Origin of the sequence: Alloprevotella tannerae ATCC 51259 (genome assembly GCF_000159995.1) — a bacterium.
Lineage (GTDB): Bacteria > Bacteroidota > Bacteroidia > Bacteroidales > Bacteroidaceae > Alloprevotella > Alloprevotella tannerae.
In genome coordinates, this window is the sequence record NZ_GG700643.1 from 468,145 (window position 1) to 525,815 (window position 57,671).

A 57,671-nucleotide genomic window follows, 5' to 3' on the forward strand; every position below is an offset into this window, starting at 1 on the left:
ATCGGACGCCAATCGATAAGCGTGTCAACCTGATTGAGGAAGTCGTTTTGTGCTTTGCGATAACGCTTTGAAAGGAGTGCGTCTGCAAATGTTACATGCTCATCGGTATTCTTGGATTGGTATGCCATGGGAGGAGTATTATGCTGTTTTTAATGCTCAAATATACGAAATAACTTCCTATTATACAATGAATTAACAAACAAAATACACACCAATCGCTGTGCAAAGGTCTCATAGGGTTGGTCTTTCAAAACAAGCCAACGCCCGTCTGCGGAAAGCGTCAACGACCAAGCCTAATGAGTTGCGTTGCGGGGATGAGCTTTGGTGGTTTAATTTATCAGCATGTTCAAATAGATATAAGCGACCGATTTGAAAGATCAGCCCTAATCACTTATAGTCGCCTATATTTTATCAAACCCTTCGCCATCTTGCTATGCCCATCAAAGAAAGGCCGTATTGCGTTTCGTATAGAAAAAACAAGTGCAAAGCCTCCACGACACACGCACAAAGCACACATTATTTATTCTATTTGCCTCCACCCAAAGTACACCGAGGATACACAAAATTCCCACTACGTGTACGCCTATTATAGGCCTCGCATTTTTCATTTCAATCCCTTTATAGACTATCGTAAAGAGGCTAAAAACGATGCCCAACTGCAACTTTTAGCAAAGCGTTCTTAGAGTGAACGCGCACGAACTTACACAGAAAAGCACCCACCCTGCGCCTTTCTTTTGCTTGCCGGCGGCCGTGTTCGATGGAAATCTGCTAACTTTGCAAGCAAATAACATCTTGTACGTATGAACATTGCCGTCATTTTTGCCGGAGGAGCGGGCGTAAGGATGAATACTAAGTCGCGCCCGAAGCAGTTTCTCGAACTCAATGGCAAGCCTATCATCATCTACACGCTCGAATTGTTTGACAATCATCCGCAGATCGATGCCATCGTTGTGGCTTGTTTGAAAGAGTGGATCCCCTTTCTGAAGAAAATGCTCAAGAAGTTTGAGATCAACAAAGTTGTGAGCATCGTCGAAGGCGGAAATACGGGGCAAGCATCTATCTACAACGGCCTCGAAGCAGCGGAACTTTTCGCCCGCAAGCAAGAGTCGGCAGCGACAGAGTCGCCCATTGTATTGATCCACGACGGCGTGCGGCCGCTAATTACCGAAGAAACCATCACAGACAACATACAAGAAGTTCGCCGCTCCGGAAGTTGCATCACGTGCATCCCGGCTACGGAGACCTTAGTCGTACAAGAGTCTGACGGCAGCTTGGAAATTCCTACCCGCGCCAAGTCTAAAATAGCGCGTGCGCCGCAAAGTTTTTACCTCAAAGACATTATCGCCGCCCATCGCCGCGCTCGCGAAGAAGGACGCGAAGACTTCATCGATAGTTGCTCTATGATGAGCCATTACGGCTATAAGTTGGGCTTGGTAATGGGGCCGATGGAGAACATCAAGATCACAACGCCGACCGATTTCTTCCTGTTTCGCGCGATGGTGCAAGTACATGAGAATCAGCAAATCTTTGGTTTCTGACACGTATGCCCACGTTTTCTACGCTCCGGCGCGATGCCGATGAATTTGTAGCGCACACCCGCTTCGCAGAAGCCCTCCGCGGGCAAACGATACTCATCACGGGCGCAACGGGCTTAATCGGCGCCACGCTCGTGCGCTGCTTGTGTGCACTCAATCAAGCCCACGCACTCGGTTTGCACCTTTTGCTGCCCGTAAGAAGCGTGGAAAAAGCGCGCCGGCTCCTTCCTGCCGACTGCGGACTCTTTTTCCAAAGCACGTTGAGCGAACTTTCTGCGACTTGTCCCGCACGAAGCGTCGACTATATTATACATGGAGCAGCCCCGACGGCTTCAAAAAGTTTCGTAACACAGCCGGTCGAAACCTTAGACGCTATTTTCAACGGCACACGTGCCGTACTCGATTTTGCGCGCGCCGCAGAAGCGAAGAGCGTCGTCTATCTGTCGTCCATCGAAGTCTATGGGCGCATCACCAACGACGAAGTGCCGATCACCGAAGCCGATCAAGGCTATGTTGATCCCCTCGCCCCGCGCAGCAGTTACAGTTTGGGCAAACGCGCAGCCGAATGTCTTTGTCGAGCCTACGCAAGCGAATACGGCACACCCATAAAAATAGCCCGCCTCACCCAAACTTTCGGTGCCGGCGTAGGGCGCGAAGATGGGCGCGTCTTTGCCATGTTTGCCCGCGCCGCACTTCAAAAGCAGGACATCACATTATTGAGTACCGGAGAAACGCGCCACAATTATTTATATACGACCGACGCGGCCGAGGCCTTGCTCACCTTGCTCTTCAAAGGCACTAACGGCGAGGCCTACAACGTAGCCGACGCCGACAACTATGCTTCGATCCGCGAAGTAGGCGAAAGCGTGCTGCAAAGTTTCGCTCCCGCGCAACGATTACGCATTCAGTTGCAACCCGATGCCCCCTATCCACCCACCACGCGCTTACGCCTGTCTACGGAGAAGTTGCTTGCGCTCGGCTGGAAGCCGCGTGTGGGCCGCGAAGAGATGTTTCGCCGCGTCATAGAAGCCATGCAAGAGGAAGAATAATGGATAATCTGAAGGAGAAAACGGCCGGCGGCTTGCTTTGGGGTGCACTCAACAGCGGCAGCATGCAGATCCTCAACGCCTTGATCGGCTTCGTGCTGGCGCGGCTCTTGGATCCGGCCGACTATGGTATAGTGGGGATGCTCACGATCTTTATCGCCATTGCCGGCAACCTGCGCGACAGCGGCTTTGCCTCGGCCTTGGTCAACTTAAAGCGGATTACGGACAACGACTACAACGCCGTCTTTTGGTTCAACCTGCTTTCCAGTCTGGCCATCTACGTCCTACTCTTCTTCTGCGCGCCGCTGATTGCCGACTTCTACCATCAGCCCGCCCTCGTCTCACTTTCGCGCGTCATCTTCCTGAGTTTTGTGATTTCAAGTTTCGGACTTTCGCATAGCGCCTACCTCAATCGCAATATGCTCAACAAGGAAAAGGCGCTCATCACACTGGTTGCGATGATCGTTGGCGGACTTGTAGGCATCTTAGCCGCGGTGGGCGGTCTGCGCTATTGGGCCTTGGCTTGGCAGAGTCTGACTTACATCACGCTCGTCAGCATCGGGCGCTTCTATTATTCGGCTTGGCGCCCATCATTCCGCATTGATTTTAGCCCGATTCGCAAAATGTTTGGCTTTAGCAGCAAGATTTTGGCAACGACCATCATCAACACCGTGGGCAACAACGTACTCACCGTCATTCTGGGCCGACTTTATCCGGCGCGCACCGTCGGCAATTTCTCGCAGGCTTATAAATGGGACGCGATGGGCTATGGTTTCATTTCCGACATGGTCTTGCAAGTGGCCCAACCCGTAATAGCCGCCATCGAAGGCGAGGAAGAGCGCCAGTTGCGCGTATTTCGCAAACTCATGCGCTTCACGGCGATGCTGGGTTTCCCGGCTTTATTCGGCCTATCGTTCGTAGCCAAAGAATTTATTTTTGTTACGCTCTCCGCCAAGTGGGCCGACAGCGTACCACTCCTGCAAATGCTTTGCGTAAGTGGCGCATTTATGCCTTTTTATACCATCTATCAAAACCTTTGCATCGGGCGCGGACGCTCTGATCTCTATATGTGGGGGACGCTCTCACTGGTTCTCGCCCAACTATTGCTCATTACGGGGCTGCATACCTTTGGCGTGACGACGATGGTGGCCGCTTATGCGCTGCTCAACATCTTCGGCCTGCTCATTTGGCAATGCTTTGCCAAGCGCCTCATTCATCTTCGATTCCGTCAGGCCTTGGCCGACATTCTTCCCTTTGCCGGCGCGTCGCTCGCAGCTATTCTTATGGCCTACGGACTCACGTTTTTTCTTTCCAACATCTACCTGCTGCTCATCTTGCGCATCATCTTAGTGGGCGGCATCTACTTCGGCAGCCTCAAGCTCTTCCGTGTGCGGCTGCTCGAAGAGGCTTTGGATTATTTCCGCAAACGCCGCAAGGCATAAAAGCCCATTTTCCCAAGCTTCCATCGCCGTTCTTCAATGCTTGCCACCAACAATAGTCCATCGAAGATTGTCCTTTTTTCTTCTGAAGCCCGTTTTCCCTTGCCTCCAACGCCATTCTTCGATACTTGCTACCGACAAAAGCCCATCGAAGATAATCCATTGATCTTCTGAAGCCCATTCTCCATTCATTCGCGCCTCAAATAACCCCATCAAACTCAATCCTATTTCCACACACGACCATCCCCAAACGCTTCCCGTCTCAAATAACCCCATCGGGGTTAGTCTTTTGGCAGGGCAGGGTTAAGTTGCAAAGCGGCTTAACCCTGCATAACGCGCCCCAACGTTGACAACCCCTTAGGGTTGGTCTTTCAAAAAAACAGCCGCAAACAGAGACGCGAGCCCTAATGCCCCGGAACAAACGCAACAAACGCCCTTTTCATCGTATAAATCATTCACTTTTAAGCGCACAAATAGGAGAAAAAACCGGCACGTGCCCACCTGCGACGTTTTTCATCACGAGAATAAATCTTTTTTATCGTGAGATGAAACTCTTTTTATCACGAGAACAAACCTTTGTCATCACGATGAAAAACACAAACAGTCCATTTTTCAAAAGCAACAACCTAATTCTACGGATAAAAAGCCCCACCCTTTGCACAACGAAATAGCGAACTACGCCGAAAAACGAACACCAATAAAATGCAAAAACAGGCGGTTTCATCGCATATTAAGCCCTATTTCCTACAAAATAATCTGTACGCAGCCCTCCAACCGACAGGGCGAAACGAAAAATGGAGAGCAAATCAAAAAAAGGCTTTTCATAGTCGATTATAGTCCGCTTTTTATGAGCAAAGCGTTGCACTTCCCCACTCGATAATCGCACGAACGCAAACAGAACCTTTCCTTGGTCGACGGTTGCTACGCGAAATAAGGATAATTCGCGAGTTTTTCCTTTGGCTATCATAACGATATATGTACCTTTGCAAGATAATAGCGGGAAGAAAGCCCCTTCTACTCAAGGACTATGCCTGAATTTAAGATTTTATCTCACATCAATACGCCGGACGATCTCAGACAATTGAAGCTCGAAGATCTGCCGACGCTCTGTGAAGAATTGCGCGAGGATATTATTTATGAGTGCTCGCACAATCCGGGCCACTTGGCCTCAAGTCTGGGTACGGTAGAATTGACCGTAGCCTTGCACTACGTTTTTGCTACTCCGGACGACCGCATCGTATGGGACACCGGACATCAGGCTTATGGGCACAAGATTCTCACCGGCCGCAGAGAAGCTTTTCATACCAACCGCAAGTTTGGCGGCGTTCGCCCCTTTCCCTCCCCCGAAGAAAGCCCTTATGATACCTTTGCTTGCGGCCATGCGGGCAATTCCATCTCTGCGGCACTCGGTATGGCCGTTGCAGCTCTCAAAAAAGGCGAGGAAAACCGCCATATCGTGAGCGTGACCGGCGATGGAGCGATGAGTAGCGGCTTGGCCTTTGAAGGACTCAATAATACATCAGATACGCCCAATAATTTGCTGATTATCCTCAACGATAATAATATGAGCATCGACCGCAGTGTGGGCGGTATGAAGCAATATCTGCAACGTCTGCACACGTCGGCCGCTTATAATGATTTGCGCTTCCGCCTTTCGCGCCGACTGATGCGCTGGGGGGTGCTCGATGATTCAAAAAAGAAAAAAGTATTGCGCTTCAACAATGCGATTAAAGCGCTGCTCACGGATCAACAAAACATCTTTGAGGGGATGAATATCCGTTATTTTGGGCCGACAGACGGACACGACGTCATCCAACTGGTCGAAACGCTGCGCCAAATCAAGGAAATGAAAGGGCCAAAGCTGCTCCACTTGCACACAATAAAAGGCAAAGGACTCAAACCTGCGGAACAGGCGCCGACGATTTGGCACGCACCGGGCAAATTTGACGCGGAAAGCGGCAAACGCTTGGGCGAAGGCGCGGCACAGCAAGCCCCGAAGTTTCAAGACGTGTTTGGAGAAACGCTGCTTGAGCTTGCGCGCACCAATAAAAAAATCATCGGCGTCACGCCGGCAATGCCTACAGGTTGCTCTATGAACATCTTGATGCGCGAAATGCCGGATAGGGCTTTTGATGTGGGCATTGCGGAGGGCCATGCTATGACGTTCTCAGCCGGTATGGCGAAAGAGGGATTGCAGCCCTTTTGCAACATTTACGCATCCTTTGCACAGCGGGCGTATGACAATATTATACACGACGCGGCGCTGCTCAACTTGCCGGTAGTCTTGTGCTTGGATCGCGCGGGACTGGTCGGCGAGGACGGGCCTACGCACCACGGCACTTTCGACTTGGCCTCATTGCGCCCCATTCCGAACTTGACGATTGCTTCACCTTATGACGAATGCGAATTGCGGCGCTTGATGTACACGGCGCAAACGCCGAACAAGGGCACTTTCGTAATTCGTTATCCGCGAGGGCGTGGTCGTTTGCTCGATTGGCGTTGTCCGCTTGAAGAAGTTCCTATCGGGAAAGGTCGGATTATGAAGGCAGGAAAGGATCTGGCGATCATCTCACTCGGACCTATTGGCAACTTGGCGGCAGATGCGATTGCGGAACTGGAAAAGGAGACGCCGGCATCTATTGCTCACTACGACTTGCGCTTCCTTAAACCGCTCGACACGCAACTGCTGAACGAAATCGGTAAAAGCTTCGACAAGATCATCACCATCGAGGACGGCGCACTCATGGGCGGAATGGGAACGGCGATATTAGAATATATGGAGGACAACGGATGGAATCCGCGCATCAAACGCTTGGGCTTGCCAGATCAGTTTGTGCCCCACGGTAGCCCGAATGAGCTCTATCGCCTCGTAGGCTTGGACAAAGACAGCATCAAACAGGCTGTTAGACAATTACTCGCCGATCCTACGCTCGCCAAAAGCTGATAACATTGATGTAAAAGCAAGAAAAGCGAACCGCAACAGTGCGCTTCAAATGCTGTAACGCTCTCTTCAAATGAAAATTATTATTGCAGGCGCCGGCGCAATAGGCCGGCATTTGGCTAAACTCTTCACGAAAGAGCATCATGACATAACACTCATTGACGAAGATGAGGATAAGTTGCTCAACATCGGAGCCAACTTCGATTTGCTTACGCTCTGCGCATCGCCAACTTCGCTCGCCACGCTTAATAATGCGGAAATAAAGAAGGCAGATCTGTTTATAAGTGTGATGCCGGACGAGGCGCATAATATTATGAGCTGCATTTTGGCCAACCGCTTGGGCGCCAAGAAGACCGTAGCGCGTGTAGACAACCCGGAATACGCCCATTCGCAAAACGAAGAGACATTTCAGAGCGTAGGCATCAACTCTATTGTTTATCCAGAGCAACTTGCCGGCTTGGAAATCATCCATAATATTAAGCGAAGCTGGGTCCGTCAGTGGATAGAAGTGCAGGACGGAGAGCTACTCTTAATCTGCGTGAAAGTACGCGAAGATGCGCGCTGCTTAGACGTGCCCTTGCGCGATCTTTGCGCACCCGATATGCCTTTACATGTTGTCGCCATTAAACGCCACGGCGAAACGCTTATCCCACACGGCAACGATGTCTTGCGCTGTTTGGACGCTGTTTATTTCATGACGACACCAAAGTATGTTCCTTATTTGCGCGAGATAGCTGGAAAAACAGACTATCCGGACGTAAAAAACGTATTCTTCCTCGGCGGCGGAAAGACTACCGAGCGCGCCCTTGTACATCTGCCCGACTATATGCGAGCTAAAGTCTTTGAAGCCGACGTTCACCGCATCGAGCAATTGGATTCGACACTCACGAATCCACATATAATGTTTATACATGGGGATGGGCGCGACATAGACCTGCTTATCGAAGAAGGCATTCACAATGCGCAAGCTTTTGTGGCAGCTACCGGCAACTCAGAGACCAATGTGCTGGCCTGCCTTGCAGCCAAACGCCTCGGCGTTCGCAAAACCGTCGCCGTAGTTGAGAATTCCGACTACATAGCAATGGCCGAAAGCCTCGATATTGGTTCAATTATCAACAAAAAGCGGCTCGCTGCGGGCCACATTTACCGCATGATTCTCAAGGCAGACGTAACGACGGTGAAGAACCTCACGGTTGCGGCCGCCGATGTCGCAGAATTCGTTGTCAAAGAAGGATCTAAAGTGACGCGGCGTCCGGTTAAGGACCTCAAACTTCCGCCCGAAGTGACGTTGGGCGGAATGGTCCGCGGCAAGGAAGGCGTCCTGATCAATGGTAACACACTCTTGCAGACCGGTGATCGCGTTGTAGCGTTTTGCCTCGAAGGTTCGCTCAAGCGATTAGAGAAATATTTCAATTAACGCCCGATTCGCGCAGCGACAATCCCAACCCGCGGCGGCATAACCCCAACCCGCGACGCACCGCCCTCATCTGCCGCCTGCCAAACCCGAATTCAGACATATTATATATAGCGATCAAACAACAATACCCGATTATGAAGAAAGTTATATTAGCCCTTTTCGTCTTCCCTATCGTTGACGTAATGTTTCACACTGAGAAAGCAAAAGGATTAGACGCCTACACGCTCTGTTTAGCCGGACTTCTTTTCGCTTTCACCTTTATCGTCTTCCTGATTTACCTATGGAAGGGCCGCAACTTCGGACAACATTTCGCGTCGGCCGGAGAAGAAGTGCGCGAACTTGACTTGATGCCCGCCCGCTTCGCAGCCATTGAAAGCGAATTTGGCCCCATCACACGAAAAATCGCCTTCAGCCACTACATAGACGACATTGCAGCCAACGCCTTCGCCTTCGACGAATCACGCACCCTGCTTGTGTTCAACCGCCCCATAAAATACGACGACATCGAGCGGACAGATTTAGAATTTAGCGGAGAATATTGCGTCAAGATTTGGCTCCACAGCGACCACGGCCACTATGTAGCTTTCTCCTCCTCAAACGGCCGCGCTGCCAAAGCGTTAAAAGACGAACTCGACCGCATTTTCCCCGCCGGAAAAACGGCTTAACACCGACCACAGCAAGTTTTCACGCCTCAACCGCCCATTTATGACCAACATTGCCATCTTTGTCTCCGGCAGCGGGACCAATTGCGAAAACATTATTCGCTATTTTCAAGACTCCAAACGCGCCCGCGTCTCACTCGTGGTGAGCAATAAAATCGACGCCTACGCTTTGGTGAGGGCGCACAACCACGGCGTACCCACCGAAGTGTGGACAAAAGACCGATTCTCCGATGCAGCCGCCACCATCGAACTGCTTTCATCTTACAAGATCGACTTCATCGTCCTCGCGGGCTTTCTCCTGAAAGTGCCCGACTATCTAATCGTGGCCTACCCTCAGAAAATCATCAACATTCATCCTGCCCTCCTGCCCCTCCACGGCGGAAAAGGAATGTATGGGCACCATGTTCACGAAGCTGTAAAGCGAGATGGCGACACCGAAACCGGCATTACGATCCACTACGTCAACGAAGAGTTTGACGCCGGCAAGATTATTTTTCAAGCCCGCGTTCCCGTGCTCCCCACCGACGATGTGGCGGCCATCGAAGCCAAGGTTCACACCCTCGAACAACGCCATTTTCCGGAAGTAATCGACAATATTTTGCCCGAATAGGCCCATCCGGTTTTATCGAAGTCCACTGCCGAAAGCGCAATGCCCCGACAGGCTTCGACAAGTTCCCATCAGCGTACCCCTTGCGTCAATAATCGCCGCAGCAAGTACGCTGATCGCATTTTTCCGCCCCATCGGCGGCGCTTTCCGTCTGATTTTCAATTACAGAAAAGCCAAGGAGCGAATCATCGCCTCGCATTTTGCCAACTTCACCGCGCACTATGTGGCTTAAAAAGATAAAAGGCAAACCTCCGGAGACACTTTTTCAGATGCCCGCTTCTTTTTATGCCGTTTTTACAGTAAATTCGCCGACAAATAAAACAAGAAATCAAAATACGACAACGATATGGTACGCAAAAAAGCATTGTTAATGATTCTCGACGGTTGGGGAATTGGCAACAAAGGCAAGGGCGATGTGATCTACAACACGCCGACGCCTTTCCTCGACAAACTTAACGCGGAGTATCCTCACAGTCAGTTGTTAGCAAGTGGTGAAAACGTCGGACTTCCCGACGGACAAATGGGCAACTCGGAGGTGGGCCATTTAAACATAGGCGCAGGCCGCATCGTCTTCCAAGACCTTGTGAAGATCAATCGTGCAATTGCCGACGGCTCCATTCTTGAAAACAAAGAAATCGTTTCGGCTTATCAATACGCAAAGGAGAAAGGCTGCGGACTACATATTATGGGACTCGTCTCTAACGGCGGTGTCCATTCCGAATTGTCCCACTTATTCAAGCTCATCGACATAGCCGGCACTTACGGCGTCGGTGATAAAACTTACGTCCACTGCTTTATGGACGGCCGCGATACGGATCCGCGCAGCGGAAAAGGCTTTATCGAAAAACTCGAAAAGGAATGCGACAAGCAGGGCGCACACGTGGCTACGATCATCGGCCGTTTCTACGCGATGGATCGCGATAAGCGCTGGAACCGATTGAAGATTGCTTACGACAACCTCGTCAACGGCGAAGGACGCCAGGAAACGGACATGGTGGCAGCTGTGCAAGGCTGCTACGACCGCTCGACGGAGAAAAACAAGGACACGGATGAGTTTATGGAGCCCTTGGTTAACGCCAAGGTCGATGGGCGTATCAAGCCCAACGATGTCGTTATTTTCTTCAATTATCGCAACGACCGCGCCAAAGAGTTGACCACCGTCCTCACGCAGCAAGATATGCCCGAAGAAGGTATGCAAACCATACCGGGACTGCAATTTTATTGCATGACGCCCTACGATGCATCGTTCAAAGGCGTCCACATTCTCTTCCCCAAAGAGAACGTACAAAATACGCTCGGCGAATATCTGAGCAACCGGGGCTTGAAGCAGCTCCACACGGCCGAGACGGAGAAATATGCCCACGTCACGTTCTTCTTCAATGGCGGACGCGAAACGCCCTATGAAGGTGAAGACCGCATACTCGTAGCCTCTCCGAAAGTAGCCACCTATGATTTGAAGCCCGAAATGAGCGCTTTCGAGGTAAAAGATAAGCTCGTCGAAGCCATTCGCACAAACAAATACGACTTCATCGTTGTCAACTTTGCCAACGGCGATATGGTCGGTCACACGGGCGTCTACGAAGCAATCGAGAAGGCTGTGATAGCCATCGACCAATGCGTGAATGAGGTCGTGACGGCTGCCAACGAAACCGACTACGAGACGATTATCATCGCTGACCACGGCAACGCCGACAACGCAATCAATGCCGACGGCTCGCCCAATACGGCTCACTCGCTCAACCCCGTGCCTTTCATTTACGTCACGGCAAATAAGGGTGCGAAGGTGAAAGATGGCGTCTTGGCCGATGTGGCGCCGAGTATCTTGCACATCCTTGGCCTGCCGCAGCCCAAGGAAATGACCGGCCACGACTTGATCGAAGATTAAGCAATTTCTTTTTCATTATATTGATGCCTCCGCGCTTGCCCATTCTCTTTGGGCGGGCGCGGAGTTTTTTGTATCTTGGCTATCGGCCGGCCTATTTCGCGCCCTGCAAGCGCCATCGGGCCGCGCGGACCTCTCCACGCTGCTTCCGCCTATCGCCGGACTTTTTGCGTAATGTCCGCCCCGCGCGCCGGATGCTCCGCAGGCCGTTACGGCATTCTTTTTGGGGAGTCAGTAGCACGCATTATGTATCCACGCACAATCGAAAAGGTTTTGCGCCCCGCTGCACGATGGGCCGCCTCGTTCCCACGTCTGAGGTTTTTCATCGTGATAAAAAAGGTGTGCGCTCGTGATGAAAAAGGTCTGCGCTCACGAGCGTAAGTGCTTTTCATCGTGAGCGTAAAGGTAAAAATCGGGATAGCTGCCCATCGCCGACCGGCTTTGCGCGTTTTTTAATGGGTGAAAGTTTCTCCAAAATCGACAGACAGGCCGATAAAGCATAAGCCTTGCGGCCCTTTCTGCCAAACTAAATCGAGAAGAAAAAGGGTGGAAGCATACACAGCAAAAAGTAAAGCGGCTACGATCAGTGCCGTTTTACGCAGAAAACAGGATGTAAGGATCAGTTGTTAGTCCATTGTCTTTAAGACGTTTGCCCATTGCGAAGCAAACGCTTGCCGAGGTAACTTACAGGATAGCGCACGGAAAGAAAACCTACGACGATGACGGTGACAAAGATGACCAAGATGTCTTCAGCGCGCACGCTGACGGGATAGGCATCGACGATGAAGCTACCGGCCGTCGTCCCGAGGCGCAGTAAGCCGTATTCTTGCTGTAAAAAACAGAGTAACAGGCCTAAAAGCAGGCCGATGATCGCGCCAAGCGCCGTAATGAGTCGGCCCTCAAAAAGGAAGATGCGTAAAATATCTTTATCCGTTGCGCCAAGATGGCGAAGGGTGTCCACGTCATCGCGCTTGTCGATAATGAGCATCGAGAGACTGCCGATGATATTGAAGCAGGCCACGAGGGCAATGAAAGTCAGGAAGAAGAAGGCAAAGAGTTTCTCGATTTTCATCACATTGAAAGTGCCCTCTTGTTGTTCGTAGCGGTCCATTACTTTGAACGTAGGGCCGGCCAACTTTTGCAGTCGCTCTTTGACATCAGCCTCGTCAGCGTCCGACTTTAATTTGAGTTCCAAAGCGGAGATACAGCCTTGCTTCTCAAACAGATCTTGCGCAAAGGAGAGGGGACAAAGCATGTAATTGTTGTCGTATTTTGACTGGTAAACTTGGAAGCAGAGGTTCGAACTTTGGAGGGTACCGACGTTAATGTTTTCGGCGGGATTCAGCAGGTTGATTTGCTCGCCCTTGCGCGGGACGCAGATTTCCACCTCGCCGAAATTGAGGCCGCCAAGCGAATTGGCCAGGCCGAAACCGGGGATGCCGTAATTGAGATTGGCGCGCTGAAGTTCAAAATCTCCCTTGCCGTAGAGAATCTGCCGAATGCCCGTCACGTCTGCATAGCGCTCGTCAATGCCTTTCAGGCGAATGACCGTCGGACGCCCTTTGAAGAGAATCAGGGCATCATCGTTGAGCGTGGCCGAAAAGGCGGCCACAGCCGGATCCTTACGGATCGCATCCAAATGCGGATCGTCGGCCGCGGCCACCTTCCCCTTAGTGGGCACGACCTCAAGCTGCGGATCAATCGTCGTGAACAAGCCGCCGATTAAGTCGTGGAAGCCGTTGAAACCCGAGAGTACGCAAACCATAGCCATCGTGGCGAGCGCCACACCTCCGACGGCGATGCTCGAAATTATGTTGATGGCGTTGTGTCTCTTTTTAGAAAAAAGATAACGGCGGGCGATAAAGAAGGGGAAATTCATAATGCGTGGCGCACGGGCTTATTGCTTGAGCAATTCGTCGATGTGCTCGATATAATCGAGCGAATCGTCGATGAAGAATTTCAATTCGGGGATGATGCGCAACTGATGGCGCACGCGCTTACCCAGTTCGAAGCGCACCGTCTTTACGTTGGCGTTGATGTTGGCCACGATTTCTTCGCCTCTTTCTGAAGGAAAAACGCTCAAATATCCGCGGCAAACGCTCAGATCCGGAGAAATCCGGACGCGACTCACACTTACGAGTACGCCGGGCGCTTGCTGCGTCTGGCGCTGCAGCATATCGCTCAATTCTTTTTGGATCAATCGCTCTATTTTTTGCTGTCTGGTCGTTTCCATATTTGTCTCAATGCTATTTTGCCACAAAGATAAAACAGAAAAAGCAGACATGCGAAAGAATATCTGCATTAAACGACTTCTTTTGTGGGGGAAGGGCGACACAAGCGCCAATATGCTGCTCCGCCGCGTGCGATGATCGCACGCGGCGGAGTGCTTTTTTGCGTTGAAACAAAGCGGACGGGGCGCACACGCGCAACTGTTGCGCCGAAAACAAGGCGGCGGGAAAGGAAAGTCCTGGCGGCAAAGGCGTGAACTCCTACCGCGGCGATTTAAGTCGCTGCGGTGGGAAAGCGAACTCGAGCGGCAGGAGAGCGCGTCAGACGTATTTTTCGCCCAAGACGATTTCGGCTTCCTTGAAGAGCTTTTTCACCAAGGCGTGGTCGTCGTTAGGACAAATTACAAGCACATCGCCGTGCTCCGCAACCAAGAAGCCGTCAAGACCGCGAATAACGGCACGCTTTTCAGCCGGCAGATAAACAAGATTGTCCTTGCTGCCGGCGAAAAGAACTTGAGGATCACCCAACACAGCATTGCCGTCGACGTCTTTCGTCGCGGCGCGGCGCAACTCGGGCCAACTTCCGATGTCGGCCCATCCGAAACGACACGCTTGCACAAAGACATTTTCGCACTTATCTAAGACTACGAGGTCAATAGAGCGGTGATAATTAGTCGGATAAAACTGACGGACAAGGCGAATCTCGCTTTCTTGCGTGAGCGTGGGCCCTTCTTTTTTGATGAGGGCGTCGATTTCGGGCATCAAGGTATGGAGGGTGAGCACGATGGTGCTTGCATTCCAGAGATAAAGGCCCGTATTCCAAAGAAACTCGCCGGAATCGACAAATTTTTGTGCGTAGTCGAGGTCAGGCTTTTCCGTAAACGACTTCACAGCAAAGAGATCTTTACGCTTTTCTTGCCCCATTTGAATATAACCGTAGGCCGAATTGGCGCATTGGGCCTTAACGCCCATCGCCAGCATCGCATTGTGGTTCGCTACGAAGTCCAAACCGGCCTCCATCTCGCTAATGAAGGTAGCTTCATCGCTGATGAGCTGATCGCAGGGCGTCACTAAAATATTGGCCTCCGGATCACGCAGCGAAATGTGGTAAGAGGCCCACACCGTGGCAGGCGCCGTAGAAAGTTGGACAGGCTCGGATAAGATATTGTCGGGGCTGACGTCGGGCAACTGCTCTTTAACCATCGGCTCGTAGTCGGCAAATGTCGAGATGTAGATATTTTCGGTCGGTATGAATCGAGCCATACGCTCGTAAGTCTGTTGTATCAGCGTCCGGCCCGTGCCAAAGAAATCGAGAAACTGTTTAGGCATATTCCTTCTGCTGAGAGGCCAAAGACGCTTGCCTACTCCGCCGGCAAGAAGGATGCAATAGTTGTGCTGTTTTTTCATTTGTGTACGACGATTTTTGGTTTTGAATCTGCCGCTAATTTAATCTTTTCGCGCGAAATAAGCAACTATTTGCTCCGGCCTTTACGTTAAATCTGCTAAATATCGAATTAAACCACCCATAAGCCTTAACGGCACGCGTTTATCGCAGCTACTTGCCGGCTTGGTATAAGTATGCGCCGCCTCGCCTCCTATTCTCCGCCTCAAACATCGAAAGCCGATACACATTATATATATGGCAGACCATAAGTTTGCAAACGGAGGAAACTTTGCATAAATACCCTTTGCCGCCTGTCGGATAAACTTCGAGCAGGGACGTATAAGCTTTAATCCTGTTGCCGACAAAGGATTAAAATCGCCAACAAATGCGCGCGCAAGGCGCATCTCTCCCTTTCCGCACCTTATCATTTTATGGTTTGCCGAGGCCAAACGATAGTTTGCTGCCACCAAACCATAGTTTCCTCCTAGCAAACGATAGTTTGGTCCGAGCAAACAATGAACGAGCGAAATTTTCAGTTGCACAATAGCCTTTGAATGATTTATTTTAGGAGATGCGAATTATGAAAATCACGTCCAAAGCGCACTACGACAAGATGGAATAATCGCGCAGAAAGTCGCCCCAATCACAGCACAACACCAAGGCCTCTGTTTTAATAAAATGGCGACAAAAATTACAGAAGTATGCGAAAGAAATCAGCTTCCTTGTAGTTTATTGAATAAGCCCTTATCTACCGCGTCGTTTGACTAATAATTTTATAAATATGACTTCTTGCGATAGAATACAGCTGATAGACGCAACAAAATTAAACATTCAAAAGAGATGGTAAGCGGCAAAAAAGAATAACAAAACAGCCATATACCACATAAAAGACGAAAATGTGCAAGATGGCAATAAAATAATCTTTTGAGACACTTTGATAGAGAAAAGATAAAATACTGGCTTCGAATAGATGGCTTTAGTAAAAAAGAAATGCATTGTAGCAAACAAGAATTGCCATTTTGTTATAACTAAATAACGGCAACAACAAAATATTTTGAAGAATGGTTTGTGCAAATAAAAAAAAGGCTGCATATTTGTACCGTTATTACGACGAATACACAGTTAATCCTTAACAGGTAAAATATTATGGATATAAAAAATGCTTTCGCAGGTACGCTCGAATCGGGAGATATTCTGATTCAGATCGCACCTTCAGAAACAGGAACGCTGCAGGTTGATCTGGAAAGCAGCGTCGCTTTCCAATTCGGAGAGCAAATTAAAAAAGTAATCACAGAGACGCTTACCGACTTGGGCGTAGACAACGCACTGGTTAAAGCAACAGACAAAGGGGCCTTGGATTGCACAATTCGTGCTCGAGTGACGGCAGCTGCCGTTCGCGCTACGGGCAAGGACGTATGGGCTTAATGCCGAAAACAAAACATCTATTAGAAGGAATACTATGCAACGACTAAGAAGAACTATGATGTTCGTCCCGGGAAACAATCCGGGAATGATGCAGGATGCTTTTATCTACGGCCCTGATTCAATCATGCTGGACCTTGAGGACTCGGTTACGATGGCCGAAAAAGATGCGGCTCGCCTGTTAGTACACAATGCACTGAAAACAATCGATTACGGCAACACGGAAATGGTTGTGCGTATCAACCCACTCAATACGGCTTATGGAAAGAAAGACGTTGAGGCTGTCGTAAAAGCCGGCGTCCACGTGATTCGTATGCCGAAAACGGAAACAGCCGAGGAGGTGCGCGAGGTAGAACGCGAAATAGAGCGCGTAGAGAAAGAAATCGGCTGCCTCGGCCGCACAAAAATTATGGCTGCCATTGAAAGTACGCTCGGCATTGTCAACGCTTACGAAATCGCCGTGGCTTCTGAGCGTATGATGGGCATAGCTCTTGGCGCAGAAGACTACTGCGCAAACTTGAAGACGCAACGCTCGCCGGAAGGCACGGAGCTGCTCTTCGCTCGCCAACAGATTGTCGTAGCTGCACGCGCAGCCGGCATCGACGCGCTTGATACGGTCTACTCTAACTTGAACGATATGGAAACTTTCCGCAAGGAGGTAGAGCTGATCAAGCAATTGGGCTTCGACGGTAAGTCAATCATCAATCCTCGCCAGATTGAGATCGTCAACGAAGTATTTGCTCCGACGGAGAAAGCCATTGAGAAGGCTAAAACGATTATTGCTGCCATTAAAGAAGCTGAGAAGCGCGGTAGCGGCGTAATCGCCGTAAACGGTAAAATGGTGGACCGCCCTGTAGTAATCAGAGCACAACGTACTATCGACTTGGCCCTCGCGTCAGGCATAATTTCTAAGGAGGATTTACAATGAATAAGATAAACGACAGAGCTGCTATGATCGAGGCGGCAGCTGCCAAAATGGGCAAAAAAACATTTGTTGATGATCTTAAGAAAGTCGGCACGCCTCGCTTAGAATATCAAAAGACTTGTTCGAAGGTCGTTACGCTGGAGGAAGCTATCCGCCAAAGCGGCTTGAAAGATGGGATGACCATCTCTTTCCACCACCACTTCCGCGGTGGCGATAAGGTGGTTAACATGGTCGTAGCTAAACTGGCTGAGATGGGCTTCAAGAATCTGCATATCGCAGCTTCAAGTTTGCAGGACGTACACAAGCCCTTGATCGAACATATTCGCAACGGCGTAGTCAATCGCTTGTCGACTTCAGGTCTTCGCGGCGAATTGGCCAATGAGATTTCACACGGCTTGATGGATGAGCCCGTTGTATTCCGCTCTCACGGCGATCGCGCAAGTGCCATCAAACGCGGCGACTTGCATATCGACGTGGCTTTCCTCGGCGCTTCTTCTTGCGACCCATTGGGAAATGCTGCCGGCTATTCTCGCTCTGAGAATCCGAAGTCTATTTGCGGTTCACTCGGCTATGCGCTTCCTGATGCTGAATATGCAGATAAGGTTGTGATCATTACGGATGACCTCGTAGACTATCCGAACACGCCTAATTCTATTTCAGAGCATAAGGTAGACTTCGTTGTAGAGGTAGAATCAGTGGGCGATTCTTCAAAGATCGCTTCCGGCGCTATTCGCGACACGAAGAACCCACGCGACATTCTTTTGGCACAACAGGCAGCGAAGGTGATCATCAATAGCGGCTACTTCAAAGATGGCTTCTCTATCCAGACGGGTTCCGGCGGAGCATCTTTGGCTGCAGTGAAGTTTATCCGCGAAAGTATGATCGAAAAAGGCATCAAAGCCAACTATGCGCTCGGTGGTATCACGGCTCATATGGTTAAGATGCACGAAGAGGGACTCATTAAGCGCTTGATCGACGTACAATCTTTCGATAAGGTTGCTGCTGAATCAGTGAAGAACAATGAATTCCACAAGGAAGTTTCGGCTTCTGAATATGCCGCAGCTGACGAGCAAGGCTCTGCAACGCACTATTTGGATATCGTGATCCTCTCTGCTTTGGAAGTAGACGTTGACTTTAATGTGAACGTGCTTGTAGGCAGTGATGGTATCATCCGTGGTGCAATCGGTGGCCACCCTGATACGGCTGCCGACTCTGCGCTTTCTATTATTGTGTGCCCCTTGCTCCGCGGAAGAATCCCGTGCGTGGTTGATAAGGTAACAACTTTGATTACGCCGGGTGCTACGGTTGACGTTGTCGTAACGGAATACGGCATCGCCGTTAATCCGCGCCGTCCGGAAGTGGCAGAACGCCTTCGCGCGGCCGGCTTGAAGATTGTCGATTTGAACGATTTGAAAGAACGCGCAGAAAAGATCATTGGCCAACCCGCTGAGTTGCCGTTTGGCGAGAAAGTGGTTGGCGTTGTGATGTATCGTGACAACACGGTACTCGACGTGATCCGTAATATACAGGGATAAAAAAGTTATCCTTTATGGGAGTTACGCTTGACCAACTTCTGGCCAGCCGCGAAAACAGATGGGCAAAACAGCAAGCATTGCTGCAGGAAAACCCTTTAGCGACGCTTGTGTGCCTGACGGTCATCATGCCGGGAAGTGTGAAGCGTAATTCCCAATCTCTCATTGTAGCGCAAGCTGCCGTTGAAGCTGTGCGAACGGCTTTTGGCGAGCGTCTCCTTCAGATGGAAGAGCTTGATTTGGAAACCGGCTACGAAGCTTATCTGTTGGTCTCCCTCTCAATTCCCGAAGCGAAGACGATAGCTTGCGATGTAGAAGAACAACATCCGCTCGGACGATTGTTTGATGTTGATGTTATTCAAAAGGACGGAGCACCCGCCTCGCGCAAAACGATCGGAAGAGCTCCCCGTCGCTGCCTACTTTGCGATCGAGATGCACGCTATTGTATGCGTAATCACAGCCATACGCAAGAAGAAATACACAAACGTATAGACCAACTTGTCGCAGACTATGTCCAACGACTTTGAAATACAAAGTTACCCTTTAACCGTTCGCACAAACCGCGAACGCGTTACGGCTTTTCTCGCTGCCAATGGGCTGCGCTTGGATGCGTTGGACTATTATGCCGTAGTGACAGCAGTTGGCGACGATCAGATTCTTGCCGGAGGCGGATTGGACAAAGACATTATTAAATGTATTGCCGTGAGCGATACTTTGAGGGACGAAGGCATTAGCGCTACGCTCGTGTCGCATCTGATGAGTATTGCGATGAGCAGGCAATATGAGGCGGTTAAAGTCTTTACCAAGCCTTCTAATCAAAAGATCTTTGAGAGCCTCGGCTTCCATTTGCTGGCCGAAGCTCCCAAAGCTGTTTTACTCGAGAACGGCTTGAGCGGTTGGCTTACGTATGAGCGCTATCTAAAGAGCCTTCGACGCGAAGGCACGTCAGGCCTCATCGTGATGAATGCCAACCCGTTTACACGCGGACATCATTTCCTCATTACCCAAGCAGCGCGCCAAGTCGACACGCTCTTTGTTATTCCCGTCAAAGAGGATCGCTCCGAATTCTCTTACGCCGAGCGCAAGGCTATGCTCGAAGCGGGTTGTCGCAACATAGGGAACGTTATCGTTTGCGAAGGCAGCGATTATAGCATTTCCGCAGCAACGTTCCCCACTTATTTTCTCAAAGAACTTGATGAAGCCGCTACGACGCAGATGAGCTTAGATCTCAATCTGTGTGCAAAGCGTATAGCGTCCGCTTTAGGTGCTAAGATCCGCTTTGTGGGTAGTGAGCCGCTTGACGCAATGACGCAGCGCTACAACGAACTGATGCACGAGATTCTTCCGTTTGAGGGCATTTCTGTCGTAGAAATGGCGCGATTAAGCGAAGGAGATCGAGCGATTAGTGCCTCAGCGGTGCGAACTGCTTTAGCCGAAGGGAAATTTTCCGAAGCAGCGCCGAAAGTTTATCCTACCACGATTCCTTACCTGCTGGCCAAACTGGCAACAATAGCTCTGCAAAGCGAATTGGATTCAAGTCCGAAGCCTGGCTTAGTTGATCAAATTGATACCGGTGCTCACCAAGATATGGACTACAACTTAATGTGTAGAAGCATTCACGCGCTCCATCCCCATTTCGTAGCTCTTGCTCAGCTGGGGTATCAAGAAAAGTTGCCCACGTCTGAAGAGATGCGCCGCTTGGGCTTGGAAGCCGAGCGTGAAATGCTTTTGGCTACAAACAACGTCAACACACACAAAGGCGCCCTCTTTGCCATGGGCCTCGTGCTGATTGCGGCCGCACATAACTATTATATACATGGTGTCATTCAAGAGCAGCCCCTGCGCACGGCCATCTGCCGTTTAGCTTCCGACTTCCCCGCCCCGAAAGGCACACACGGCGACGCCGTTCGCCGACAATATAACGTTGGGGGTGCATTAGCCCAAGCAGCAGCCGGCTATCCCGATCTGTTTGCCGACTGGTTGCCTTACCTACGTCAATTAAAGGGCGACACTTTTGCAGCCCACAAAACCCTATTATATATAATGACTACGCTCGACGATACCAATGTACTCCACCGCAAGGGAGCGCAAGTAGCGTCCGAGGTCAAAGAAGAAGCCCGAGCGTTGCTGAGCAACTTCTCTGAGGCCGAACTAATCAAGCTCAATCAGCGATATATCAAAGAAAATATCTCTCCGGGCGGCAGTGCTGATATACTTTCACTCACTTTTTTACTCAACGCGATATTATCCTAAATCAACATAATATTTCAAATTACTATCATGGTAGAACTAATTAAAGAAGGAGTTTATCTACTCAACGGTTCTGAATTTGCGAAAGACGCAAAGGGTCTTCCCACACCCGATGAAGCAAGGGAAAACACCATCACTTACAACATCCTGCGTGCACACGATGTAGATGGAAGTAAGGGTAATAAAATGCGCATTAAGTTCGACGCAATGATGTCCCACGACATCACTTACGTCGGTATCATACAGACGGCGCGCGCCAGCGGTTTGGAGAAATTCCCCCTCCCTTACGCGATGACTAACTGCCACAACTCTTTGTGCGCCGTAGGTGGTACGATCAATGAAGACGACCATATCTTCGGCCTTTCTGCAGCGAAGAAGTATGGCGGAATCTACGTTCCCGCTAACGTTGCCGTTATCCACCAGTTTGCACGCGAAGCAATGGTGAAGTGCGGCAATATGATCTTAGGTTCTGACAGCCACACGCGCTACGGTTCGCTCGGAAATATGGGCGTCGGCGAAGGCGGCGGCGAACTCGTGAAGCAGTTGCTTTGCAACACTTGGGACATCAACGCACCCGAAGTAGTTTTGGTTTGGCTCGAAGGCGCTCCTCGCAAGGGTGTAGGTCCTCACGACGTAGCCATCTCTTTGGTAAAGGCTGTGTTTGAGAACGGCTTTGTGAAAAACAAAGTGCTCGAATTTGCAGGCCCCGGCGTGAAGAATCTGCCGATCGACTTCCGTAACGGTATCGACATTATGACGACCGAGACGACTTGTCTCTCTTCTATCTGGATCACAGACGAAGAAGTTAAGAAGCACTACGACACACACCGTCGCGGCGAGTTCTACAAAGAATTGCGTCCGGGCGACGTAGCATATTACGACTCAATGATTCGCATCGACCTCTCGAAGCAAGAATCAATGATCGCATTGCCTTATCACCCCTCCAACGCCGTATCTATTCACGAACTTCAAGCCAACCCCGAGGCTGTCTTGCGCGCCGTAGAAGAAGATACCCACAAGCGCTATGGCGATAAAGTACAAATCGACCTCGTTAGCAAAGTGAAGAACGGCAAGATGGTAGCCGACCAAGGCATCATCGCAGGTTGCGCCGGCGGTACGTACGACAACCTCGCAGAAGCAGCAGCTATTATGCGCGGCAAGTCAGTCGGCAACGACTACTTCACCATGTCCGCTTATCCCCAATCTGTACCCGTTTACCTCGCTACGACTCGCAACCACATTGCAGAAGTATTGCTCGAAGCAGGCGTTATCATCAAGCCCGCATTCTGCGGTCCTTGCTTCGGCGCAGGCGACGTTCCGTCCAACAACGGCTTCAGCATTCGCCACACGACGCGTAACTTCCCCAACCGCGAAGGTTCTAAGCCCGGCCAAGGCCAGATCTCGCTCGTGGCATTGATGGACGCACGCTCTATCGCCGCAACGGCAGCTAATGGCGGTGTAATCACGGCAGCTACTGACATTGAATACACCAACGACTACAAGCCTTACGCTTTCGATCCCACCGTTTACGAGCACCGTATCTACAACGGCTTCGGCAAGGCAGACGCTCAGCAAGAGTTACGCTATGGTCCTAACATCAAAGACTGGCCTAAGATGTATCCAATGGCAGAAAATATGCTCGTAGAGTTGGCAGCCGTTATCCACGACCCCGTTACTACGACCGACGAGTTGATCCCCTCCGGCGAAACGTCAAGCTACCGCTCCAACCCGCTCAAACTTTCTGAGTTCGCCCTCTCTCGCCGCGTACCCGAGTACGTAGGATTGAGCAAGCGCATCCAGAGCGAAGATCTCGAGCGCCGCGCAGGCAAGACGCCCGCCAACGTTCTCGAAGCATTGAAGAAAGTAGGCGCTTCTGCCGACAACACTTCATTCGGCTCCTGCGTATTTGCTAATCGTCCCGGCGACGGTTCAGCACGCGAGCAAGCAGCTTCTTGCCAGAAAGTATTAGGTGGCGACGCAAACATCTGCTACGAATACGCTACGAAGCGCTACCGCAGCAACTGTATCAACTGGGGTATCGTGCCGTTCACGATCGCTAAAGAAACGCCGTTCGATTACAAAGCAGGCGATATGGTATTCATTCCCGGCATCCGCGAAGCAATCCTCGCAGGTAAAGAAGAAATCGATGCACAAGTCATCACGGCTGAGGGCGTAACCCCGATCCACCTCTTCTTCACCAACCTGACGGCCGACGAGCGCGACATTTTGGCGCAAGGCTGTCTGATGAATTACTACGCAGCACAACGCAAGAAATAACTTTATCAATTTAACCCATAAGCATTCATTATGAAAAAAATTCAGATGACCACCCCATTGGTAGAGATGGATGGTGATGAAATGACGAGAATCCTTTGGAAGATGATCAAGGACGAACTGATCCTTCCTTTCGTTGACCTCAAAGCAGAATACTACGACTTAGGTTTGCCTTACCGCGATGAAACGCGCGACCAAGTAACTTTCGATTCTGCTGAAGCAACGAAGAAGTACGGCGTAGCTGTAAAGTGCGCTACCATCACGCCGAACCACCAGCGTATGGACGAATACAAACTCCACGAAATGTGGAAGAGCCCCAACGGAACCATCCGTTCTATGCTCGACGGTACTGTATTCCGTGCGCCCATCACGATCCCTTCTATCAAGCCTGCAGTGAAGAGCTGGGAGAAGCCGATCACGATCGCTCGTCACGCATATGGCGACGTTTACAAAGGCGTAGAAATCCGTAACGAAGAAGAAGGCACAGCTAAGCTCGTATTCGAAGGCAAAAGCGGCAAGAAAGAAGAAGTCGTTATCCACGAATTCAAAGGCCCCGGTATCATCCAGGGTATGCACAACACAGATAGATCAATCCGCTCTTTCGCACACTCTTGCTTCAAGTATGCTTTAGATACCAACCAAGACCTCTGGTTCTCTACGAAGGATACTATTTCTAAGAAATACGACGCACAATTCCGCATCGTCTTCGAAGAAGTATTCCAAGAGTACAAAGAAGAATTCGACAAGCGCGGTTTGGAATATTTCTACACCTTGATCGACGACGCTGTTGCACGCGTAATCCGCAGCAAGGGTGGCTACATCTGGGCTTGTAAGAACTATGATGGCGACGTGATGAGCGACATGGTATCTACCGCATTCGGCTCTCTCGCTATGATGACCAGCGTACTCGTTAGTCCGGACGGAAAATACGAATACGAAGCTGCTCACGGCACCGTAACGCGCCACTATTACAAGCACCTCGCCGGTGAAGAAACTTCTACCAACCCGATGGCTACTATCTTCGCTTGGAGCGGCGCATTCCGCAAGCGTGGTGAGCTCGACAACCTCCCCGAGTTGGTAAAATATGCTGACGAGCTTGAAGCAGCTTGCTTCGATACGCTCAACGAAGGTATCGTAACGAAGGACCTCGTTAACTTGATGGAAGGCATCACACCGACTGCTGTTAACTCAGAGAACTTCATCAAGGCTATTCGTCAACGTCTCGAAAAGCGTTTGGCTTAAGCCCTAAACTTTATAGATCGGACGCAACCCGCTTGCGTCCGATTTTTCGTATCTCCCTACACGCAGTCGCCCCATTTGTTGTAAAGCAAATCGGGCGGCTGCCGTTTTGGTATCCTGCCCGTCTAAGCGCAAATCGGCCGCATCAGCTATTGCACCACCAGACATCGATTACGAATGGTTACAAACGCATATAACAGGTCTTCCGCGCATTACAAACGACAAAATTCTCATACTTAAGACATAAAACTCCTAAATATCAATACGCCCGGTGTTCTAACTGACGCGCCCGCCACATATTAACCCAAACAAACTCAATCTAAATTCCAGTCACATCCGACGCCACTCGCCCACCACCTCAAATAACCCCATCGGGGTTAGTCTTTTGGAAGGGCAGGGTTAAAATGCAAAGCGTTTTAACCCTGCCTAAAGCGCCCCACCCTTGAGCAACCCCTTAGGGTTGGTCTTTCAAAACGTCCGCAAACGGAAACAGGACGAGACCAACGCACGAACGAAACCGAAAATCCTCTTTTAGTTGCACAAAACTTCGCATTATAAACAGATATATTCCCATCATCGCAGTGTACCATCACGAGCGTAAGACCTTTTCATCGTGAGCGTACACCTTTGTTCTCACGAGCGTACACCTTTGTTCTCACGATAAAAAACGCTGCCATCACGTATTGTGCGAATCGAAATAAAGGTCTACTGCTTAAATATCGATACATAATCAGCATATAATGAGCACCAAACAACAAAACGCCCGCCTCGCGCCGCGAACGTAGTCCCCTTACCAAACAGTGACAAAACTTTGAAAAACCCATTTGCACCCAAACGGCTGACAAGGCCGAAACTGTGGCGCAGGAATCGGATCATAAATATTGCGAATTAAACCCATCTCGCCCTTTTCTCAATTGTTCTCTGTTAAATAGTATAAAATAACGAGCAAAGACAATGGCCTGTTCGGACGAAAGCTATATCTTTGCCTCCGAACTAAGGCCATCTTAGGCCGTTTTTACAGCCCTTCTAAGTCTAATCTTGAAGGAAAATGAGAAAGAGAGAGCACATAAGGCGAATTTACGCGTGGATGTTATTGCTGACATTCGCTTTTATGCTCACACTCAAAGGGGCGCACTACCACACGGCAGACTTTCACGCCGACAATCTCGGCAAAATGCAGCAAACAACGGGAGCTACGATTAAAGCATCCTGCGTTGTCTGCGATTTTGTCTTTCAGAAAGCTACGGCTTTCAAACCTACGGTTTTTGTAAAGCCACTCACATCGATACCGCTCAAACGTTTTGTCTTTGTGATGCAGACCGTTTACCGCCAAATCTTGTCGGTAAACACCAATTCTCCACCCTTATTCTAAGTTTATTCTGCTTTCTTGCCGTCTTGCAGCCTTGTCGCTCTTTGCGGTGCGGGGCTTGTAAGGCCTAAAAGCTACGATGCGCCGGCCGTTTCCAAACGCGCGAATCAAATATTGCGTTGGCAGCAGACGGAAGTCCTTTGCAAGCGGGCAGAATCCCCCTTATCGGCACTTGTCGATAGGAAGCAAACTTTGTAATCATTTATTTTATCTTACTTTTTACAGATGAACCCTCATAAGTTTCACTACTTTCGGGGCCTATTGTTAATCTGTTTGATGGCAGCACAAAACGTGCTTGCACAGCAGTCCGACAATTTTCGCACTACGTCAAAGCCGGCCATACTGGTTCTTGACAGCGAAACGCGTCAACCGATTCAAGACGCCCTTTTATCCTATGCGCAGTCCACGTTTACGGCAGATTCAACCGGCCTTATCCAACTCCCGTCAGTGCCGCGCCGACAGGAAATCTTAAAAATATCGGCCCTCGGCTATACGACGCAGGCCCTCCATTGGCAGGATCTGACGCTGAGCGGCGGCCAGCGTATCGTTACCCTGCGCCCTTACGCCAATAATCTGCGTGAAGCGGTCGTTAGGGGCACAAAAAACGAAGTCTCGGTCAACGCTGTCGCATCGCAAATCAACAGCCGGACGATCTCCTCTGCTATGGGTCAATCGCTCGCCTCGCTACTCGAGAAGGTGGGCGGCGTCAGTTCGATACAGACCGGCACGAGTACGGCCAAGCCGGTCATACAAGGGATGTATGGCAATCGAATCCTGATGATCAATAACGGCGCGCGGCAGACCGGTCAACAGTGGGGCCTCGATCACGCGCCGGAGATTGACAAAAACAGCAGCGCACGCATCCAAGTAGTCAAAGGAGCGGAGGCTGTGCGCTATGGATCGGAGGCGCTCGGCGGCATCATTATCTTAGAACAAAAACCGCTGCCTTATGGCGAGACGAATATTGGAGGTAGCGTCAGCGGACTCGTAGGCGCGAACGGCCTACGCTACAATGCGGTCGCAACAATCGAAGGTTCGATGCCTTTTCTCCGCGACTTGGCGTGGCGCGTGCAGGGCACGTATCTGAATTCCGGCGATGCGCGGACGGCAGATTACGTTCTGAACAACACGGGTTACAGGGAACAAGACGTGAGTCTGAACCTCGGCTATCGCCACGGCCCCCTGCGCCTCGAAACATCGTACAGCCTCTTCGATCATAAAGAGGGCGTGATGATGAGTTCCCAACTGGGTAGCGAGGATTTACTACGGGAGCGCATCGAAACGGGACGCCCGACGTACATACTGCCGTTTTCGCGCCACATCCTCTATCCTTATCATCGCGTCGTACACCATACGGCCATCGGAAAAGCGTTTTTGGACGGTGGAAAGTGGGGACATTTCTTCTGGCAGACAGCCTTTCAAAACGACATTCGCAAGGAATTTCGCGTAAGACGAATGAATCTCTCCCACATTCCCGCAGTAAGTATGACGCTAACTTCGTTTCAGAACCAGCTAAAATGGACTAAAGATTACGTCAATTGGCAATCGGAGGCCGGCATCTCGTACTTGCACATTCGCAATAAGAACGAAGCGGGCACGGGCGTGGTTTCGCTCATCCCCAATTACACGGAATACGATGCGGGGGCTTTTCTCATCCAAAAATATCGGAAAGGCATTTGGAGCGGTGAGGCCGGCGTGCGCTTCGATCACCAACAGACGCGCGCCGCGGGCTATGATTATACCGGAAAACTCTATACCGGAGATCACAAATTCAGCAATCTTTCCTACAACTTGGGCTTTCACGTGCAGCCATCCAACGCTTTTTCGCTGACGTCCAACCTTGGTTTGGCTTGGCGGGCACCTCACGTTTACGAACTCTACAGTAATGGCAACGAGTTGGGATCGGGAATGTTTGTCGTCGGAGATGCGAATATGAAGTCGGAGCAAAGCACGAAATGGATCGTATCTGCCGACTACCAGAGCAAGCTTTTTGGCCTCAAAGCTGAAGCCTTTGTGCAATGGATCAACGGTTATATTTACGACGAGCCCACGCATCAGTTTATAACGGTTATTTCCGGCTCCTATCCGCTTTTCCAATACAAGCAAACCGACGCATTTTTCCGCGGTTTCGATGCTGCTTTCGATTTGCGGCCTCTGAAATTCCTTCATTACCATCTGCAAACGTCGCTGATTTGGGCCAACGAGCGCAAGACGCGGGCTTACTTGCCCTACATTCCCTCTTGGCGCGTGGATCAAGAAGTCGGGCTGAGCGACATCAAGTGGGGAAAGACGGCACCTTGGATCAGTCTGCGCCACCGCTTTGTCGCAAAACAGCGGCGCTTTAATCCGGCCAGCGATTTGGTTAATTTCACGCCGCCGGCCTACCATCTTTTTGGCGTCGAAGCAGGTGCGGAATGGGCACTCGGCGGGCGGCAAAAGCTGCGCCTTTCGCTCACGGTCGACAACCTCTTTAATAAGCTTTACAAGGAGTACACCAACCGCTCGCGTTACTATGCTCACGATATGGGGCGCGACGTTCGCTTGCAGGTCAACTGGCTCTTTTAGACAAAAAACCACATACAATAATCATTTTATAAACACAGAGAATTATGAAACGTAATGCAATCAAACTAATCTCGGCGGCCGTGTTCGCCCTCTTTTTCGCCGTAACTTTCACGGCTTGTGGCAATGATCCGGTCACACCCCCCAATCCTATCGAAGAGAAGGGTCACGAAGATCCTACGAAGATGGTGATTGAACTCTACGAATGTCACATGCACGCCGACTGGAACAAGATCGACGTGGAAGGAGGTGCTCATCAGGACCCCGAAACTAAGGCAAAGTATCTGAAAAAGGTGCAAGAAATCGCCTTCGAGAACAAGGAAGGAAAAGGCTGGGGCTATGCTGACGGCAGCCAGAAGTCGTTCTTCGTGCGTCAGTCGGCCGATTATCATACCGGCAGCAATTTTACGCCGGCCCCCGTCTATCTTTTGTTCATCAAATATTACGATAAGAAGGGACAACTTATGAACAATCAATTCATAGAAGGCGGTCAGGATCGCCTGCATCAGCACTATTTCACCATCTCCAACGCAACGGAGTTGATGACCGGCGCAGCTTTGGCCGACGGCACTCAGACTACGAACTACATTGACTATAAATATACGGACACAACGCCTTGGGATAAAACGCACCACAGCGGCGAAGCGGAAATTACGGGCCGCTCCAATCCGATAGGACTCAAAGGCGCAATGCGTTTCTTAAAGAATCGCGTAAAGTTTGACCTGCGCATACAGCTCTGGCACGCATTCAAAGGCAAGAAAGATCCGGCTGCGAGCGACTTCGACCCATTCTACAAGCGCTCGGCTTTCAGCCAGGCTTTCGGAACTTCGGATATTAACGTCATCGTGCCCATCGTCGTTTACGCAAGTCGCGAAGAATACATTGACGGACTTGAAAGCAGCACGGATGTAAGCAAAGTGCCCGAAAACAGCTACGATGCAGCCGGCAACGCACTCATACAAGCGATCATGAAGGCCTTTAACCTGACTTGGACGGAGGCTTTGACCGACTATCAGAAGTTTATTTGGGACGACAGCGATGGTGAATCAGGCCACGTATGGCTCTAATTAAAAGACGGCAAGCCCACTGAGCGCTGCCCGACGTAAAGTCGGCCCCGTGTTGCTCTCATTCAGCAGGCAACGGGGGCCGATTTTTTTATGCGCGGTATGGCATTCGCGATGCACTCCTTTCGCCTTCGCGACCTTGCTCTCGTGATAAAAAAGGTTTGCGCTCACGAGAAAAAAGGTTTCAGCTCGTGATGAAAAAGGTTTACGCTCACGAGCGTAAAGGCCGTAAGCGCATCGAAGGCCTTCGCAAAAGCTGTGCGAGACGTTCGCTTTATGGGTCGGCGTACGCGGACAAAGGCATCAGCGTAAGCAAAAAATCAGATGCTCTCCACTTTAAGCACCACGAAAAAAGCCCCGAAAGCTATGCTGCGTCCGAGGCTTTCTGATATGATTTGCGAGAGACTAAGTTTGCTCCGCGTTTAAGATGTCTTCAGCGAGCACTTCTTCGGGGCCACGCTTCACGTCGCCGTTCTTCGCTACGATATAGAAGCCCTGTTTGGGAGTCCATTCCATACAAAAGAGGTCGGAAGGCGACCGGAAACCATATTTTTTCAGATTGCGCATGACCCAAGCCGGCGTTCTATTGCAATGTTTCAGGTTGTGCTCATTGATCGCGCCGTTGTTGATAATCAGAAACGAATGCGACATTTGCTCATGGTTGGTCACGGTTATGGCGCCGTTAGGTTCCCACAATACATCTTTGACCTCAAACAACGAATAAATGCCCTTTTGGCGCAGGATAACGCGAAATTGCTCCATCTCCAAGCTGTTGCGCTTAAACACTTTAAAGTTTAAGATGCCGTCTTTTACGAGATAATCGCTCGTGCCCTTGATCCAGCGACGCAACAGTGCAGAGCGCATACAGAAACGCACGAACAGGTTGAAAATGATCCAGACGGCGAAGGCGAAGATTAAGTGGAGGATCGTCATATCCGGATTATAGGCAACGCCACCCACGAGTGCACCGATCACAAACGCACTGACCGTATCGAGCGGCGTGATCTGGCCCATTTGACCTTTGCCGACGATGCGTAAAAAGGCTAAGATGCCCAGCATACCTACGATGAGTTTGAGGGCAATGTCTGCAAGTTGAGAAAGATCCATAAGATAAAGCTTAAAATGTTTAGTTAGTAATTGTCGCAAATTTAGGTATTTCTTCTGCAAGAAGAAGCTTTACAGCCTTCTTTTCGCCATCGGCCGGCGATGCTGTCGACTTGTATTTGCCAAAAATGCTACTTTATCGCACTACGGCCGGCTTCCGTGAGCGGCCGGTCAAACTTGGCTGTACAATTCAAGAACATCCCTCACTCGGAAAGGGTACGAAAAACGGGAAGCGCAACTTTCGTTGTCAACTTCCCGCTATTCTGATCCCGCCGGATACGTGGGAGAGAAATGCCTGCGGCACATTCTCTTTCTGATGTTTTAATAGAGCAGTGATGTTTTGTATATTCTCCGCCAAATGCGGATCGACCAGTGTTTGTATCTTGTTTTACGAATTTATTAAGCTTTTGATGACGGCTTCAGTCATATTGCCAGTGACGTCGACTACGTACAAGCGCCCCTCAGTCTTTGTCAGCAGCACGGCCTCTACAATTGTGTCGCCCTTTCGGCGCACGTAAATCGTCTTGCCGTCGTAGTCGTTGTAGTGTGCAAAGCGATCGCTGTTCTGCTGAAGCAGGCTTTTTGCTTTGTCAAACAGGCCCGACGTCTCGTTAGCGTTATTATTGGAGACGATGCGCACACTCTTGATGCATTGCAGCGCTTGCTGAGCCTGCCGATCCTTGGGCAAGGTCTTCATTGAGAGCATTCGGTTGATCATCGTCGGGCTGACGGTCGTGCAGTAGAGCGAAGTGTTTGTCGCATACAGCTTCAAGTAGTTTGAAGCGAAGTCCGTTTCGACCTGCGCTTGGGCCGCGATGCACATCAACAGGCCGCAAATCAGCAGTAGTATTCTATTCCTCATTGACTATCGGATCTTTTTCCACCTCGGGCGATTGCTCCTTGGTCGAATCGGCGGAGGCGGTACGCTGAAACATATTCAAGCCGCTTTCTACTACGTGGTAGGCCTGCGCCGGATTGTTATAAGTGTCGCTATAATTGTTGGGGTTGTAATCCCAAGCCTCCTTATCGCGATTAAACGACTTCTGCGCGCCGATACCTACCAACACAACGATGGCCACTGCGGCGGCAGCTTGAAAGAACGGGCGGAAACTGATGCCGCCATTGACGCGACGGGCCTTTACTCTTAATGTGGGCGATGTTTTTTGCATCTGCTGCGTCGGCTCGTCGGCCTTGGTAGGCGCGGCAATGAATTTCAGCAAGCGCTCATCGAAGTCGGCGCCCAAACCGACCGACTGCTGCGCTTCTTCGTAAGCGAAAAGCGGACGATAGCGCTCCAAAGCAGCGGGCACATCGGGCTGTGCAAAGAAAGTCTTCAGGATAGCTTCCTCGGCCTCCGTGGTTTGCGCCTCCCAATAGCGCTCCAAGAGCTGTTCGATGTACTTATAATCCATAACTTTCTTCTTTTAGATATTGTTTTTTGATGGCTTGGCGGGCGCGGAAGAGGGTTATTTTCACGTTATCCTCCGTTATGCCGAGCGTTTCGGCCACTTCCTTGTAACTTTTCCCCTCGATGTCGCGTAGTTGCATTGCACTTCTCTGCCTTTCGGGCAAGCTATTGAATAATTCGTGCACGCGTCGTAGCTTTTCGGCGTGCTCTAATTGCTCCTGAGCGGAAAGCGAGCGATCGGCAGCCTCGTATGCTGCATCGAGAGAGAGGTTTTGAGCTTCTTTTTTGTCGTGCCTATCGAGCGCTAAGTTGCGACAAACAGTCAGACAATAAGCCTCCAGAGAATTCAAAGCGCCCAGTTCTTCGCGTTTTGTCCACACGCGTATCAGCGTATCTTGCGTTACATCCTCGGCTTCGGCTGTATCGAGCGTAATTCTGAGCGCTAAGCGGTACAGTTTGTTTTTAAGCGGGAGCAGATCTTCTCGGAAATCGATTTCTTTCACCGGGTTGTTGTTCTCTTTTTGTGGCCCTCTGTAAAGTAGACGCCTATTGTGGGAAAAAGTTACTTAGATTTGACCAGTTTTTGCAAGTTTTTTTGCCAACGTTTCCTTCTTGCATTGTCTTTAAGCCTATCGAGCAGTTTTTTCAGCTGTCATTCCGGCTGCCAAATTACATCTTTTCGTCGAGAAGTCGTATTTTTGTACCGACAACATTTAGATTCGCCGAACTTTCTGATGGAGATACATATATAAATATACCATCGGGCGCGGCGAACCTCGCATCATAGTTTTACCAATTTACAATATGGAAGCATTAGAAGCATTGTTAACGCGTCGGAGTTGCAAATCTTACCGCCCCGAAATGCCATCGGAAGAAGTTTTAAACAAGATCATGGAGGCCGGCACCTTTGCCCCCTCGGGCCGCGGCGCACAAGCGGCGATCATCGTCGCCGTCACGAACAAAGAAGTGCGGGATCAGCTCTCGCAAATGAATGCTGAGATCCTCGGCACCAAGGCTGACCCGTTTTATGGCGCACCCGTCGTGCTCGTAGTCTTGGCTGACCGCACGAAGCACACGTATCTTTACGACGGATCTGCAGTAATGGAAAATCTGCAATTGGCTGCTCACGCACTGGGGTTGGGAAGTTGCTGGATACATCGTGCCAAGCAAGAATTTGATAGCGAAGCCGGCAAAGCGCTGCTCAAATCCTGGGGCATCGAAGGCGATTATGAAGGCATCGGCCATTGCATTGTAGGTTATCCCGACAAGCTCCCGACGACCGAAAAACCGCGCAAGGACGACTATATTCGCTACGTGCGATGAGTCGCCCGCATCGGCCGCTTCTTTTGGTGCTTTGCGCAGCGGCCTCACTCCTGTTTGCGCAGAAGAAAACGCCCGCCGTCCAGACGAAGACGCCTACGGAATTGTCAATGGAGCGGCAGGGACTCGTCGACCTCCGCAGCGTGGATCCCACGATTCAGGTTAGCTTGATGTATGGCCGCGCCGACAACTTCACAGGCCAGGTTCTTTATACAGAACTTCGCACGGCTTACCTCCTTCCCTCCACGGCCGCGGCGCTGAAACGGGCACAAACCGAGCTGAAGCGCTTGCGTCCGGATCTCTCGCTCAAGGTTTACGACGCCGCACGTCCGATGTCGGTGCAACAAAAGATGTTTAATGTCGTGGCAGGGACGCCCAAAAGCATTTACGTGAGCAATCCGGCCAACGGCGGGGGCTTGCACAATTACGGTTTGGCCGTAGACATAACGCTCTGCAACGCGGCGACGGGCGACACCATCCCGATGGGAACGAAGATCGACTATATGGGGCGTTTGTCGCACGTCAATTTGGAGCAGGAATTCTTAAAACAAAAGCGCATTTCTCCGGCGGCCGTAGCCAACAGGCGCTTATTGCGGCGCGTAATGGCGGTCGGGGGCTTCAAAGTGTTGCGCACGGAATGGTGGCATTTTAATTTCAAAACTCGCGCACAAGCCAAGGCACACTACAAACTCATCCGATAAGCGATGAAACCGCCGTTTTTGAGGGCTTTTTATGGAAAACGCTGAAGCTTTTATCCGAGATCACCGCACGGAGAGTGTACCTACGCTGGCACTGCTGCTTGCCGACCGCCCCCGCGAAGAGGCTGAATACATCCTGCGTCAGATCGAGGGTTGGCAGAAGTTGAACGCGAAAGTACCAACGTGGGCTGCCGAGCCGCGACTTCGCTATCCGCGCCGCCTTTCGTTGGAGCAATGCTCCGGCGAGTTGGCCGCACGCTATAAGGCGGAGGTCATTCGCCGCCACTTACCCGCAGGTGGGCGGATGGTAGATCTGACCGGCGGTTTCGGAGTTGACTTTTTTTATCTCGGACAACTGTTTGACGAGGCGATTTACGTGGAACAGCAGGCGGATTTGTGCCAATTGGCAACCCATAATCTCCCTTTGCTGGGCCTGCACAACGCGCACTTCGTCAACGCCGATGGCGTGGCTTATTTGCAGGCAATGCCGCCGGCTGATTTCATCTTGCTGGATCCGGCGCGGCGCGATGGAGCGGGCCGGAAGGTCGTGAGTTTGGCCGATTGCGAGCCCAACGTAATGGATGTATTACCCTTGCTGCGCGAAAAGGCGCGCTATACGCTCCTGAAACTCTCGCCGATGCTCGATTGGCACACGGCGATGAGCGATTTGGGGCAGGTTTGCGAGGTCCACGTGTTTGCTGAAAAAGGAGAATGTAAGGACTTGCTCTTGCTGCTGGGTCCTACGGACGGCCCGCCATCGATTCACTGTCGAGACGGGATGGATTTTTCTTTCCAAACTGCCGATGAAACCGCCGCAAATTGCACTTTTACTGCCGAGGTTGAGACCTTTCTTTACGAACCTTCGGCGGCGCTTTTGAAAGCGGGCGCGCTCAAATTGCCGACTCTCAGATTCAACTTGAAAAAGTTGCATCCCAACAGTCATTTATATACATCCACACAGTTTATCGCCGACTTTCCGGGCCGCCGCTTCCGCTGTCTGCGCACGACGACAATGAACAAGGCAGCGCTGAAAGATTTCTGCGGCGACACGAAGCGGGCTAACATCACCGTGCGCAACTTTCCGATGACGGTAGACGCACTCCGAAAGAAGCTCCACGTAAAAGAGGGCGGCGACGACTATTGGTTTGCCACGACGCTCTACGATGGGCAAAAGGTGATCATAGCCTGCGAAAAGTTGCCCGCAAGTCATCGGCCCGATTAGTTGGTTTTTGCATCTCCATATTCAAGGTCTCGTATCGTTTGGTGCCGGCAAACGATGGTTTGGTCGGGGCAAACAATAGTTTGGTGGGAGCAAACAATAGTTTGGCGGCACCAAACAATCGCCGAATGGCATTGTAGGCATAAAAAACCATATGGCGAAGCAGCATTTTGCGCCGCCACCGGCCTGTATCAAATGTGGCAGCAGCAGAGAGTAGAGAATGCGTATTCCGAAAACGGTACTTCGCGGCACAGCGCTTGTTGGAAGATAAGCTAAGAGCAAGGGCAGGTTGAAAAGGTGCACTTCTACGGCCGACGATCTTGACTTTTCCGCTCAAAACGGAGAAAGTAGCGATGCGAAACGGCGACAACGCTATTTATTTCGTAGCTTTGTAGACTTATCAATCAGTGTCGCTACCACAAAAACCGCACGCACGCTGACGGCGAACAACACAACGCGCGCAATGCGTTGACACATTATATTATATATGACGGCTTATGCCTAATCTTCGAGAACGCTTGGCGCCGCTGGTCGGCTCTTGTTGGCGCGTGGCCTTGGTTACGACGCCGCTTGCCGATATTTTGGCCGGCGCATCCTTGCGTTTCGTGCCCATCGAAGCGCCCGAAAAGGGCGTTTGGTATGGCGATCCGTTTATTTTAGACGTTTCGCCGAGCGAAATCACGCTTTTGGTGGAAGCTTATGTAGAGCGAAAATTGCAGGGACACATCGAACGCCTGACCATAGCGCGCACTACGGGGCAGGTACTCGAGGCAAAGACCGTTCTTAGCCTACCCACCCATTTGAGTTTTCCGGAGATTGTGCGCCGCGATGGCGAAATTTTCATCCATCCGGAAAACATTGCTTCCGGCGAACATAGCCTGTTTCGCTACGATCGTGCGCGAGACGCGTTTGTCTTCGATCGTTTGCTAACGAAAGTGCCACTTGTCGATGTCGTATTCCATCAATCGGGCGGCGAAGAGTGGCTCATCGGCTCGATGGATGCGGACCCTTACGGGCGAACACTGCATTTTTTGAAAAAGCAAGGCGATGCGTATGAAGCCACTTCTCATTTGCGCTTTCCGGAATTTATTGCGCGCAATGCCGGCAGCCTCTTTCGCTTCGAGGGGCAACTCTATCGGCCCGCGCAGATTTGCAATCGTCATTACGGCGAGGGCGTTCTACTTCAGCCTTTAAACTATGATCCGCACACGGGTTGGAGCGTCGGCAGCGGGGTGCGCCTCCACTCCACCGATCCGCGCTTTTCGCAGGGGCTTCATACGTTTAACACGTATGAAAATACTGTTGTTGTCGACTGTCTGTCGTATCGACACCCGAATTTACGCCGACTGATGAACTGGCTGTACCGCCCGTTTCGCCGCTTTTTGGTATGACGGCGCACGCCGACCGATCGCGCAAAATAAATCTTCAGTTAGGCAGCAAAAAAGAGATAATCTCCCGCTTTTTTTGTTAGTTTTGCAAAAATGGCCGGCAGCCGAACCCATCGCAGCTACAGAACTACGCCCCGGCCGTTCAGCCAAACACCACAAAAATAGTTAACAAACCGACCATAACATAAGCGCTTCTGCGCTGAACACCAACAATGAACGACGAACTCCTTATCGAACCTGTCGACTGCACGCGCTCTTCGATCATCAAAGTGATAGGCGTAGGCGGCGGCGGTGGAAATGCTGTAGCCAACATGTACTGTGAGGGCCTCCACGACGTACGCTTCCTCGTCTGCAACACGGACCGGAAAGCGCTTGAAAGCAGTGCGGTGCCCGATCGTCTGCAGCTTGGGCCCGGACTTGGAGCCGGCGGCGATCCGGAGACAGGGCGAGCACTGGCCGAGGGCGATTTGGAGGCGATCGATGACATCTTTGACGAAGATACGAAGATGGTCTTTATCACCGCGGGAATGGGCGGTGGAACGGGAACGGGCGCTTCGCCGATCATTGCGCGAGAAGCAAAATCGCGCGGGCTGCTTACGGTGGCCATCGTGACGATTCCGTTTCTTTTTGAGTTGCAGCGGCAAGTCGATAAAGCCTTAGACGGCGTCGAAAGGTTGGCCAAAGAGGTCGATGCCATACTCGTCATCAACAACGAACGGCTCCGAGAAATTTATCCGGACCTCACTGTCATCAATGCCTTCAAGAAAGCCGACGAAACACTGACGAAAGCTGTCGGGAGTATTGTGGAAATCATCAAAATGCGCGGCCGTGTCAACCTCGACTTCCGCGATGTGAATATGGTTTTGCATCAAGGTGGCTTGGCCGTCATATCTTCGGGACACGCAACAGGGCCTCAACGCGTCACGCGAGCCATTCGCGATGCGCTCTATTCGCCCTTGCTCAATAATAAAGATATCTTTCGGGCCACGCGTATTGCCATGGCCATCACTTGTAGTTCGGAGCCGGACCAAGCCTTGCTCATCGATGAAATGAGCGAAATAGAGCATTTCACAACGCGCTTCGATGGCAACCCATATTTCAAATGGGGTTTCGTGCCCGACGCAGCTATGGGCGACGAAATCAAAGTGACGATTCTGGCATCCGGCTTTGGGGTCTTTAATGAGAAGTCGGACCAAACTGACGCGCTTTCTGAGGACGAGCGCACGAAACGGGCAATCCGCCGCGAACGCATTTACGGTTCTGGAAAGCGCCAAAAGCGCCCGCACGCCTTTATCATCCGCCTGCAATTAGAGGATATGATCAACGGCGACTTGCCGGAATTATTCGAAAGTGTGCCTACGCGAAACCGTACACCGGAGATGGCGCGCCAAATACGCCAAGCGCTCGAAGCCGGACGAAGGAAAGCGCCGCAATCGACAGAATCGGACGCCGCGAAAGAGGAGGAAACGCCACTTATCATCAATTTTGATTAACAGTAATCATCATAAACATTATTGATTATGGACTTATTTGAACAAATCAGCAAGGATATTGTAGCAGCGATGAAGGCTAAGGATAAAATACGGCTTGAAACGCTGCGCAATATCAAGAAGTTTTTCATCGAAGCAAAGACGGCGCCGGGCGCAAACGACACGTTGACGGACGCGCAAGCGCTCAAAATCTTGTCGAAACTTGCTAAACAAGGCCGCGATACGGCGAAACTTTACACGGAACAGGGCCGGCCGGACTTGGCTGAAGAAGAAGCGGCGCAGGCTGCGATCATCGAGGAGTATTTACCAAAGGCGCTCACACCGGAAGAGCTTGAAGTTGCCGTGAAGGCTATCATCGCCGAAACGGGGGCTACTTCGATGAAGGATATGGGCCGCGTAATGGGCGAAGCATCAAAACGCTTGGCCGGAAAAGCCGATGGTAAGGCTATTTCTGACTGGGTTAAGAAACTCTTGGCGCAATAAAACGGCAAGGCGAAAGGGCCTATATATAATATGGTATAGATCTAAGCTGAGCAAAGTAAAGAAAATGAAAAGATAATAAAGCCCGAACTTGTACAAGTTCGGGCTTTCGCGCGCTCTTGTTCGTTTCGCGTGCCTAAAATGAGTTACCGAATGCCTCAAATCTTTTTCCCAATCAATTACAACACAAATTCTTTATTTTTGAACAAATTGGGAACTGTTCACCTAAGAATTGGCGACAATGCAAACCTGAACGTGAAAAAACTTAACTACATTTTGGGATTTTTTCTACTTGCCTAAAATTAAAATCATATATTTGCACCATAATCTTATCCCACGTTTTGCCTATCAAAGCAAGATTTGGAGGTGCGCCGACAGAAGATATTGTTGCCGGAGCGCAGTGCGAGCGGACCGAGCAGCTTTATTATGCCACGAGTGTGCATCGCCGCCTATTGAGATTTTGGAAAAGTGCAAACGAACAAAACATTTAAAGATCTAAATATGAAACACCTTAACGCTACGCTGCTTCTTTCTTTAGCAGCAATTTGTCTGCCCGGATCATCTATGGCCGACGTCACCCCAAAGCAAATGCAGGCTCAAGTAGAGCTCACTTTGCAGCAATACCTACAAGCTCAAAAAGCAGGCGCTCGCAAACAGCTGCGTCAAAGCACCCAAGCGCCGGCCTTCAGTGGCGGCGAAGGCACGCAGGCCAACCCTTATCTCGTGAAGACTGTCGATGACCTGAAAGCCCTCTCCAAGGCTGTGGAAGAGGACAAAAACACTTTCGCCGGCAAATTCTTCCGTATGGAGAATGACATTAACCTCGCCGGCGTAGAAGACTTGCGCCCCATCGGCAACGGCTTTGATCGCACGGCTGACGACCCGACAAGAATTCGCCCGTTTATGGGTACTTTCGATGGCAACAACCACAGCATCCGCAACTTCACATTCCACAATGACCAATACGCTATGTTCGGCTTCTTCGGTATCGTTAAAGGCGCTACGATCAAGAACCTCACCATCGCAAGCGGTAAAGTCGAAGGCGACCACATCATCGGCGGCATCGTAGGTGTGGGAATGGACGGCACAAAGATCATCAATTGCCACACGGGTAAAGATTATGTAGTCAACTGCCACAGATTTTACGGCGGCGGCATTGTGGGCGGACTCATCGCCGGCGCAGCGAGCGAAATCGCAGACTGCACCAACGACGCGCCCCTCACGTGCTACCTCGGCATCACCGGAGGTCTCGTCGGCTCCAACACGCAAGACGGCACGAAAATCGAGCGTTGCGGCAACCGCGCTGCAGTTAAGGAGCACAGCACCAATACCGGCGGCATCATCGGACAAATTAAACGCTCCATAACCATCAGAGATTGCTACAACACCGGCGAAGTTAGCGCTCTCAACGAACAAAGCGCGACCGACGGCACCATTGGTGGCATCATCGGAAATACGGAAGAGGCCGTCGACGGAAGCATTATCGAGATCACCAACTGCTATCAAGCAGGCGCTTTGATTTATAGTTCGCCGACGCTGATGGACCCCATCGTACCCGGATCTTTCCCGACAACGATTTTCAACAGCTATTACGCAAAAATGGAGGACGGCAGCAGCTACTCAACCGGCATTGGCGTCGACTACGAAGACATGAAAAAGCAGGAGTTCGTCAACAAACTCAACGAAGATGACGCGTCAGGCATCTGGATCATCAAATCAGGCGTCAACGACGGTCTCCCCGTGCCTGAAAACAACACGACCGGCATCCGCAACATCAACCAAGGCGAGCAAGCTTCCATCGCGATTGTCAATGGTCAGATCCAAGTGAATGGCCGCTACAACACGCTCCAAGTTTATACGATTGACGGCCGCCTCCTCCCGCTCGGTTCACAATTGGAGAAAGGCACGTACATCGTTCGCCTCGTTTCCGGTGGCAAGACTTCCACGTATAAAGTAAAACTGTAAGCATTCTCTCCGCTGCTGCTACACGACCACTCCACGGCAATAGCACGGCGCATCATAATCCCCTTTGTTCGGCTACCGACTTCCTTTTATCGGAATCCGAGCAAAGGGGATATTTCTGCCCACAGCTCTGTTTCGTATTTTTTTGTCGGTCATCGCCTTGCGTCCGCGCCCGACCGGCGGCTTGGGGAGCGGCCTTTTGTCGCGAAGCGCTTTGTGCGGCATACGTCGCAAAAAGTGCCATTTCATCGAGGATTAGCCTTAATCCGCCAATGCTGAAATGGCGAATATTCCGCGGCTGTTTTTCCTCATAAACTCGCCCTTTACAGCCCCAAAATATGCCGGCCGTACCTGCTTGGATTGGACTATCTTTTAGACCGTCGCATAATTGACCGACGGGCGGGCCGCAGCGCTACTGTCCGGCCCATTATTTCACGCGCTTACTCCCCCAAAAGAAGCCCCATATCCCATCCGCTTCATTTGCGCTCACGAGCGTAAGCAATTTTTATCACGAGCGCAAACTCTTTTTATCGTGAGCGCAAACTCTTTTTATCGTGAGCGCAAACCTTTTTTCTCGTGATAAAAAAGGTTCTGACTGCGTTCCGGCCGCCCTATTACCCGTTTCGTGCACACATATTCCTTGTCTTTTTTCTACTTTAATCCCCAAGTTGAAAAGTGAAAAGGCCGAGGCGTACAGCCTGATGCAGCGCTACGCATCCATTGGTGGTGCTAAGAAGCCTCATTGCCCGTAGTGCCGCGTTGGGAAGCGGACGTGCATCTTTATATATTGTGTCATCGGCTTGCATATTTCCTTATAAAGAGGAATGAAGAAGCCGGATAGTCGAGAGCAATCGACCATCCGGCTTATGTATATCATACGCCTAAGGGCGCAAGCGCGTTATTTCTTCGCTACTTTCTTGCCATTGACAATGTAAATACCGGCCGGCAACTGCTGCAATGAGCCTTGGCAGCGCACACCGTCGAGTCTGTAAATTCCGGATTTGCGCATCGGGCGTTCATTTTCAAGCGGACGAATGCCGAGGGGGAGACCTTCGAGGATGTTTGGTGCGAAGTCTTTCCACTGAGCAGCAGCCTCATATTTCTGCTTGCTGCCTTCGGGCACGTAGAGTTGGCAGAAGGTGTTCTTTGTATTATCTTTCGGAACATGGCGGAAGACGTCATCTCCCAGCATCACACGGTCGGGATCGGGCATCTGCGCAACAAGCGTCTTCAGCAAGAAGCAACCTTCAAAGGCTTTGGGGCCGATGCTCGTAACGCCTGCGGGAAGGGTAATGGAACCCAAAGAAACGCAATATTCAAAGGCACTTCGGCCTATGCTCTTGAGCGATTGGGGGATGATGATCGAGGTCATGGCCTTACAGCTATTGAACACGTCGTCGCCAATGCGCTCTATGCCCTCCGGAATCTTAGCGGTGAGGAGTTCTTCTGAAGCAAAGAAAGCTCGATTGTCGATTCGCGTTACGCTGGCGGGGATAACCACCGTCTGCAATGCCTCTCCATCGGCGAAAGCGTCTTCTTCGATGGTCGTAAGTCCGTCGGGAAGAATAACGTTCTTCAAGTTGATGGTGCTAACAAAAGCGCCGAGACCGATCACTTTCACACCTTCAGGAACGAGAATGTCAGTTTCGTCTTTGCCGGCAGGATATTGGATGAGTCGAGTCTTGTCTTTCGAATATAATATGCCTTCATCGGAAGCGTAAGTGGAGTTCTTGTCATCGACAACAATGCCCATAAGCGATGAACAACCGGCCAAAGCTCCATCGCCGATGGACGTAACGCTCGCAGGAATGGAGATTTCTTCCAAACCTACACACTTGTAGAAGGCGTAATCGCCAATTCGCGTCACGCTATTGGGAATCGTCACGTGCAATAATGCCTCGCAGTCGGAAAAAGCATCGTCGCCGATGGTGGTAACTGTGTTCGGAATGGTGAAATCTTCATCCTTACCGGCCGGATAACGGATCAATAGCGTCTCTTTTTTGTTGTATAAGACACCGTCTAACGAAGAATAATTTGCATTATTCTCATCTACTTCTATTTCTTTCAGCTCAAAACATTCTTGAAAGGCTCTGTCGCCGATCTTTTTCACCGTTGCCGGAATGGAAACCGAAGCTAACTTCTGGCAACTATAGAAAGCGTGGTAGCCAATCTCAGTCAGCGTTTTGGGAAGTGAGATTTTTTCCATTTTCAAGCTGTAGGTAAAAGCGTTGTCGCCAATCATAGTGACGCCCTCTCCCACTTCTGCCGTCTTAATCTCTCTGGCAAATGGGGCCCAAGGCTGTGCGTCTTCTTCATAATCGGGAATTGCTCCTTGGCCGGAGATGGTTAATTTTTTCGTTTCTTTATCGTATTGCCACTGCAGCGGACCTGCGTTTCCACTGTTTTGCGCTTGAATCCCCGCAGCCATCACGAAGAATAAAGCGAACAAGAGTTTCTGAGGGCCTCTACTAAGGGCGCCTTTCAATAGTTTGCTCTGTAAAAGAGTAATTGAGAAGATGTTCATAAGTATTTAATTTGTTGTTTGATATATAGGCATCATCTTACGATGATTTTGCTCGTTTTGACGCTCCCATTTGGGGCTTGCTCGCGGACAATGTAGATGCCTGCCGATAGATGATCGGCGCTGATTTGCCTGCCGTTTAAGTCGTAAAAAGTTTTTTTAGAGGGTGTCGACTTTTGATCTGTCGTAATCTCTCCGATCCCCGTGGAGATCTCAGACAAACGGTAAATTGTGGCGTTGTCGATAAAGCATTCGGCGATATTATTCTCATTGTAATAACCGATGAGTGCGACAATGGCTAAATTTTTCCGATTCCAAGAGGGGTTAAGATCAAAGCTGTAATGACGTATGACGTTGCCTCCCGCCGGATCTATGGACTCGCCCCACGTTTCATTGACACTTCGTCCCACGTGCATGTGTTTATAGTGTTGCGCATCCGGGGCGCCGGCTTGCGGAGCTTCGATGTTGTCTTCCAATAAAAAGACGGTCAGGCGGTCGGGAGCCTTCTCGGAAGTCGGGAGTCGGAAGATTTCGACATCAAACTCAAGGCGGTCGCCATCAACGCGGACTTGCTTCACAGCCGGATAGTTGTTAGACGGAACTAACAGGCGCTTGCTGAGATATTTTTCAATATCGCTTAGCTCCGGAGTGTGAAGCGGCGTCGGCAACCCTTTGGTATCGGTCTTGAAAAATGGGAAGCGATCATACATAACGGCCGGCGCGTAAAGCCCGTCTTGATTATAGAACCACGTATAAGCCTTATCGGCGTCTATCGTAAAGGCATCCGTCTGGAAACCTGCGTGGTGGCAGAGGACAACTGCGCGGTCGCGAAATGCTTCCTTGCTTAATGCTTGCTTTAGATAACCTGAAACGCGCGGACAATTGCGACAATGTTGCGTCGTAAACTCTTCTATGGCGACGGATTTCAGAAAAGAAAATTTCGCCGCCGCACTATTGTTGGCCGCTATCGCATCTTTATTCCCGTCAGGCAAGTCGCTGATCGATACGTCCCAATCGTGCTTGCCGGAAGCTGCATCGTGCGTCGCTGCAAGCCCAATTTCAGCCTGCGCTACACCGCCCTGCGAAATCGGCATTGCGAACCGGTGCTTAAAAATACGCCCCGTCTGCCGCTCTTTTACGGAAAGTTCAAAGCCTTGCACGCGTTTTGTACCCGGATTGCAAACGAATGCGCGGACAAAAACGCTATCTTTTGCCGGACAACCCTCGACTTGAGTTTCGAGAAGCCCGAGATCGTAAGCCGGAAGCGCATCCCCGTCGACGAGAGCCTCAACGCTCAAAACGCCCTCTGCGTGCTTATCCTCCCAAGCCGCATTCTCCGCCACTTTAATAAAGCAACTGTTCTCCAAGCGTCCGGGTATGATCGACACGGCATTTGTTTTGTCGCGATGCTGATAAGTATAACCGACATACAAATCCTCATTAGCTTTCAGCGTATAAGGTTTTGTAAATGCTACGACGTTACGTCCTTGAATAATGGTTTGGCCTTCTTTTGACGTAATCTGCCCTTCTGCCAAATTTTCCCCGGTTAGTGACGAGCGAACCCAAACACGTAGCGTCTCCACGTTCTTTCGTGTGGTGAATCCCACGGCTACGCCCGACAACGAAGCGCCTGCGTATCCCGAAAGCAAGCGTGCAGGAAGATAAATTGCGGCTTCTGCCTGCCCTCTTCCTTTTATTAAGAAGCCGGATTCTTTATTGATTAAACCACCGCTGTAACTTATTTTCGCGGTATGCTGTGCTGAGGCGGCAAATCCCGACAAGCACAAAAAGAAAGTAAGAAAAAATTTATTCATCATTCGTATTTTCAATTAGCGGATGAGGATATAAAAGAGCCGGTACCTGCTACGGCCCTAAAAAGTTCGGTTTTCAAATCGTAAACTATGAATTAGGGGCCACAAAGCAGCATTCGGCGTGTACTTATCCCAACTCCGGTATGCATTTTCTAACTTATGTATGCACAGATCCAAAAATTGACGTGCACTTTTCTTAACTCTGTGGCGAATTTACTGTTTCCCATTCAATCTGCAAAGATTTACAAGTATTTTTTTAAGGGATATCATCCTCAAATGTGCATTTTCCTCTTACCGCAGCGCGTTGCAAAGTCAGCCGAGCGCGGCTTTACCCGGTGTTGTTTGGAATGCGGATTCTCCTCACGCTTCCTCGGATAAGGCAGTCAAAGGATTCGCACAAAAAAGACTTCCCCCTTCTCTCTCGGATACGTCCGAGTGAGAAGGAGGAAGCCCGTCGGTTATATTATATATTATTGAGGCGAAAGCGAGTCGCTACTTTTTCGCCTTGTTTTTTGGTATCTTATACACCTGTTCTTTTGCTTCTTTCAAAAGTCCTATGGTAAATGAATCATCCGTCAGTTGTGCTAATTCATCCAATGCCTTTGCGCAAATTTCCCGCTCGTTTTGCGACAAGTTTTGCGCATTATCCTTGCAGAGCGACAATAAACGGTTGGCCAATGTCGGGCGCAGATAGCCGTTGCTTTGGAATGCCCTGCGCAAGCCCTCAAAATTCGACAAGAAATCCTCAGCACTCATTCCCGCAGCCTCTGCTTCATCATCGAAAGGGAAGTTTTCGCTGAAAGAGACAACGCCGTCGCCGTTCCTTTTCTGCAACTTCTGCGCCAAATTGTTAATCTTGTCGGCCAGCGCATTGATCTCTTTTTCGCGCCGCTTCCGTTCTGCAGGCGAGAGTTTCGATGCTTCATTCCCAAAGGCCGTAATCAACTCTCCCAATCTTGTGGATAAGCGCTCCAAAGTTTCCATAGCGCCTCGGTCAATGGCAAGTTCGCCCAGTTGCCTACCCCATTGTCTCCAGCCATCCACTTGTTCAGCCTCTTTCGCAGCGTCAGCTTCGGCGCGGCTTCGCTTTTCTTGTTCGAGCACATCCGGACGCATAGAATGTATGAAGCAGATTCGCCCCTCGATCGTCCCGGTTTCCGGTCGTTTCGCCCATTCAATCGCGTAAGCATAGCGCAGTTTTGTATCGACATTATCGTCCTTGGTAAGGATCAGCACGTTATCCTGCAAACTATTGCCCAACGTAAAACTCCGCTCGTAGTCTTTTCCGTAATTAAAAAGGTAACGTCCTGCGCTCGAGAACGCAACGTTGCCCGGTATCACCGTGATACCACCGCCCTTGACCTTCACTTTCGGTATCTTGACAAAGACACCATTACCGCCCGTAGTGGCACTAAACTCGCCCTTTTTGGTTTTTACAGGTGTTCCGCTCGCATCCTTGCGAAAAGATTTCGTCGCCGTGTAGCGATCTTGCTCATAGGCTGTGTAAATATCGTCCAACCATTTCTGTTGTTTCCCTTTCAAGCTGAAAGCATAGATTTCCACGCCCCTATCGTCCGATCCGGCAGCCTCCATGCGGTAATCCACAATGCGCGGCGGCAGAGCCGACTTCTTTGCCGTCTTACCGGCATTCTCCTTCACCTTGCCGACAAAGTCGCGGAGCGCCTTATTGAAGCGTTGCTGCGCCTGTAGCGTCGCCGGCGTCAGGAGTGCAGCGACCAAGCAGGCCGACAAAAATTTTGATCTCATAGTCTTCATTGCCTTGTTTTGTATAAATAATTAAGGAGTAATAGAATTGGCATCCGACGCATCCGCGGTTGTCGTCGAAGGTTTATCCTCCCAGTAAATAGCATCGTTGAGTGCAGAGACGGCCGTCTTATTGGCGTTCTCTTCCTTGGCCCAAGCTCTCACTTGCTCCAACTGATCTTTCGCCTCATAATCGAGGAGCGCCAACGCGTTTTGCATCGCGATGACTTTCAGCTGCATATCCACTTGTCGCTCTTGATCTGCCTGCTCATCGTTGTCCGCGTCGTGTCGCGCAACTTTGATTTTCGGTCGCGACCGCAACGGCTCACTTTTCGCCGGTTCAACTTCCGGCGCCTCCTGTGCAGAGATAGCGGGGCGAGCGGCAGCAATCGGAGCAGCAGGCATCGGCCGTTGATCCACTTCGCTTGAAGGCGACAAGAGGAAAGCCAAGCCTACTGCAGCGGCAGCCGCACCACTCAAGCCTAACGATAAGAAACGCGTCCGTCGACCTTGCTTTTTCGGTGCAGCAAGGGGCACCGGCGCTTCGCTTTGTTGCGGCATGCCCGCATCAAAATAAGCAAACATCTCCCGATAGTCGGCCCATTTTTCGGGCACATTCGGCCGCCGGAAGAAAGCGCCCAACTGCAGCTCCTCTTCGCGCGAAGTTTCGCCCGCCATAAAGCGCGCCAGCAAGCGCTCAACATCGACTTCCGACGGAACAGTTGGTGAATATGTGGCTACTATATGCTTCATTTTTCTGCTGCGTTTCTTTTTCTGATTTCGTTAAGCAAGCGCTGCCGTGCACGCGCCAAAAGGGTAGCAACGGAGCGCGCTTCAAGCCCTAAGAGGCGGGCTATTTCTTCCTTTGAGCGCCCTTCTACTTGGCGCAAGTGTAAGACTTGATATTCCGTAGAGGGCAAAGTTTTGAGCTTTTGTGCCAACCAGCGCTCGTTATCCTCTTCTTCCAAGCGGGCATCGGCTGCAATCAGCGTCGAGGGAAACTCTCCGGTGAGCGCCTCGCCCTCTTCCGTGCGCCGCCGAAAGCGATCTATGCAAAGTCTGCGCGCCACAACGCCGGCCAAGGCCACCATACTTTTGAAGCGCTCCAAATCTTCGCGCATCGACCATAGGCGTATCAACGTCTCTTGTGCAATATCTTCGGCCGAATGCGGATCTACGCCCATCGCACGACTGGCGCTCAATGCGCTCCGGCGTGCCGCTGTGGCGTGAGTTTCAAAAGTGGCTTGATCCATATCGGTCTTGTTGCTTGTTGTGCGCATTTCGCCGTCTCGTTGGCTGATGTCTCGCCGCCGGCGGCTGAGTTCGGCGCGTCGTGATCGACGATTCGTGCGCCTTGCGTCGGCTGTTGGTTTGCGCCTTTACTGATTAAACGTAAGTCAATGGCTTTCGTCAACGAATTTAACAAAGTTTTTAATTCTAACCCTTCATCTACGCTTTGGGGCGCCCTGATTTTTAATGCTGCAGAACGATTTTTCCCCGCTCAAGGCAAGCAAGGGCGGCGCCTCGCGTGCGGTTTCAAGGCGCTGATGGCTCACATTACGCCGCCTCGAGTTGATCAAAGCAACAAGAAGGGCCGAACTTTTGAGTGTACGCTCACGATAAAAAAGGTCTGCGCTCGTGAGAACAAAGGTGTGCGCTCACGATAAAAAGGGTCTACGCTCACGAGCGTACAACTTCTGCGCCAAACTTCAGCGTGGTAAAACCTATAGCGTGCCGGTTTTTATCGGGACTTTCCCGTGCTACTTTTGCGAGAGAAGACTAAAAACAAGGACGACTGCTGAGGCTGCTTCGGACGGCGGCGCACTGCCCTCGACCGGCCGCGTCTTTTTCCCGCAGGGCAGCATTCACGCACCAAGTTGCAGCAAATGCGCCAGCCGCTCGGTAAAGCAAGAGAGAGCCGCAAGCCTACCCATCGGCCCCTTGGTCGGCCCAAGCCTAAACAATAGCCCCCTCCGCCAAAACTTGGCGAAGGGGGCAGCAGCCTATGGCTTTCTCATTCACATTTTATACTCATTAAAAGTCAAAATTGCCGGTCGGGATGGCAGGCGGCGTCGTGCGGCGCGGCTCTTCCGGCTGCGGCGCATTGCCTTCTTGGCGACCTCTACCCTCTTCGCGGCGTGGGCGATCGTTGCGGCGTTCGCCACCTTCGCGACGCGGACGGCGCTGCGGGCGCTCTTCCCAGCCCTCAGGTTTGGGCTCGAGTACGCGGTGAGAGAGGCGGAACTTGCCGGTCTTATCGTCGATCTCCAAAAGTTTTACAGACGTGTGATCTCCCTCGTGCAAGCCGGCTTCTTCTACGCTCTCCAAGCGCTTCCAAGCGATCTCGCTGATGTGGAGCAAGCCTTCCTTGCCCGGCATAAACTCTACGAAGCAGCCGTAAGGCATAATGCTAACGATTTTTGCATCGTAGATCTCGCCTACTTCAGGCACGGCAACGATGGCGCGGATCTTCGCAACAGCAGCATCAATGCTTTCTTTGCACGGAGCGCTTACTTGGATCTTACCTACGCCGTCTTCTTCTTCGATAGTAATCGTAGAGCCGGTTTCTTCTTGCATGCCTTGGATGATTTTTCCGCCCGGGCCGATAACGGCGCCGATAAACTCTTTCGGAATCTCAAAGGCAACGATGCGGGGCACGTGGGGCTTGAAGTCGGGACGCGGCTCAGCCAGCGTTTCGGTGAGCTTTCCGAGGATGTGTTCGCGACCTGCCTTAGCCTGCATCAAGGCTTTTTCCAGAATTTCATAGGAAAGACCGTCGCACTTGATATCCATTTGCGTTGCCGTCAAACCGTTGATGGTGCCGGTCGTCTTGAAGTCCATATCACCCAAGTGGTCCTCATCGCCAAGTATGTCGGAGAGGATCGCATACTTCTCTTCGCCGGGATTTTTGATTAAGCCCATGGCGATACCGCTGACCGGACGGTTCATCGGAACGCCGGCATCGAGGAGCGAAAGCGTACCTGCGCAAACGGTAGCCATAGATGAGGAACCGTTTGATTCGAGGATGTCGCTCACAATGCGAACGGTATAGGGGAAATCTGCGGGAATCTGATTCTTTAATGCGCGCCAAGCCAAGTGGCCGTGGCCGATCTCGCGACGACCTACGCCGCGTTGCGCTTTAGCCTCACCGGTAGAGAAGGGCGGGAAGTTGTAGTGGAGCAGGAAGCGTTGGTAGCTCTTGTCCAATACGTCGTCGATCATCTTTTCGTCAAGACGTGTGCCGAGCGTAGTCGTAGCCAAGGCTTGCGTTTCGCCACGCGTGAAGATGGCAGAGCCGTGCGGCATCGGCAGCGGGCCGGCTTCGCACCAGATGGGGCGGATCTCGGTCGTCTGGCGACCATCTAAGCGCTTGCCTTCATCGAGGATGCAACGACGCATTGCGTCACGCTCTACGTCATTATAGTAACGGTCGATCAGGGCGTTCTTCTCTTCGAGTTCGTCTGCGGCCAACGTAACGTGGGCTGCAACATAACGCTCCTTAAAGTCTTCACGAATTTTCGTAAAGCCCTCTTCACGCTGGTTTTTATTGTGATTGCCGGCTGCAGCAATGGCATAAACCGGTTGATAGCATTCATCTGTTACTTGCTTGCGCAAGTCTTCATCGTTAACTTCGTGGTCGTATTCGCGCTTAACGTCAGTGCCGAGTTCTTTCATCAGCTCCTTCTGCAAACGACACATAGGCTTGATGGCTTCGTGAGCCGCCTTGAGCGCTTCGAGCAAAGCTGATTCGGGCACTTCGTCCATCTCGCCTTCGACCATCATAATGTTTTCTTCCGTAGCACCAACCATAATGTCCATATCGGCCTGCTTGAGTTGCTCGAAAGTAGGATTGATGACGTAAGCACCATTGATGCGGGCTACGCGAACCTCAGATATCGGACCATCAAACGGGATATCGGAAGCAGCCAATGCGGCTGAAGCAGCAAAACCTGCTAATGCGTCGGGCATATCCTTGCCATCAGCTGAAAACAGCGTGATGTTCACATAAACTTCTGCGTGATAATTGCTCGGGAAGAGGGGACGCAGTGCGCGATCGACCAAACGTGAAGTTAAAATCTCGTAGTCGGAAGCGCGGCCTTCGCGCTTCGTAAAACCGCCGGGAAAACGGCCTGCTGCGGAATACTTCTCTTTATAATCACATTGTAAGGGCATAAAATCTGTGCCCGGGACGGCGTCTTTTGCAGCTACAACCGTGGCCAATAACATTGTGTTGTTAAGGCGCAACATTATAGCGCCATCAGCCTGTTTGGCCAACTTGCCGGTCTCTATGCTGATGGTGCGGCCATCAGGCAAAGCGACGGTTTTCGTAATCACATTCATCTTAGCTTGTCTGAAATATTTGTTGTTTCGTCAATATAAAATCGCACAAAGATAGATAAACTTTTTAAGTTAGTAGGCGGAGGAATGGTTTTATTTGTCTGATTTCCCGCAAAATAATGTTTGCCGCAAGGGTTGTGGGGCCGCTTCTCGCTGCGCCTCGGCTTACTTTTGCCGATTTTGAGCACCACGAAAAGGGCGCACAAGGCCTTCTGCGTTTGCTGCATTAGGGCATTTTTTTGCGACCAATCGATGGCGGCCGGCCGCTGTTTGATAAACGCTTGCCGGCAACAGACGGGGCGCTCGATAGCAGCCTTTCAGGCAACGTGAAATAAGACGTAAGGCCTCCGAGCGCAAGCGTTGCGACTGCGAAGGCCTTTGTTAAGCGGAGAATAACGCGACGGGGCGCAACTTATTCCGACTTTTCGGGTGCGGCGGGTAAACCGGCGGCAAGCAAACTACGATAGCGCGTGTCGTTGGTCAGAATCTTCAAGCCCTCGTTCAGGTCTTTATCGTCGCGAAGACTATAGTCAGCCAAGCCCTTTTGATCATAATAGCACGTAATCAGTTGTCCCTCGACCAAGCGTTTGATCGGCTTGCGCCAATAGTCGAAATCGTAGTCTTCATTGTGGACTAATTTCTTCTCCAAAGCCGCAAATTCGTCTGTCGTCATTGCTTCGTAGCCCTCGGCAGCCGCAATCTTGCGGAGAACCTCAAGCGCTTTTTTACTTTGCGTGTCGTAAGTAAATTTGGCGGCCTTCAAAAATTGGATAAATGTCGTATACTCGGCATCACTCAAACTGAATTTGTCGGGCGAAGCGATGGAGGCGTGATGATTACGATAGTCGGCACAATAATCCATCAGCGCATTGCTCGAAGCCAAGTAGGCCAACAAATTCGGCAAACTGTCAGTCGGCACGCTCACATCGGGCGTGATGCCGCCACTGTCGCGAACGGGGCGCCCGCCGGCCGTATGAAAAACTTTCGCCAAGCTATCCGGCAAATGCTGCGGCGCACCATCTTTATAAACGTAAGCCTGCACGCATCGCCCGCTTGGGATATAATATTTCGCAGACGTCAGTTTCAGCACACCGCGATAGGGTAAGGAGCGCGGCTGTTGCACGAGTCCTTTACCATAAGAGCGCTGGCCGATGATAACGGCGCGGTCATAATCCTGCAAGGCGCCGGCCGTGATTTCCGCAGCCGAAGCCGTCGCGTAATTGGTCAGGACGACGATGGGCATCTTCGTATCCAAGGGTTCGGCACTCGTCTTATAGGTTACGTTGTTTTCTTTTATCTTTCCTTTTATGCTGACTACTTCCTTGCCGCGCGGGATAAAAAGCGCCACAACCTTGGCGGCCTGATCCACGAGTCCGCCGGGGTTATTGCGCAAGTCGAGCAGCAAGCGCTTAGCGCCCTGTTGCTTCAGCTCGGACACGGCCTTTTGCATGTCGCGCCCCGTATCTTCCGTATATTGATTGAGCAAAATATACCCAATACTGTCTTGCAAGATCCGCGTCGTTGTAATGCTGGGTAGCACGATGTTGCGGCGCGTTATTTTGAACGTCAATGGTTTGCTCACGCCATAGCGTTTCACTTTCAAGGTAAAGCTTGTGCCAGGCTCGCCGCGCAGCGAAGCGCTCACACGGTTGCTATACGCCTGCTCGCTTTCCGCGTCTGTGGCTGCCTCTCCGTAATCTTTTCCGTTTTGCTCCAAGAGAATATCTCCGGCGCGCAATCCGGCTTCAGCAGCAGGCTGTCCGGCATAAGGACGATTGATGACGCAGCGATGAAGATCGCGGCGAAAACTAATAACCGCGCCAACGCCGGCATATTTGCCCGTAGTCATTTGCTGCAAATCTTGCGCTTCGCTCTCCGGATAGTACTGCGTGTAGGGGTCAAGCCCGTCCAGCATATAATCTATCGCACCCCGCACCACCTTGGGCGCGTTCAGCGTGTCGACGTAATAAAGATCGAGCAACTTATACAACACATTAAACGTCTCCAACTGCTTGGCTACTTCTGCGTTGTGTGTCTGTGCGTGCAAACTCCCCACCGCGAGCAGGGACGAGAGCAAAACAATAGCAATCTTTCTCATAATTCACTCCATATATCAGACAACCGGCCGAGCGGCGTTTATCTCCGTCCGGATAGCGTCCCACGTTTTTTCCGGCAAATGCGTACCGGCCACTTCTATTACATAAGCTGCGAGGACCGTTCCTTTGTAAACACACTCGGCTAAATCGCAACCTTTCGAGAGACCATACAGAAAACCGGCCGCAAAAAAGTCGCCGGCGCCCGTCGTGTCCAAAACTTGCTTCACGGGGCGCGCAGCTACGTTTACTACTTCCGCGCCGCGCTTAGCCCTTGCGCCCGATCCGCCGGTCTTAACAACAACTGTACGACAGATCTCGCCCAATTTCAGCAAAGCGGTTTCGGGATCAACCTCGCCGGTAAAGGCTTCGGCCTCCTGCTGATTGGCAAAAAGGATATCAACGTTGGGCAAAAGCTCTGTAAAGAATGCTATTTCACCCGCCACAATATTATAAGAAGCCAAATCAAGGCAAATGGGAGTCCCTTTCGCCTTAGCCACGGCCACAATGCGGCGCAACAAATCGTGATTCTGCACCAAATAGCCCTCGATATAGACGTAATCATACGCATCGAGCAAGGCTTCGTGGATCTCTTCGGCGCACATTTCTTCGGCAGCGCCAAGATACGTGCCAAACGTACGCTGTCCATCGGGCGAAATAAAGGTAGAGGCAACGCCCGTGGCCTTTTCGCTGCGCAGCAGCATTGGCCGGATGCTGTGTCGGCGGCAAGTAGCTTCAAAGAAACGTCCGTTATCGTCATCTCCAACCTTACCCACGACGCCGGGCTGCATACCTAAGTGGCCGAGCGCCAAGATCGTGTTGCAGGCCGACCCACCGGTAGCCCGCGTTGTCTCCATTTTTGCCAGTTGATCACTGATATACCGATAACGTTCAGCGTCGATCAGCTGCATAGATCCCTTCGGCAACTGTAGGGCTTCTAATATCGTGTCATCCTCGACTCTTGCAAGCGCATCGACCAGCGCATTACCAAAGCCTAAAACTCTCTTCATCTGATTTTTTCTGTAATTTTCCTGCAAAGGTATTGCTAATTTGGAAAATACCTATTACTTTTGCAGCCGAATTGATAAAAACTGCTTCAGTAGCTCAGTTGGTTAGAGCACCTGACTGTTAATCAGGGGGTCGTTGGTTCAAGCCCATCCTGAAGCGCACAAAAATTCTACTACTCAATTCACCAGCTTCAGTAGCTCAGTTGGTTAGAGCACCTGACTGTTAATCAGGGGGTCGTTGGTTCAAGCCCATCCTGAAGCGCACAAAGAAAGAGAAGGGATCGCCCGCGTCTCTTTCTTTTTTTATATCCTCTTACGTTGTTCATCAAAAGTTGGCCGGCCGCGCTCTCTGACGCAGCAGCGGCCTTGCTCATCGGCATCGGCCTTGAGGCTGCCTCGTCTGCGCCGCGCAAATGACTTATGCATCTTCGACAAAGCGGCCCATTTTTTCGCTCCAGCCGATGAAGCAGTTCGCCGCCGCTCGTTTTGCGACGCGCGAAGTCTTCCTATAAAAATATTACGCCCTGCCCCACGATCGTTTGCTCGGGCCAAACGATGGTTTCTCCCCGCCAAACGATAATTTGCTCCCACCAAACGATAGTTTGCTCGGACCAAACAAAAATAAAGATCGGCGAGGCCTCACAAAACTCTGAAGAAATGTCCCGAAAACGCGATGAAATGGGCGAAAAATGACAATTTAAGCCTCAAAATTCTCCACAAAAATCCCCTAAAAATCCAAACTTACGCACCGCATTTTCGACCATCGCCGCCCGCCGTCAAGCCTGTTTCATTAAAAAAGGCCACGCTGTGACGCCAACTTTTTGCCGAGAACCCACTTATTTTAGAGCCCAAGCGGTGGGCTTTCAATATTTTCTTCCTACTTTTGCGAGTTGTTCATCGAAAATAATATTCAATATAATAGTTTCTTTCACTATGAAGCAATACAAGCTGATCAACAACCTCGTAGGTTGGATTGCATTCGCCATTGCTGCCGTCACCTATTGTCTTACAGTAGAGCCGTCGGCGAGCTTTTGGGATTGCCCCGAGTTTATCTCCACCGCTTCTAAACTCGACGTAGGACACCCGCCCGGCGCACCTTTCTTTATGCTGACGGGTAGCGTCTTTTCGCGCTTCGCAAGCGACCCGACGCAGATAGCTTTTATGATTAACATTATGAGCGCCCTGCTTTCGGCCGTCACGATCTTGTTCCTCTTTTGGACAGTCACACATTTGACGCGGCAAATCCTCTGCAAGGACGGCATCGTGCAAACTTGGGCGCAGCTCATCGTAGTAATGGCCGCCGGACTTACGGGCGCCTTGGCTTATGCTTGGAGCGATACGTTCTGGTTCTCTGCTGCCGAGGCCGAAGTTTACGCCTATTCATCGGCGTTTACGGCAATTGTTTTCTGGTTAATCTTGAAATGGGAAGACCACGCCGATGAGCCGCACAGCGACCGTTGGTTAGTCTTGATTTTCTATTTGACGGGCTTGAGCATCGGCGTACACTTGCTCAACCTGCTCTGCCTCCCGGCCATCGCACTTGTATATTACTTCAAACGCAATCCGAATGCGCAGGCCAAAGGCAGTATGTTGGCCGTCTTGATCGGCTTCGTGCTGGTCGGAACCGTGCTCTACGGACTCGTTCCGGGCATTGTAAAAGTTGGCGGCTGGTTCGAACTCATCTTTGTCAACTGGCTCGGCTTCGGCTTCAACGTAGGTGTGGCTTTCTATCTCCTACTTTTGATCGCCGTAGTCTTGACGGCAATTTGGAGTACTACGCAGCACAACCGCGCACGCACAAACATTCTTTATCTCATCTCCGTCGGACTGCTCGGCATTCCTTTCTTCGGCGACGGGATAAAGTCCTTCCTCATCGCGCTGATTGTCTTCGGCGTTTTGGGTTACTTCCTCTACACCAAAAACAAAGACGGCAACTTCCGTCTGCGCAAACGCTTCCTCAATACCTCTCTCCTCTGCATGCTGATGCTGATGATTGGCTATTCTTCTTACGCCGTTATCGTCATCCGCTCCGTAGCTAATCCCCCGATGGACCAAAATTCGCCGGAGGATATCTTTACCTTGGGCAGCTATCTCAGTCGCGACCAATACGGACAAAGGCCCTTGTTCAAGGGAGAAGCCTTTACGTCATACGATCAAGCGGTCTACGCGCAAGCAATTACGATCGACGAAAGCAACGTTTGGCAGCCAAAAACCAAGGAACAACCCAATGCGCCCGACGAATACGAATCGGTCGTAGCATCTCAAAAATTGGTTTACCCATCAGGCCTCACGATGTTCTTCCCGCGCATTTGGGATTACCATCATGCCCAAGCTTATCAAGATTGGATGGGCGGCGATATCGCCATGCGCGATGTTACGTTCACCACACCAAGCGGGCAGGAATTTCCGGGGCAAATGCCGACGCAGTGGAGCAACTTCCGTTTCTTCACGTCCTATCAGCTTAACTTCATGTATTGGCGTTATTTCTTGTGGAACTTTGCCGGCCGTCAGAACGGCGTGCAGAGCTTCGGTCAGAAAGAATATGGCAACTACCTTACCGGACTTCCCGTCATCGACAACTTCCTTTATGGCGACCAAAGCAAACTGCCCGACGTCTTGAAAGAGGATAAATCGCACAATGTCTTCTACTGCCTCCCCTTGCTCTTGGGTCTCTTGGGCCTCTTCTGGCAATTGTTCCGCGGCGAAAAGGGTGTGCGCCAGTTCTGGGTGGTTTTCTTCCTCTTCTTTATGACCGGCTTGGCTATTATCTTATACTTGAATCAGACGCCTCAGCAGCCGCGTGAGCGCGACTACGCTTATGCCGGCTCCTTCTACGCTTTCGCCATCTGGATCGGCCTTGGCGTTGCTGCCATCTACGATTGGCTCAAGCGCTTCTGGGTTAAGCAGCAAGAAAGTAAAGCTATGCCGGCAGCGATCTTTGCTTCCGTACTCGGCATCATCGTACCGCTGCAGATGGTGAGCCAAACGTGGGACGACCACGACCGTTCCGGCCGCTATCTCTGCCACGATTCGGGCTTAAACTATCTGAACACGATGCCCGAGAAGTTGCTCGACGGCTCTCCGGCTCACCCTATTTTCTTCTGCAACGGCGACAACGACACCTTCCCGCTTTGGTACAACCAAGAAACGGAGGGCAACCGCACCGACGCTCGCGTCTGCAACTTAGAATATCTGCAAACGGCGTGGTACACGGACCAAATGCGTCGACCGGCTTACGATTCTCCCGCACTGCCGATCAATTGGCGGCCTTATCAATATGCGGACAACGG

At 51.0% G+C, this 57,671-nt stretch carries 47 protein-coding genes, 2 tRNA genes and 1 pseudogene (1 of these 50 running past the window's edge); 31 read left to right on the forward strand and 19 right to left on the reverse strand.

The window, feature by feature from the left end:
• Positions 1 to 128 (reverse strand): annotated as a pseudogene (locus GCWU000325_RS12025) (IS5/IS1182 family transposase); the annotation flags it as partial.
• 672 nt (positions 129 to 800) lie between these two features.
• Between GCWU000325_RS12025 and GCWU000325_RS07995 the strand changes: the two are divergent.
• The 3 genes from GCWU000325_RS07995 to GCWU000325_RS08005 are packed head-to-tail and all read left to right on the forward strand — an operon-like array spanning position 801 to position 4,023.
• A complete protein-coding gene (locus tag GCWU000325_RS07995) occupies positions 801 to 1,538 on the forward strand; it encodes an IspD/TarI family cytidylyltransferase (protein ID WP_006255869.1) in 738 nt (245 codons plus the stop codon).
• Positions 1,539 to 1,543: 5 nt separating this feature from the next.
• Entirely contained in the window at positions 1,544 to 2,584 is a 1,041-nt protein-coding gene (locus GCWU000325_RS08000; RefSeq protein WP_006255870.1) for an NAD-dependent epimerase/dehydratase family protein, read from the forward strand.
• The gene (locus tag GCWU000325_RS08005; RefSeq protein ID WP_006255871.1) at positions 2,584 to 4,023 is read left to right on the forward strand and encodes a lipopolysaccharide biosynthesis protein; all 1,440 of its coding nucleotides are present in this window, start codon (positions 2,584 to 2,586) and stop codon (positions 4,021 to 4,023) included. Before GCWU000325_RS08000 ends, GCWU000325_RS08005 begins: the two co-directional genes overlap by 1 nt.
• Before the next feature lie 33 nt (positions 4,024 to 4,056).
• Here GCWU000325_RS08005 and GCWU000325_RS08010 read toward each other — a convergent pair whose 3' ends face one another.
• Entirely contained in the window at positions 4,057 to 4,296 is a 240-nt protein-coding gene (locus GCWU000325_RS08010; protein ID WP_006255872.1) for a hypothetical protein, read from the reverse strand.
• 454 nt (positions 4,297 to 4,750) lie between these two features.
• Positions 4,751 to 4,987, reverse strand: a complete 237-nt coding sequence (locus tag GCWU000325_RS08015; RefSeq protein ID WP_006255874.1) for a hypothetical protein — start codon at positions 4,985 to 4,987, stop codon at positions 4,751 to 4,753.
• 60 nt (positions 4,988 to 5,047) lie between these two features.
• On the opposite strand from GCWU000325_RS08015, the gene dxs reads away from it, so the two are divergent.
• The 5 genes from dxs to gpmI all read left to right on the forward strand — a co-directional run bounded on the left by dxs (position 5,048) and on the right by gpmI (position 11,532).
• Positions 5,048 to 6,964, forward strand: coding sequence for a 1-deoxy-D-xylulose-5-phosphate synthase (gene dxs / locus GCWU000325_RS08020; protein ID WP_006255875.1), 1,917 nt, complete (start codon positions 5,048 to 5,050; stop codon positions 6,962 to 6,964).
• Between the two features lie 70 nt (positions 6,965 to 7,034).
• Positions 7,035 to 8,378 carry a Trk system potassium transporter TrkA gene (gene trkA, locus GCWU000325_RS08025; protein WP_006255876.1) on the forward strand — a complete coding sequence of 448 codons (1,344 nt, stop codon included), beginning with the start codon at positions 7,035 to 7,037 and terminating at the stop codon, positions 8,376 to 8,378.
• Positions 8,379 to 8,512: 134 nt separating this feature from the next.
• Complete coding sequence (locus tag GCWU000325_RS08030; protein ID WP_006255877.1) at positions 8,513 to 9,043, forward strand: hypothetical protein; 531 nt, start codon at positions 8,513 to 8,515, stop codon at positions 9,041 to 9,043.
• A 40-nt stretch (positions 9,044 to 9,083) separates the two neighbouring features.
• A complete protein-coding gene (gene purN / locus GCWU000325_RS08035) occupies positions 9,084 to 9,650 on the forward strand; it encodes a phosphoribosylglycinamide formyltransferase (RefSeq protein ID WP_006255878.1) in 567 nt (188 codons plus the stop codon).
• A gap of 343 nt (positions 9,651 to 9,993) precedes the next feature.
• Complete coding sequence (gene gpmI, locus GCWU000325_RS08040; RefSeq protein ID WP_006255881.1) at positions 9,994 to 11,532, forward strand: 2,3-bisphosphoglycerate-independent phosphoglycerate mutase; 1,539 nt, start codon at positions 9,994 to 9,996, stop codon at positions 11,530 to 11,532.
• A gap of 637 nt (positions 11,533 to 12,169) precedes the next feature.
• Here the strand turns inward: gpmI and GCWU000325_RS08050 are convergent.
• The 3 genes from GCWU000325_RS08050 to GCWU000325_RS08060 form a co-directional block, all read right to left on the reverse strand.
• Entirely contained in the window at positions 12,170 to 13,408 is a 1,239-nt protein-coding gene (locus GCWU000325_RS08050) for an FtsX-like permease family protein (RefSeq protein WP_006255884.1), read from the reverse strand.
• Between the two features lie 18 nt (positions 13,409 to 13,426).
• Complete coding sequence (rbfA, locus tag GCWU000325_RS08055; RefSeq protein ID WP_040599533.1) at positions 13,427 to 13,762, reverse strand: 30S ribosome-binding factor RbfA; 336 nt, start codon at positions 13,760 to 13,762, stop codon at positions 13,427 to 13,429.
• A 316-nt stretch (positions 13,763 to 14,078) separates the two neighbouring features.
• The gene (locus GCWU000325_RS08060) at positions 14,079 to 15,164 is read right to left on the reverse strand and encodes a mannose-1-phosphate guanylyltransferase (protein WP_006255887.1); all 1,086 of its coding nucleotides are present in this window, start codon (positions 15,162 to 15,164) and stop codon (positions 14,079 to 14,081) included.
• 1,123 nt (positions 15,165 to 16,287) lie between these two features.
• Here GCWU000325_RS08060 and citD point away from each other — a divergent pair.
• From citD to GCWU000325_RS12270, 11 genes are all read left to right on the forward strand, one after another.
• Positions 16,288 to 16,566 carry a citrate lyase acyl carrier protein gene (citD, locus tag GCWU000325_RS08075; protein WP_006255890.1) on the forward strand — a complete coding sequence of 93 codons (279 nt, stop codon included), beginning with the start codon at positions 16,288 to 16,290 and terminating at the stop codon, positions 16,564 to 16,566.
• 34 nt (positions 16,567 to 16,600) lie between these two features.
• Positions 16,601 to 17,491 carry a citrate (pro-3S)-lyase subunit beta gene (gene citE / locus GCWU000325_RS08080; RefSeq protein WP_040599534.1) on the forward strand — a complete coding sequence of 297 codons (891 nt, stop codon included), beginning with the start codon at positions 16,601 to 16,603 and terminating at the stop codon, positions 17,489 to 17,491.
• Complete coding sequence (gene citF / locus GCWU000325_RS08085) at positions 17,488 to 19,023, forward strand: citrate lyase subunit alpha (RefSeq protein WP_006255892.1); 1,536 nt, start codon at positions 17,488 to 17,490, stop codon at positions 19,021 to 19,023. The genes citE and citF overlap by 4 nt, the downstream gene beginning before the upstream one ends.
• Positions 19,024 to 19,037: 14 nt before the next feature.
• Positions 19,038 to 19,547, forward strand: coding sequence for a citrate lyase holo-[acyl-carrier protein] synthase (gene citX, locus GCWU000325_RS08090; RefSeq protein ID WP_006255893.1), 510 nt, complete (start codon positions 19,038 to 19,040; stop codon positions 19,545 to 19,547).
• Positions 19,531 to 21,273 (forward strand): [citrate (pro-3S)-lyase] ligase, encoded by a 1,743-nt coding sequence (gene citC / locus GCWU000325_RS08095; RefSeq protein ID WP_006255894.1) that lies wholly within the window; start codon positions 19,531 to 19,533, stop codon positions 21,271 to 21,273. Before citX ends, citC begins: the two co-directional genes overlap by 17 nt.
• Before the next feature lie 27 nt (positions 21,274 to 21,300).
• Positions 21,301 to 23,547: a hydratase gene (locus GCWU000325_RS08100; protein WP_006255895.1), complete on the forward strand. Its 2,247-nt coding sequence runs from the start codon at positions 21,301 to 21,303 to the stop codon at positions 23,545 to 23,547.
• 30 nt (positions 23,548 to 23,577) lie between these two features.
• The gene (locus GCWU000325_RS08105) at positions 23,578 to 24,786 is read left to right on the forward strand and encodes an NADP-dependent isocitrate dehydrogenase (protein WP_006255896.1); all 1,209 of its coding nucleotides are present in this window, start codon (positions 23,578 to 23,580) and stop codon (positions 24,784 to 24,786) included.
• A gap of 1,045 nt (positions 24,787 to 25,831) precedes the next feature.
• Positions 25,832 to 26,155, forward strand: a complete 324-nt coding sequence (locus GCWU000325_RS08110; RefSeq protein WP_006255900.1) for a hypothetical protein — start codon at positions 25,832 to 25,834, stop codon at positions 26,153 to 26,155.
• 222 nt (positions 26,156 to 26,377) lie between these two features.
• Positions 26,378 to 28,717 carry a TonB-dependent receptor gene (locus tag GCWU000325_RS08115; protein ID WP_040599535.1) on the forward strand — a complete coding sequence of 780 codons (2,340 nt, stop codon included), beginning with the start codon at positions 26,378 to 26,380 and terminating at the stop codon, positions 28,715 to 28,717.
• Positions 28,718 to 28,761: 44 nt separating this feature from the next.
• The gene (locus GCWU000325_RS08120; protein WP_006255902.1) at positions 28,762 to 29,781 is read left to right on the forward strand and encodes a hypothetical protein; all 1,020 of its coding nucleotides are present in this window, start codon (positions 28,762 to 28,764) and stop codon (positions 29,779 to 29,781) included.
• 191 nt (positions 29,782 to 29,972) lie between these two features.
• Complete coding sequence (locus GCWU000325_RS12270) at positions 29,973 to 30,167, forward strand: hypothetical protein (RefSeq protein WP_006255903.1); 195 nt, start codon at positions 29,973 to 29,975, stop codon at positions 30,165 to 30,167.
• Between the two features lie 16 nt (positions 30,168 to 30,183).
• On the opposite strand, the gene GCWU000325_RS08130 is transcribed toward GCWU000325_RS12270, so the two are convergent.
• On the reverse strand, positions 30,184 to 30,885 hold the full coding sequence (locus GCWU000325_RS08130; protein WP_006255904.1) for a DUF421 domain-containing protein: 702 nt from the start codon (positions 30,883 to 30,885) through the stop codon (positions 30,184 to 30,186).
• 125 nt (positions 30,886 to 31,010) lie between these two features.
• On the opposite strand from GCWU000325_RS08130, the gene GCWU000325_RS08135 reads away from it, so the two are divergent.
• Complete coding sequence (locus GCWU000325_RS08135; protein ID WP_040599537.1) at positions 31,011 to 31,199, forward strand: hypothetical protein; 189 nt, start codon at positions 31,011 to 31,013, stop codon at positions 31,197 to 31,199.
• A gap of 71 nt (positions 31,200 to 31,270) precedes the next feature.
• Here the strand turns inward: GCWU000325_RS08135 and GCWU000325_RS08140 are convergent, their stop codons facing one another.
• The 3 genes from GCWU000325_RS08140 to GCWU000325_RS08150 are packed head-to-tail and all read right to left on the reverse strand — an operon-like array spanning position 31,271 to position 32,793.
• Positions 31,271 to 31,744, reverse strand: coding sequence for a DUF4252 domain-containing protein (locus tag GCWU000325_RS08140; RefSeq protein ID WP_006255906.1), 474 nt, complete (start codon positions 31,742 to 31,744; stop codon positions 31,271 to 31,273).
• On the reverse strand, positions 31,734 to 32,294 hold the full coding sequence (locus GCWU000325_RS08145; RefSeq protein WP_006255907.1) for a hypothetical protein: 561 nt from the start codon (positions 32,292 to 32,294) through the stop codon (positions 31,734 to 31,736). Before GCWU000325_RS08145 ends, GCWU000325_RS08140 begins: the two co-directional genes overlap by 11 nt.
• Positions 32,284 to 32,793, reverse strand: a complete 510-nt coding sequence (locus tag GCWU000325_RS08150; protein WP_006255908.1) for an RNA polymerase sigma factor — start codon at positions 32,791 to 32,793, stop codon at positions 32,284 to 32,286. Before GCWU000325_RS08150 ends, GCWU000325_RS08145 begins: the two co-directional genes overlap by 11 nt.
• Positions 32,794 to 33,094: 301 nt before the next feature.
• Between GCWU000325_RS08150 and GCWU000325_RS08155 the strand changes: the two genes are divergently transcribed.
• From GCWU000325_RS08155 to GCWU000325_RS08185, 7 genes are all read left to right on the forward strand, one after another.
• The gene (locus GCWU000325_RS08155; RefSeq protein WP_040599539.1) at positions 33,095 to 33,613 is read left to right on the forward strand and encodes a nitroreductase family protein; all 519 of its coding nucleotides are present in this window, start codon (positions 33,095 to 33,097) and stop codon (positions 33,611 to 33,613) included.
• Positions 33,610 to 34,311 carry a M15 family metallopeptidase gene (locus GCWU000325_RS08160; RefSeq protein ID WP_006255911.1) on the forward strand — a complete coding sequence of 234 codons (702 nt, stop codon included), beginning with the start codon at positions 33,610 to 33,612 and terminating at the stop codon, positions 34,309 to 34,311. Before GCWU000325_RS08155 ends, GCWU000325_RS08160 begins: the two co-directional genes overlap by 4 nt.
• A 31-nt stretch (positions 34,312 to 34,342) precedes the next feature.
• Positions 34,343 to 35,530 carry a class I SAM-dependent methyltransferase gene (locus GCWU000325_RS08165; protein ID WP_006255912.1) on the forward strand — a complete coding sequence of 396 codons (1,188 nt, stop codon included), beginning with the start codon at positions 34,343 to 34,345 and terminating at the stop codon, positions 35,528 to 35,530.
• Between the two features lie 494 nt (positions 35,531 to 36,024).
• Positions 36,025 to 36,918 carry a glucosamine inositolphosphorylceramide transferase family protein gene (locus GCWU000325_RS08170; RefSeq protein WP_006255915.1) on the forward strand — a complete coding sequence of 298 codons (894 nt, stop codon included), beginning with the start codon at positions 36,025 to 36,027 and terminating at the stop codon, positions 36,916 to 36,918.
• Between the two features lie 209 nt (positions 36,919 to 37,127).
• The gene (locus tag GCWU000325_RS08175; RefSeq protein WP_006255916.1) at positions 37,128 to 38,408 is read left to right on the forward strand and encodes a cell division protein FtsZ; all 1,281 of its coding nucleotides are present in this window, start codon (positions 37,128 to 37,130) and stop codon (positions 38,406 to 38,408) included.
• A 27-nt stretch (positions 38,409 to 38,435) separates the two neighbouring features.
• The gene (locus tag GCWU000325_RS08180) at positions 38,436 to 38,888 is read left to right on the forward strand and encodes a GatB/YqeY domain-containing protein (RefSeq protein WP_006255917.1); all 453 of its coding nucleotides are present in this window, start codon (positions 38,436 to 38,438) and stop codon (positions 38,886 to 38,888) included.
• 498 nt (positions 38,889 to 39,386) lie between these two features.
• Positions 39,387 to 40,850, forward strand: coding sequence for a T9SS type A sorting domain-containing protein (locus GCWU000325_RS08185; RefSeq protein WP_154646626.1), 1,464 nt, complete (start codon positions 39,387 to 39,389; stop codon positions 40,848 to 40,850).
• Between the two features lie 895 nt (positions 40,851 to 41,745).
• On the opposite strand, the gene GCWU000325_RS08190 is transcribed toward GCWU000325_RS08185, so the two are convergent.
• The 5 genes from GCWU000325_RS08190 to GCWU000325_RS08215 all read right to left on the reverse strand — a co-directional run bounded on the left by GCWU000325_RS08190 (position 41,746) and on the right by GCWU000325_RS08215 (position 48,223).
• Positions 41,746 to 43,371: a leucine-rich repeat domain-containing protein gene (locus GCWU000325_RS08190; protein ID WP_006255924.1), complete on the reverse strand. Its 1,626-nt coding sequence runs from the start codon at positions 43,369 to 43,371 to the stop codon at positions 41,746 to 41,748.
• A 32-nt stretch (positions 43,372 to 43,403) separates the two neighbouring features.
• Positions 43,404 to 45,185, reverse strand: coding sequence for an Omp28-related outer membrane protein (locus tag GCWU000325_RS08195; RefSeq protein WP_006255925.1), 1,782 nt, complete (start codon positions 45,183 to 45,185; stop codon positions 43,404 to 43,406).
• Positions 45,186 to 45,671: 486 nt separating this feature from the next.
• Positions 45,672 to 46,946, reverse strand: a complete 1,275-nt coding sequence (locus tag GCWU000325_RS08205; protein WP_154646627.1) for an OmpH/Skp family outer membrane protein — start codon at positions 46,944 to 46,946, stop codon at positions 45,672 to 45,674.
• Positions 46,947 to 46,976: 30 nt separating this feature from the next.
• The gene (locus GCWU000325_RS08210; RefSeq protein WP_006255928.1) at positions 46,977 to 47,696 is read right to left on the reverse strand and encodes a hypothetical protein; all 720 of its coding nucleotides are present in this window, start codon (positions 47,694 to 47,696) and stop codon (positions 46,977 to 46,979) included.
• Positions 47,693 to 48,223 carry an RNA polymerase sigma factor gene (locus tag GCWU000325_RS08215; RefSeq protein ID WP_006255929.1) on the reverse strand — a complete coding sequence of 177 codons (531 nt, stop codon included), beginning with the start codon at positions 48,221 to 48,223 and terminating at the stop codon, positions 47,693 to 47,695. The genes GCWU000325_RS08210 and GCWU000325_RS08215 overlap by 4 nt, the downstream gene beginning before the upstream one ends.
• A 120-nt stretch (positions 48,224 to 48,343) precedes the next feature.
• Here GCWU000325_RS08215 and GCWU000325_RS08220 point away from each other — a divergent pair, with 120 nt between their 5' ends.
• Entirely contained in the window at positions 48,344 to 48,610 is a 267-nt protein-coding gene (locus GCWU000325_RS08220) for a hypothetical protein (RefSeq protein ID WP_006255931.1), read from the forward strand.
• 367 nt (positions 48,611 to 48,977) lie between these two features.
• Here the strand turns inward: GCWU000325_RS08220 and pnp are convergent, their stop codons facing one another.
• From pnp to GCWU000325_RS08240, 3 genes are all read right to left on the reverse strand, one after another.
• Positions 48,978 to 51,284, reverse strand: coding sequence for a polyribonucleotide nucleotidyltransferase (gene pnp / locus GCWU000325_RS08225; RefSeq protein WP_006255932.1), 2,307 nt, complete (start codon positions 51,282 to 51,284; stop codon positions 48,978 to 48,980).
• Between the two features lie 409 nt (positions 51,285 to 51,693).
• A complete protein-coding gene (locus GCWU000325_RS08235; protein ID WP_006255934.1) occupies positions 51,694 to 53,379 on the reverse strand; it encodes a S41 family peptidase in 1,686 nt (561 codons plus the stop codon).
• A gap of 15 nt (positions 53,380 to 53,394) precedes the next feature.
• Positions 53,395 to 54,384, reverse strand: a complete 990-nt coding sequence (locus GCWU000325_RS08240) for an adenosine kinase (protein WP_006255935.1) — start codon at positions 54,382 to 54,384, stop codon at positions 53,395 to 53,397.
• An 83-nt stretch (positions 54,385 to 54,467) separates the two neighbouring features.
• Here GCWU000325_RS08240 and GCWU000325_RS08245 point away from each other — a divergent pair.
• Together GCWU000325_RS08245 and GCWU000325_RS08250 are read left to right on the forward strand one after the other, a co-directional pair.
• Positions 54,468 to 54,541 (forward strand) — tRNA-Asn (locus GCWU000325_RS08245).
• Between the two features lie 28 nt (positions 54,542 to 54,569).
• Positions 54,570 to 54,643, forward strand: a tRNA-Asn gene (locus tag GCWU000325_RS08250).
• A 41-nt stretch (positions 54,644 to 54,684) separates the two neighbouring features.
• On the opposite strand, the gene GCWU000325_RS12505 is transcribed toward GCWU000325_RS08250, so the two are convergent.
• Positions 54,685 to 54,807, reverse strand: coding sequence for a hypothetical protein (locus tag GCWU000325_RS12505; protein ID WP_006255936.1), 123 nt, complete (start codon positions 54,805 to 54,807; stop codon positions 54,685 to 54,687).
• Positions 54,808 to 55,314: 507 nt separating this feature from the next.
• On the opposite strand from GCWU000325_RS12505, the gene GCWU000325_RS08260 reads away from it, so the two are divergent.
• On the forward strand, positions 55,315 to 57,671 hold the 5' portion of the coding sequence (locus GCWU000325_RS08260; RefSeq protein ID WP_006255940.1) for a glycosyltransferase family 117 protein. Its footprint extends 1,018 nt past the window's final position; the window shows 2,357 of its 3,375 coding nt (coding positions 1-2,357); it begins with the start codon at positions 55,315 to 55,317; its stop codon lies beyond the right edge, outside the window.

Bases quoted from the DNA above. Each gene is read 5' to 3' on its own strand.
- GCWU000325_RS07995 (WP_006255869.1), top strand. From the start codon at position 801: ATGAACATTGCCGTCATTTTTGCCGGAGGAGCGGGCGTAAGGATGAAT.
- GCWU000325_RS08000 (WP_006255870.1), top strand. From the start codon at position 1,544: ATGCCCACGTTTTCTACGCTCCGGCGCGATGCCGATGAATTTGTAGCG.
- GCWU000325_RS08005 (WP_006255871.1), top strand. From the start codon at position 2,584: ATGGATAATCTGAAGGAGAAAACGGCCGGCGGCTTGCTTTGGGGTGCA.
- GCWU000325_RS08010 (WP_006255872.1), bottom strand. From the start codon at position 4,296: ATGGGGTTATTTGAGACGGGAAGCGTTTGGGGATGGTCGTGTGTGGAA.
- GCWU000325_RS08015 (WP_006255874.1), bottom strand. From the start codon at position 4,987: ATGATAGCCAAAGGAAAAACTCGCGAATTATCCTTATTTCGCGTAGCA.
- dxs (WP_006255875.1), top strand. From the start codon at position 5,048: ATGCCTGAATTTAAGATTTTATCTCACATCAATACGCCGGACGATCTC.
- trkA (WP_006255876.1), top strand. From the start codon at position 7,035: ATGAAAATTATTATTGCAGGCGCCGGCGCAATAGGCCGGCATTTGGCT.
- GCWU000325_RS08030 (WP_006255877.1), top strand. From the start codon at position 8,513: ATGAAGAAAGTTATATTAGCCCTTTTCGTCTTCCCTATCGTTGACGTA.
- purN (WP_006255878.1), top strand. From the start codon at position 9,084: ATGACCAACATTGCCATCTTTGTCTCCGGCAGCGGGACCAATTGCGAA.
- gpmI (WP_006255881.1), top strand. From the start codon at position 9,994: ATGGTACGCAAAAAAGCATTGTTAATGATTCTCGACGGTTGGGGAATT.
- GCWU000325_RS08050 (WP_006255884.1), bottom strand. From the start codon at position 13,408: ATGAATTTCCCCTTCTTTATCGCCCGCCGTTATCTTTTTTCTAAAAAG.
- rbfA (WP_040599533.1), bottom strand. From the start codon at position 13,762: ATGGAAACGACCAGACAGCAAAAAATAGAGCGATTGATCCAAAAAGAA.
- GCWU000325_RS08060 (WP_006255887.1), bottom strand. From the start codon at position 15,164: ATGAAAAAACAGCACAACTATTGCATCCTTCTTGCCGGCGGAGTAGGC.
- citD (WP_006255890.1), top strand. From the start codon at position 16,288: ATGGATATAAAAAATGCTTTCGCAGGTACGCTCGAATCGGGAGATATT.
- citE (WP_040599534.1), top strand. From the start codon at position 16,601: ATGCAACGACTAAGAAGAACTATGATGTTCGTCCCGGGAAACAATCCG.
- citF (WP_006255892.1), top strand. From the start codon at position 17,488: ATGAATAAGATAAACGACAGAGCTGCTATGATCGAGGCGGCAGCTGCC.
- citX (WP_006255893.1), top strand. From the start codon at position 19,038: ATGGGAGTTACGCTTGACCAACTTCTGGCCAGCCGCGAAAACAGATGG.
- citC (WP_006255894.1), top strand. From the start codon at position 19,531: ATGTCCAACGACTTTGAAATACAAAGTTACCCTTTAACCGTTCGCACA.
- GCWU000325_RS08100 (WP_006255895.1), top strand. From the start codon at position 21,301: ATGGTAGAACTAATTAAAGAAGGAGTTTATCTACTCAACGGTTCTGAA.
- GCWU000325_RS08105 (WP_006255896.1), top strand. From the start codon at position 23,578: ATGAAAAAAATTCAGATGACCACCCCATTGGTAGAGATGGATGGTGAT.
- GCWU000325_RS08110 (WP_006255900.1), top strand. From the start codon at position 25,832: ATGAGAAAGAGAGAGCACATAAGGCGAATTTACGCGTGGATGTTATTG.
- GCWU000325_RS08115 (WP_040599535.1), top strand. From the start codon at position 26,378: ATGAACCCTCATAAGTTTCACTACTTTCGGGGCCTATTGTTAATCTGT.
- GCWU000325_RS08120 (WP_006255902.1), top strand. From the start codon at position 28,762: ATGAAACGTAATGCAATCAAACTAATCTCGGCGGCCGTGTTCGCCCTC.
- GCWU000325_RS12270 (WP_006255903.1), top strand. From the start codon at position 29,973: ATGAAAAAGGTTTACGCTCACGAGCGTAAAGGCCGTAAGCGCATCGAA.
- GCWU000325_RS08130 (WP_006255904.1), bottom strand. From the start codon at position 30,885: ATGGATCTTTCTCAACTTGCAGACATTGCCCTCAAACTCATCGTAGGT.
- GCWU000325_RS08135 (WP_040599537.1), top strand. From the start codon at position 31,011: ATGCTACTTTATCGCACTACGGCCGGCTTCCGTGAGCGGCCGGTCAAA.
- GCWU000325_RS08140 (WP_006255906.1), bottom strand. From the start codon at position 31,744: ATGAGGAATAGAATACTACTGCTGATTTGCGGCCTGTTGATGTGCATC.
- GCWU000325_RS08145 (WP_006255907.1), bottom strand. From the start codon at position 32,294: ATGGATTATAAGTACATCGAACAGCTCTTGGAGCGCTATTGGGAGGCG.
- GCWU000325_RS08155 (WP_040599539.1), top strand. From the start codon at position 33,095: ATGGAAGCATTAGAAGCATTGTTAACGCGTCGGAGTTGCAAATCTTAC.
- GCWU000325_RS08160 (WP_006255911.1), top strand. From the start codon at position 33,610: ATGAGTCGCCCGCATCGGCCGCTTCTTTTGGTGCTTTGCGCAGCGGCC.
- GCWU000325_RS08165 (WP_006255912.1), top strand. From the start codon at position 34,343: ATGGAAAACGCTGAAGCTTTTATCCGAGATCACCGCACGGAGAGTGTA.
- GCWU000325_RS08170 (WP_006255915.1), top strand. From the start codon at position 36,025: ATGCCTAATCTTCGAGAACGCTTGGCGCCGCTGGTCGGCTCTTGTTGG.
- GCWU000325_RS08175 (WP_006255916.1), top strand. From the start codon at position 37,128: ATGAACGACGAACTCCTTATCGAACCTGTCGACTGCACGCGCTCTTCG.
- GCWU000325_RS08180 (WP_006255917.1), top strand. From the start codon at position 38,436: ATGGACTTATTTGAACAAATCAGCAAGGATATTGTAGCAGCGATGAAG.
- GCWU000325_RS08185 (WP_154646626.1), top strand. From the start codon at position 39,387: ATGAAACACCTTAACGCTACGCTGCTTCTTTCTTTAGCAGCAATTTGT.
- GCWU000325_RS08190 (WP_006255924.1), bottom strand. From the start codon at position 43,371: ATGAACATCTTCTCAATTACTCTTTTACAGAGCAAACTATTGAAAGGC.
- GCWU000325_RS08195 (WP_006255925.1), bottom strand. From the start codon at position 45,185: ATGATGAATAAATTTTTTCTTACTTTCTTTTTGTGCTTGTCGGGATTT.
- GCWU000325_RS08205 (WP_154646627.1), bottom strand. From the start codon at position 46,946: ATGAGATCAAAATTTTTGTCGGCCTGCTTGGTCGCTGCACTCCTGACG.
- GCWU000325_RS08210 (WP_006255928.1), bottom strand. From the start codon at position 47,696: ATGAAGCATATAGTAGCCACATATTCACCAACTGTTCCGTCGGAAGTC.
- GCWU000325_RS08215 (WP_006255929.1), bottom strand. From the start codon at position 48,223: ATGCGCACAACAAGCAACAAGACCGATATGGATCAAGCCACTTTTGAA.
- GCWU000325_RS08220 (WP_006255931.1), top strand. From the start codon at position 48,344: ATGGCTTTCGTCAACGAATTTAACAAAGTTTTTAATTCTAACCCTTCA.
- pnp (WP_006255932.1), bottom strand. From the start codon at position 51,284: ATGAATGTGATTACGAAAACCGTCGCTTTGCCTGATGGCCGCACCATC.
- GCWU000325_RS08235 (WP_006255934.1), bottom strand. From the start codon at position 53,379: ATGAGAAAGATTGCTATTGTTTTGCTCTCGTCCCTGCTCGCGGTGGGG.
- GCWU000325_RS08240 (WP_006255935.1), bottom strand. From the start codon at position 54,384: ATGAAGAGAGTTTTAGGCTTTGGTAATGCGCTGGTCGATGCGCTTGCA.
- GCWU000325_RS12505 (WP_006255936.1), bottom strand. From the start codon at position 54,807: ATGCATAAGTCATTTGCGCGGCGCAGACGAGGCAGCCTCAAGGCCGAT.